Source organism: Vibrio sp. HB236076 (genome assembly GCF_040957575.1).
Lineage (GTDB): Bacteria > Pseudomonadota > Gammaproteobacteria > Enterobacterales > Vibrionaceae > Vibrio.
In genome coordinates this window covers 230,686-288,356 of record NZ_CP162602.1, presented here as the reverse complement: position 1 = coordinate 288,356, position 57,671 = coordinate 230,686, and the positions used below count along the sequence as shown (strand labels likewise).

Here is a 57,671-nt window from a genome sequence, read left to right as displayed (position 1 = left end):
CATCAGCATCACTTTGGTGTTTTGCTCATTCCACTGCAGTTTACCTGTTGTGGTTGATGGCTCTTCATTTTTACCAAGGTAAGTTACCGTCATTTCAAAGGACTCATCACCATTGAGCATTAATTGCGTTTCTTGTCCTTCACAATCAGCACATGGCAAAATACCGTGGTACACGCCTTGCCAAGTCTTTTCTTGCGCTAAAGTCGCATTATCTGTGGTTGGCTGTGCGGTTTCAATGGTTTGAAGGTCTTGACTGCCTTCTAAGCCCGAGGTTTCAAGTTGTGCGGCACTGTCTTCTGATACAGCCACAGTCTCTTCTTTTTGGTCGTTACAACCCGCTAGAAATAAAGCCACTGCGGTTGCGGTTAATGTTAAAACGGTTTTATTTTTCATCGTAGTACCCCTTTCAATACTAAGGTGTTCGTTTTTGTAGGGCTATTGTCGGCCGTTTCATGGTGTCTTGAGTCATTGATGAGTTAAAGAAAACGCAGGATGCGTCAAGCTTGAGTAAAGGCAAAGTCAGCGTTTCAAGGTTGTGTGAAATCACTGACAATCGCATGGTTAAATCACAAAAATCGACAGGACCGCCGAGTGATAAAGGGGGGATTCGCGGCTAAAGAACAAAGTTAAAGACTGGTATGGGGAAAATAAAGGCGCTTATTGACTCAATGGATGCGCTGACTGAGCCTGTTGTTTACCGTAATTAAAAAGCGCCTCATTATTCATGAGACGCTTTATCAATCCAAACTTGGGGACATCGCGCTGGAGATTAAGCGGCTTCGGTCGCGAACTGGGTAAGGAAGTGTTGTTTTCTTTGGTTAAAGCGTTCTACCAATTCGTCAATCGCGTCTTGGTCGTAAGGCTTAAGACCGCTGGCGACCATTCTCTTAGTGCCACGGCCAATTTGAATGCCGTGATCGGTGAATTCGAAATTGAGCGTGACCACACCTCGTTTGCCTTCTACGTCAAAAGACGCGCCGGTGAATTGAACGTCGGGATGAGTCAGGTCTAGGCGGTCAAATTCGACTTCCATACTTTCGTAGATCACTAATGGACGCTGACAGTTGATCATCATCTGTTGCTCTTCCATCAATGGCACCATGATATGGGGAAAGTTCTTGCCAGAAAATTGAACGTAATTGGTTACCACATACTCAATCAAATCTTGATTAAAACTGGTTTCACCTTCGCAACTCATGTGTAAGTACTCTTTGCCATTGGCATCGACGACGGCACTTTCTTTGTCACACTTATTTTCAATGCTCAAATCCACACCGTCACCGACCATACCGTTGAAGTCAAAACGCATTTTTTGGCTGATGCCTTGTTGAGTCAGCAAAACGCCGAATAACAAATCGCCAGGGACACAAAAACGCTTGTTGTCTTCATCGTGAATCGGGTTAAAGTCACCGGCAACTTTCTTAGCAAAGTGGCTTGCTTGTTGACGAGTGAAGTTAAAGTTTTGATTTGATTGTGAAAAATAAGGATCTAAGAACATGTGTTTACTATGGTAGCCAATATTGCCATGCATTATACCCGATTTGTTGCATTTCAATGGTCTATCCAGATCATTTTGGGCGCAGTCGGTAAAAAAATGGATTAAACGTTCACTCAAACAGTTCGTTAATCATAATGACAATCAGGGCTAGTAATGGGTTTTAATCAAAAAAGGCCGCGATCATCGAATAAAACGGGCAAAGAGTGGGTTGGTGAGCCTGTGTCATCAAACGGTCATTGAACATGGCGTTTTTTTCATCAAATCGACACGATTGGTTTTTAGCATAATACCCAAGCAAATCGAGGTATAGGTATTATGAGTAAGACCACCATTTCTGCAACTATCGATCATTCTACAAATATCGTTCCAACGCATGCTGAACTACGTAAAAAGCGCATCGAATTATCCCCTCAATTTCATCAAGGTCGTGTGATTAACCGCATGCCACATGTCCCGTCACCTCAAAGCAAACGTCAGTTTGTTTGGAGCTATTTAGGTGGACGTAAGCAATTACAGCCTCAGGTGACATTGCCATACCAAGCACGTCAAAAAAGCGATTTTTCTCACCCGTCTCAATCGCTACAAGTCACTTGGTTGGGGCACTCAACCATGTGGGTTGAGATTGATGGTATCTCGGTACTCACCGATCCTGTCTTTTCTTATGCGTCACCCAAAGTGGCCAAACCTTGGTTTGAGCGCAATGTCTCTACGCCGATTCAACGCGAAGATCTCCCGGTTCCGAAGGTGGTGCTGATTTCTCATGATCATTACGATCACTTAGAAAAAACCACGATTGAATATTATCGCGATACCGACACCCATTTTATTGTCCCACTAGGGGTGGGTAAGTATTTACAACGCTGGGGCGTGAAACCAACTCGTATTGAAGAGCTCGATTGGTGGCAAGAAACACAGTATCAAGGTGTGACTTTGGCGTGCACACCGGCTAATCACAACTCTGGTCGCTATGGTTGGGATTCAAATTCAACGCTATGGGCTTCTTGGGTGTTAATCGGCAAGCGAGAGCGTTTCTACTTTAGTGGTGACAGCGCTTACGATAAACACTTTGCCGAAATTGGCCTGCGATATGGCCCCTTTGACATTGCCGCGATTGAAGTGGCGGCTGATGTCAAAAAAGACCGAGGGTATTGTGTTGAAAACTGCGGTCATATGCAGGCCAGTCACACGGTTCGTGCTGCGCTTGATCTCGATGCCAAAAAGCTTTTGCCCATTCACTGGGCCACTTTTGAGTTATTTACTCATCAGTGGGACGAGCCGATTAATGATTTGTGCCGTGTTGCGTTGTTGCAATCACAAGCGATTTTGACCCCCATGATCGGTGAAAAGGTTCACTCTCAAAGTGCGAACCTGAAAAAGTGGTGGCTACAACCTGAATTGCAGGCTCGCCCTGTTAAGCGGTCTCGTTGGCGTTCACCGGCGATGATGAAGGCAGGTAAGGTTTAAGTTCAACCACGTTGTGCTCTGGGTCGTTGATATAGAGTGAGCGTCCATAACCTTGGGCGCCGTAGCGATTGGCGAAAGTGATCTCGTGAAAACCAAAAGAGGCTAAATACTGCAATATCGCTTCTTCACTTTGTGGGTGATATTGCAGACAAAAATGGTCGAGATTACGGCCATTTTGCTGTGGTGCTTGCCCGCCGAGCTTGCCAAGCTCTGAGTCGACATCGACCAGATCAATCAATGCGTTGCCTGCTCGAAGTTGGGTGAGACCGAGTTCGGGGCGTTCCCTTTCAATCTGGCAACCTAATACCTCGCAGTAAAACGTCAACATCGCTGCGCGTTGCGTGGTTCTCAGGACAATATGATCCAATCCGGCTAATGTTAGCATGGCTTTTACTTTCGTTTGTGAACCCTTATTTGAGTATAGAGTGCACTTGGGCGTCAGTAAATGTTGGACGGCAGGCATCATACGTTTTGATACCTGCCGTATTTCGTAAGAGAAAGGATTAAGGAGTGGTGACAAGCCCAGCGCCTTGGACGGCATGGCACAGGTAAATCGACTCTTTTAAACCGGTTTGTGCTTGATATTGATTGGCCACTTGTTCGATGACTTGTGGGACTAAATCTTGCGGCACGATCGCAACGATACAACCGCCAAAACCGCCGCCAGTCATGCGTACGCCACCTTGAGTACCAATCGTTTCTTGGACAATATCGACCAGTAGATCGATCTCTTTGACGGTAATTTCAAAGTCATCGCGCATGGAACGGTGTGATTGGGCCATTAATTCACCGATGCGTTTCATATTGTGTTCACGCAGTGCTTGAGTGGCGTCGAGAACGCGATGATTTTCGCTGATCACATGGTGAGCGCGCTTCGCGACCACTTCTGTTAATTTCGAGCGGTTTTGATTAAATTCATCGATGGTGATGTCGCGCAGCGCATTGACGCCCAAAAGCCGCGCTGCTTCTTCACATTGCTCACGACGGGTGTTGTATTCGCTGTCGACCAACCCCCGCTTTTTATTGGAATTGATGATCATCACCGCCATGTCTTTTGGCATGGGAATCGCTTCGGTTTCTAAGCTGCGACAATCGAGTAACAAGGCATGGTTTTTTTGGCCTTTGGCTGAGATCATTTGGTCCATAATACCGCAGTTACAACCGACGAAGTCATTTTCTGCTTGTTGGCCATTAAGGGCAATATCGGCTTGGCTGATGCTCAAATCGCACAGCGCTTTAAAGGTTTGTCCAATCACGACTTCTAAAGCGGCCGACGAGCTTAACCCCGCGCCTTGAGGAACATTACCACTGATCGCGATATCGACACCGGCCAGTGTGTATCCGCGATCCATTAGGCACTTAATTACACCGCGAACATAGTTTGCCCACATTTTATCCGCTTGAAAGAGGATCGTTTCATGGAGATCAAATTCATCGATCTCATTACCATAATCGACGGAGATGACCCGTACTTTGCTGTCGTTACGCTTCGCCGCCGCCACTAAGGTTTGGTAGTTAATGGCACAAGGCAATACAAAGCCATCGTTATAATCGGTATGCTCACCGATAAGGTTGACCCGTCCCGGTGCTTGGATAAAGTGGCTTGGTGAATAATTGAAAATCTGTTCAAAAGCCGTGTTGACCGTTTGGATTAAATCAGACATTGGTTGCTCTCTTGTTCATGGTTCTAAGACTGTTCCTAACAAAGGTTTAGCCATCCTCAATAAGGTTAGGAACAGAAAAGTGATCGTGTTGCGCGTCCTGGGTTATTGCGAATGTTGTTCTTTGTAATGCACATCACTGACGGCGCGCAGTTTTTCTGCCGCTTGCTCAGCGGTAAGGTCGCGTTGGCTCTCGGCCAGCATTTCATAACCGACCATAAATTTGCGAACCGTTGCACTGCGCAATAATGGCGGATAAAACAAGGCGTGTAATTGCCAGTGGTTAACCTCTGTGTCTTGCTCAAAAAAGGGCGCATAATGCCAGCCCATTGAATAGGGAAAAGAGCACTGAAATAAGTTGTCGTAGCGACTGGTGAGCTTTTTAATGGCTACGGCCAAGTCATCGCTCTGTGCGATGGAAAGCTCACTCATGCGACGTGCGTGGTTTTTGGGCAGTAACATGGTTTCAAAGGGCCACGCAGCCCAATAAGGAACCAAGGCGACCCAATGCGCTGTTTCGACGACAAGACGCGACCTATCTTTGAGCTCGGCTTGTACGTAATCGACCAGTAAATTGGTACCGTATTCTTGATAGTACGCTTTAAGGTGCTGGTCTTTTCGCTCTATTTCATTGGGGAGGAAACTGTTGGCCCAAATTTGTCCGTGTGGGTGAGGTTGTGAGCAGCCCATGGCTTCACCTTTATTTTCAAAGGCCTGAACCCAAATGTAATCTTGACCGAGCTGCTCAATTTGTTCATTCCAGGTATCGATGACTTGGCGAATACCTGAAACAGGCAACTCAGGTAACGTTTTACTGTGATCGGGAGAAAAACAGATCACGCGACTTAGGCCGCGAACGCCTTGAGTTTTAAACAGAGGGTGCTTCGATGGTGGAGCATCTGGAGAGGCCTCCATTAAAGCGGCAAAGTCATTTTGAAATACGTAGGTGCCAGTGTAATCAGGATTAATATCACCAGAAATTCGCGTGTTACCGGGACACAAAAAACAGCCTTGGTCGTAGCGAGGAAGGTCGTTATTAGACGGCTTTTCGTCTGCGCCACTCCACGGACGCTTTGCGCGGTGAGGAGAAACTAACACCCACTGCCCAGTGAGTGGGTTGTAGCGACGATGGGGGTGATCGACAGGGTTAAATTTCATATTCGACATCTTGTTTACTCAATTCTTTCTTTAGGCACAAATGAGGCTCGATACTGTTAAGGTTATCGATAGCCATTGGGGTTCATGGACTGCCATTTCCAGGTGTCCGCCGTCATGTCTTTGATACTGCGCGTTGCTTGCCATTGAAGATCGCGTTTTGCTTTTTCGGTACTGGCCCAGCATTGGGCTATATCACCGGCTCGGCGTGGACAAATCTGATACGGGATGGGTTTGCCACATGCGCTGGCAAAGGCATCGACCATTTCAAGGACGCTGGTGCCATTGCCGGTACCTAGGTTGTAGATGTGCAGCCCAGCTTGTTGACTCATGGCATTGAGGGCGGCGATGTGACCGTCAGCCAAATCCATTACGTGGATATAATCACGCACGCCGGTGCCATCGACGGTCGGGTAGTCATTGCCAAATACGGAGAGGCTTTCGCGGCGACCGACGGCGACTTGAGCAATAAATGGCATTAAATTATTGGGTAAACCTTTGGGATCCTCGCCTAAGGTGCCAGATGGGTGAGCGCCGACCGGATTAAAATAGCGCAATAATGTCACGCTCCAATCATTTTCAGCGTTGAATAAATCGCTTAAGCATTGCTCAACGATGTATTTACTGCGCCCGTATGGGTTGGTGGTGGCGCCGGTTGGCGAGTCTTCCGTGATAGGCACAGTAGTTGGGTCGCCATAGACAGTCGCAGAAGAACTAAAGACCAAGCTTTTGACTCCGGCTTTGCGCATGCTGGTGGCGAGTACTAATGAACCAGTGACGTTGTTATCATAGTATTCCAGTGGTTTCTCGACTGATTCCCCAACCGCTTTCAACCCAGCAAAGTGAATGACGGATTTGATGTCATGTTTGGCAAAAACTGAATCTAAAAAAGCCTCATCTCGAACGTCACCCTGATAGAAAGTCGGTTGCTTGCCCGTCAATGATGCGATGCGATTAAGGACTTCTTTATTGGCGTTGCACAAATTATCGATAATGATGGGCTCCATGCCCGCCTGTATCATTTGTACGCAAGTGTGGCTGCCGATATATCCCAAACCACCCGTGACTAAAGTCGTCATAATATTTACCTTTTTATTGATATTACGAGATAAAATGGTTGTTATTTGCAACGTAATTACCCGTTAGGTGTCGGGTTATTGCTGGGGGAAAACCCAACAATAACCGCGGTTAAGCCGTATTTTTAGGCGTTTTGGCCTTTTGGTATCGTGTTGTGTTTTTTTGTTTTTCTGACGTAGTTAGATATGACGCCAATGAGTAAAATTAAGCCGCAGAAGCCGTAAACCTGCATGATAGTAGGGTCATTGGAGACGAAACCGGCATCGGAGAACATTACATAAGCGCCAAGTACCATATAGATAATCACCGCAGATGCTTCAAAACGGAAAGCCCAAGGGGTGATATCAATATTTTTATTGATCGGCATAACGTAGTCACTGGCCCGTGGTTTAAAGTGACCGATGGCAAACATCAGTACGGTACACACGACAAATAAAATGGCTAATTGATGAAGGAAGTGGATAGGCGTATCAAAGATTAATTGCATGGCCGCATAGGCGCTAACAAAGACAACCAATGCCACTTTGGCTGCTATTGCTGGAACACGTTTGGAAATATAACCGACAAAAACAATGGTAAAGATAGGCACACTGAAAAAGCCCGCCACCATTTGAAGGTATTGAAATAGTCCTTCTGGTGCGTAAAGAATGAATGGGGCAATACACATTGAAATGATGGCGATAATAATGCCGAAAACACGCCCCTTAGCAACGAGCTCTTGGTCAGTTTTACCTGCACCGAACAGCGGCTTGTAAACATTAAGGGCAAACAGGGTGGTTGAGCTGTTGAGCACGCCGTTAAAGGTGCTGAGGATGGCGCCAAACATGACGGCGACAAAGAAGCCCACCAAAGTTTTGGGGAGAACTTCGTTGACTAAACGCGTGTACATGGTGTCCGGGTTACCTGCGTTAGCGCCAAACATATGAAACGCAATGATACCTGGAATAATTAAGAACAACGGCGAAATGACTTTAATCGCGCCAGCTAAGATCACCCCTTTTTGACCTTCTTTTAGGTTTTTCGCTCCGAGTGCGCGTTGGATGATGGATTGGTCGGTACCCCAGTAGTAGAGGTTGACCAATAATAAACCGGTAAATAAAGTCGAAAATGGCAGTGGATCGCTCTCTTTACCGACGGATTGCAGTTTTTCTGGCGCCGCGGTCAGTAACACGTCTAAGCCTGTCATAAAGTGGCCATCACCCAAGGCGATTAAACCAAATACCGGAATCATTAAGCCGCCGATAATGAGGCCAACACCATTAATCGTATCGGCGATAACCACGGCCTTGAGGCCACCATAAATGGCGTAAAAGAAACCCAACAAGCCAATGGTCACGGAAATTAAGGCAATCGAGCTGAACTCTGAAATACCCAATAGACTCTGTACATCAAAGATTTCGCCCAAAACAACCGCGCCAGCGTAAAGGGTGGTGGGCAAAATATTGATCACGTACTGGCATAGAAATAGCAAAGTGACAAACTTTTTCACCGACATGTCATAGCGACTTTCTAAGAAGTCTGGGATGGTCGTGATGCCTTGTTTGAGATAACGCGGGACCAGCATCAGGGCAATCATGACCAAGGTGACGCCAGAGGCGACTTCCCAGCCCATGACACTCATGTTGTGGGTGTAAGATTGTCCGCTCATGCCAACAAAACTCGTGGCACTGAGGTTGGTTAATATGAGCGAACTGGCAATAAGGCCACCGGTTAGGCTACGGCCGCCAAGAAAAAAACCTTCTTTGGAGGTGTTCTTATCGTTTTTGACTTTGTTGTAGGTGAACATGACAACGAAGCCTGTAAACAGCAAAAACGAGAGTAATACTGTAATAGACATTTTGTTTTCCTTTACACGTTTGGCAATCTAGCGTTGCCTATATCTATTGGATTAAGTAAATAAGAGCAGGGGGGATACTTCGGGCTTATATTGGTTGTTTTATGGGGTCATTGCCCTGGTAGCCAGAAGTATCCGAACAGTGTTAAATCTTTTTCAAGTGAATGATCAGTGCAGATTCTGGATCCAGAATGGGCAAAGTCACGCCAATGTGTTTTAAGTTATCCCCGCTGAGTTGTAAGGTTTGGCCCAACCACTTCGGTCTTTGTTTCATAAGCTGAAAGCTGGTTTCGGGCATTTCGACAATCTTGACTTCATAGCGTGCTTGCTCGTCAGCACAACTCACGCGAAGCGGTGAAGGCAAAGCGTGATTCGGCATTGCCAATTGGCAAACGGTGATCAGCATTTCATTTTCATTCGTGACGCCGTAAATGTGTTGGTTGTGGTCGGCCGGATCGATTCGAAATGCTCTCCCTGAGTGCAATAAGTGACGATATTGCTTGTGCAGTTGAATGTAGTGAGCAAAAGCCTGTTTTTCTTCTAGACTCTCTTTGACAGGATCAAGCTCCACGCCCATGTGGCCGCCGAGTGCAGTCACTCCCCGCATATTAATGGCATGACGTCGATTGGTTGAGTGGCATTCTGCAGGGCCAATATGCGCGCCCATGACTTCTGGCGGGAAAAAGTAGCTCATGCCACGCTGAATCGTTTGACGCTCAAGGGCATCATTACAATCTGATGCCCAAAAGCGGTGTGTGCGCTTGAGGATTTCAAAATCAATTCGACCACCACCGGAAGAGCAGGACTCGATCTCGACGTTTGGATGGGCTTGTTGTAAGTCATCAAGTAATCGATATAGGGCTTTGGTTTGGCCGTGCACAGCAGGCTTGCCTTGGTGGCCGGGTTGCACCAGTTCACGGTTCATGTCCCATTTCAAATAGCCGATGTTATAAGTGCTTAACAACGCATCAAGACGCTCAAATAAGTAGTTAAAACACGCGGGGTTTTGCAAGTCGAGAACGTACTGCCAACGCCCTGATGGTTGCTGATAACCTGGTAAGCCCAAGACCCATTCTGGGTGCTGGCGATACAGATTAGAGTCTTGGCTGACCATTTCGGGCTCAACCCAGAGACCAAACTCCATTCCTTGGCTATTTACGTGTTCAATGACGGGTTCCAGTCCATTAGGGTATTTGGTTTCGTCTAGATACCAATCGCCGAGTGCCGTGCGTTCGCCATTGCGACCAATAAACCAACCATCGTCAATAATAAACCGCTCGACTCCCATTTCTGCTGCTTCGGTGGCCATTTGCATGATGTAATCGGGTTGATGATCAAAATAGATCCCTTCCCATGTGTTGAGGTGAACAGGACGAGGACGGTCGTTAGGAAATTTGAGAATATGAGAACGTACGTATTGATGGAATCGCTCAGAAATACCATTGAGACCCGTTTGACTGTATGTGCCGTATAGCCAAGGGGTTTGATAGCGTTCATTACTTTTGAGACGCTGTTCACCAGAGAGCAATAATTCTCCAGCTTGAACAAAGCGACGACCATCACTGCGAACATCCGCACGCAATTGGTGGTTGCCACTCCAGCCGAGGTGAAAGCCCCAAACTTGACCCTGCTGTTCACTAAACCCAGTCGTGCCGGCAAATAGCCCCGGAAAATTTTCATGAGACGTGCGACCACGACGGTTTTCTTGCATAAAGCCACCGTGTTCGAAACGCAAGCGTTGGGTTTGAAACTCATGACACCAACGGCCGTGAAACGTCATCAGTTCACTGGCATGATTAGGCAGCGTGAGCGTTGAAGACAGTTTGCCAAGCAAGTAGTCACTGCTGGATTTATTGATGACGGTAATGCGTTTTTGGACCACGTCACTTTGATCATCGATCTTAATGTCGATGATGAGTTCCAGTTGTGCGATATCGTCTTTTAGGACAAAGGTGGCACTGTGGTCATCATGCTCTATTGAGTGGGTGTTAAAAACCGGAGCCCAATCTTCGCCATTTCGGTGACCTTCAATACCCGGAGCATTGAAGTGACCGCTGCCCAGTTCTGGGCATAGTGACAAGGGCACATCGACATCGAGTCGTGCTTGTGAGATCGGGCGTTCTGTCGCCAGCATAAGATCGTCATCGATTTGGGCGATCTTGACTCCCCAATGCAGAATTTCTGGTACCCGATCGACTTTGATGATCAGGCTGTGGTGTTGGGAAGTTAAATGAATAATCTTCTTCATTTGGCTCTCTGTTCTCGAAAACAAAATTTGGCTGAATCATGGATCGTGTTGATTTATTTTGTGATTAAAAATTAATTATAGTGTGATTTTAATCTCATTAATCCTGAGTTTTATGTCGGCCAGATCAATTGTTCTCGAAAACATAAATTGGTGTTTTTATGACATTGTTCACAGGAGGTACAAAGGGGATTTGTTAAAGTAAAGCGAGGTAGAAGGGTGAGTGAAAACTCAAAGGAAAAGAGGGAGTCAGTGTGGCAGTAACGTTTAAAGAGGTGGCAAAGCTCGCGGGGGTGTCGACGCAGACGGTGTCACGAGTAACCAATGGTGCCGACAATGTGGCTGAAGAGACTCGGCAGCGGGTGAATGCGGCGATTAAACAGTTGGGTTACGTGCCTAATAAAGGCGCACAAATGCTAAGCCGAGCGCAATCTCGCATTATTGGTATTGTTTCTTTAGATATCTCGTTACACGGGGTGGCCTTGATCACCAATGGGATTCGCCATCAAGCGCATGATATGGATTATGCCACGGCGCTAGCGGTGCTGAGTGACAATTCGATTGACGAATATCGCTCTGCGGTCCGTGAGCTTATTGCACAACAAGTGGAGCTAGTGATCGTGAATGCGCCTTCTTCACGAGAAATCGCGGAAAGTTTGGTTGAACAATTTGCTCAGCTCACATTCGTTTTTATTGATGTCCCAGAGGAGGCGGCGGTTAATCAAGTCAATTGCGATCACAAAGCGGGGGCGCAGTTAGCGATATCACATTTAATTGCTCAAGATCACAAAGCCTTTTTGTGTATTTCTGGGCCGAAAGCCTCGACAGCAGCCAGGATTCGACTCAATGAGTGGCAAACACAAATTCATACGCACGGACTTACGCTGGTGGCCTGTTATGAAGGGGATTGGCAAGCGCAGAGTGGTTACCATGCCATTAAAACGGCGCTGCTCAAGGGGGAATCATTTGACGCTGTCTTGGTCGGCAATGATCAGATGGCATTAGGGGTACTGTGTGCCTTGTCTGAGTTTGGAATTAAGGTACCTCAAATGGTGTCTGTGGTTGGTTTTGATGGCATTCAAGACAGTCAGTTTTTTTCTCCGCCTTTAACCACCGTTAAGCAAGATTTTCGTCAATTAGGCCGACAAGCGGTAAAATTGGCCATTAACACCCAAGCACAAGAGCAAGGAATGTCAGGTGACATGTTACCGGTAAGCAAAGTGTTACCCGTGAGTTTAGAAGTTAGGCAAAGTTGTGCTCAGCGTTCTCAAACCCAGTACGACAAAGTTGAAATTATGAACGCTTTAGAGCACATAAAACGCCTGTTACCCTAATGTTTTTCTTTTTACAGGCGCGGTGATGATTACTCTTTGTCAAAGCTATCGACGACGATGGCGCCCATCGAGGCAGGCATTGACACGACAATCATGCGTTTAAGTGCAACCCATGGGTCATCGAGTAAGGGCAGCTTATCCAATGCAAATAGAACGCAAGCAACCACAAGACAAGTGATGAAATACGCCAGCAAAATTCGTAGTACAAATACGATAATGCGACCACGAATATTGGCCTGAAAGACACTTTGATAGGCAAAGACAGCAAGAAAAGACAGGGCAAGCAATAACAGTAAACCCATATTGAGCACAGGCAGAGTTTCTCCTAAGTGCCACGCTTCTTCTGAAAAAGAGATGGGGACGGCTAGAGCGAAAGCACCGACACAAACTTGGGCGGCGTCTTCACTGTTAAAGTGTATTTTCATTTTTTGCCCTGTGTTGGATTGGTTATTGGTATTTGTCGAGCTCATGATGGATTAGCACCACACATTGCGAAGCAAACAGCATAGTCGAGCCCAAGCTGATTTTTTCAGTACCGAGCCTTTTTAAGGTATTAAAGCTTTTTTTCGGCATTGGAATGTGATCGGTTAACAGGAAGCATGGGTTGTCCGCAATCTCTACATCACTGATCGCATCGCCCTTTTTATCCATCATATACAGCTGGTGACTTTGCGCGAGTTCTTGAATGAGATGTTCAAAGCTGATGGTTCTAACGCTTAGCCCTGGCTCTACGGTTCTAGATTGCTCCTTGGTCATGCCTTGAGAAGCATCGAGCGCTTTAGCGACTTTCGTTAATAAAGCGTTTTCGTGAAAACCGTTGATATTGGACATGGTATTGATGTCAAAAGTCACGGTACGAGAAAAGTCTTTCGTGCTTTCTAATACCACGTGTACGATGACGTCTTGGCGATGAGATTGAGCAACAAACATCGCGTTCATCAAGGTATGAGCAATAATTTCAGAATGGATTTCGTTACCAACCCCGTCGAGCAGCATTTGACTGTTGGTTGGGGCAGAGCGCGCGCGTAAAACAAAAGTTCGCATAGTATTGTGTGTCTCTTATAAGTGATAGCACAAAGTATAAATACCGGATAGGGCTCTGCCTAGCGCTAAATACGGCTAAAAAAGCTAGGGTTGTATAAATTTCGTTCAAACGAAATCTTTTATTAAAAAAACACTTGCACTCCAAACTGAGTTCTCTATAATTCGCCTCCGTTGACAGGCAAACAGCCTTGAAGCAAAGCTCTTTAACAATTTAAACACTATCAATCTGTGTGGGCACTCGTTGATGATAATCAATAGATTCTTAGGAATTACATTGGTTTCAATGAACTGAGTGACCAAACGAGTCGAAAGACTTGGCACAGTCAATTCACAGTCCTTATTCGGCAACGAATAAAGAATGTAATCAGTATTCATTGAGCCGCTCGAAAGAGCACAAAAACTTTAATTGAAGAGTTTGATCATGGCTCAGATTGAACGCTGGCGGCAGGCCTAACACATGCAAGTCGAGCGGAAACGAGTTATCTGAACCTTCGGGGGACGATAACGGCGTCGAGCGGCGGACGGGTGAGTAATGCCTGGGAAATTGCCCTGATGTGGGGGATAACCATTGGAAACGATGGCTAATACCGCATAATCTCTTCGGAGTAAAGAGGGGGACCTTCGGGCCTCTCGCGTCAGGATATGCCCAGGTGGGATTAGCTAGTTGGTGAGGTAATGGCTCACCAAGGCGACGATCCCTAGCTGGTCTGAGAGGATGATCAGCCACACTGGAACTGAGACACGGTCCAGACTCCTACGGGAGGCAGCAGTGGGGAATATTGCACAATGGGCGCAAGCCTGATGCAGCCATGCCGCGTGTATGAAGAAGGCCTTCGGGTTGTAAAGTACTTTCAGCAGTGAGGAAGGGAATTAGGTTAATAGCCTAGTTCTTTGACGTTAGCTGCAGAAGAAGCACCGGCTAACTCCGTGCCAGCAGCCGCGGTAATACGGAGGGTGCGAGCGTTAATCGGAATTACTGGGCGTAAAGCGCATGCAGGTGGTTTGTTAAGTCAGATGTGAAAGCCCGGGGCTCAACCTCGGAATAGCATTTGAAACTGGCAGGCTAGAGTACTGTAGAGGGGGGTAGAATTTCAGGTGTAGCGGTGAAATGCGTAGAGATCTGAAGGAATACCGGTGGCGAAGGCGGCCCCCTGGACAGATACTGACACTCAGATGCGAAAGCGTGGGGAGCAAACAGGATTAGATACCCTGGTAGTCCACGCTGTAAACGATGTCTACTTGGAGGTTGTGGCCTTGAGCCGTGGCTTTCGGAGCTAACGCGTTAAGTAGACCGCCTGGGGAGTACGGTCGCAAGATTAAAACTCAAATGAATTGACGGGGGCCCGCACAAGCGGTGGAGCATGTGGTTTAATTCGATGCAACGCGAAGAACCTTACCTACTCTTGACATCCATAGAACTTAGCAGAGATGCTTTGGTGCCTTCGGGAACTATGAGACAGGTGCTGCATGGCTGTCGTCAGCTCGTGTTGTGAAATGTTGGGTTAAGTCCCGCAACGAGCGCAACCCTTATCCTTGTTTGCCAGCACTTCGGGTGGGAACTCCAGGGAGACTGCCGGTGATAAACCGGAGGAAGGTGGGGACGACGTCAAGTCATCATGGCCCTTACGAGTAGGGCTACACACGTGCTACAATGGCGCATACAGAGGGCAGCCAACTTGCGAAAGTGAGCGAATCCCAAAAAGTGCGTCGTAGTCCGGATTGGAGTCTGCAACTCGACTCCATGAAGTCGGAATCGCTAGTAATCGTGGATCAGAATGCCACGGTGAATACGTTCCCGGGCCTTGTACACACCGCCCGTCACACCATGGGAGTGGGCTGCAAAAGAAGTGGGTAGTTTAACCTTCGGGGGGACGCTCACCACTTTGTGGTTCATGACTGGGGTGAAGTCGTAACAAGGTAGCCCTAGGGGAACCTGGGGCTGGATCACCTCCTTATACGAAAGATTGTCTTTGATGTGTGCTCACACAGATTGGTAGCGTTTAGAAAAGAGTTCAAAGAAGCATTCCCATATGTTTCGCATAGTGTCCCGTTCGTCTAGAGGCCTAGGACACCGCCCTTTCACGGCGGTAACAGGGGTTCGACTCCCCTACGGGATACCACTTTACTGTTTATGGCCACAAGGCGGTAAACAAGAAAAGTTGGGTCGTTAGCTCAGTTGGTAGAGCAGTTGACTTTTAATCAATTGGTCGCAGGTTCGAATCCTGCACGACCCACCATTTCCTTTCACAGGAAACACCTATTGTTCTGACTTAAAGCAGAATCAATATGGGCGATTAGCTCAGTTGGGAGAGCACCTGCCTTACAAGCAGGGGGTCACTGGTTCGAGCCCGGTATCGCCCACCACTCTTTAAATATTTTTGGCACGGATATCCAAACCACACAAACTTTTGTTGCTGGTTTGGATTTTTACCGCCTGAAAGTCTTTAAAAAGTGTTTTTGTAAAGAAAACATTGCTCTTTAACAATTTGGAAAGCTGACAAAACAATCTCAATAGAGATTGTTTGTAAAAGTTCTCAATTATCTCTTTAAAGAGATAACCAACACACAATCAAGTGTTCTTGGGAAAGCATAGCGATATGTTTTCAAAATTGAGTCCGGCAATATCGAGTTCGTGACATGTATAAAAACACGAACACACCTTAATTAGTTGATTCATCAACTCAAAAGACTCTTTTGGGTTGTATGGTTAAGTGATTAAGCGTACACGGTGGATGCCTTGGCAGTCAGAGGCGATGAAGGACGTACTAACTTGCGATAAGCGTAGATAAGGCAGTAAGAGCCACTTGAGTCTACGATTTCCGAATGGGGAAACCCAGCTGCATAAGCAGTTATCATTGTGTGAATTCATAGCACAATGAGGCGAACCGGGGGAACTGAAACATCTAAGTACCCCGAGGAAAAGAAATCAACCGAGATTCTGGAAGTAGCGGCGAGCGAAACCGGATTAGCCCTTAAGCTTTTTATGCGTCAGGTGAAGTGTCTGGAAAGGCACGCGATACAGGGTGATAGCCCCGTAACCGGCAGCGCATATTCAGTGAAATCGAGTAAGGCGGGACACGTGATATCCTGTCTGAACATGGGGGGACCATCCTCCAAGGCTAAATACTCCTGACTGACCGATAGTGAACCAGTACCGTGAGGGAAAGGCGAAAAGAACCCCTGTGAGGGGAGTGAAATAGAACCTGAAACCGTGTACGTACAAGCAGTAGGAGCAGGCTTTGTCCTGTGACTGCGTACCTTTTGTATAATGGGTCAGCGACTTATATTCAGTGGCAAGGTTAACCGTTTAGGGGAGCCGTAGGGAAACCGAGTCTTAACTGGGCGCTCAGTCTCTGGATATAGACCCGAAACCAGGTGATCTAGCCATGGGCAGGTTGAAGATTGAGTAACATCAATTGGAGGACCGAACCGACTAATGTTGAAAAATTAGCGGATGACTTGTGGCTAGGGGTGAAAGGCCAATCAAACCTGGAGATAGCTGGTTCTCCCCGAAAGCTATTTAGGTAGCGCCTCGGACGAATACTACTGGGGGTAGAGCACTGTTAAGGCTAGGGGGTCATCCCGACTTACCAACCCTTTGCAAACTCCGAATACCAGTAAGTACTATCCGGGAGACACACGGCGGGTGCTAACGTCCGTCGTGGAGAGGGAAACAACCCAGACCGCCAGCTAAGGTCCCAAATTATAGCTAAGTGGGAAACGATGTGGGAAGGCTTAGACAGCTAGGATGTTGGCTTAGAAGCAGCCATCATTTAAAGAAAGCGTAATAGCTCACTAGTCGAGTCGGCCTGCGCGGAAGATGTAACGGGGCTAAGCTATAAACCGAAGCTGCGGCAATACAGTTTACTGTATTGGGTAGGGGAGCGTTCTGTAAGCCGTTGAAGGTGAGTTGTAAAGCTTGCTGGAGGTATCAGAAGTGCGAATGCTGACATGAGTAACGATAATGGGGGTGAAAAACCTCCACGCCGGAAGACCAAGGGTTCCTGTCCAACGTTAATCGGGGCAGGGTAAGTCGACCCCTAAGGCGAGGCTGAAAAGCGTAGTCGATGGGAAACGGGTTAATATTCCCGTACTGCTTATAATTGCGATGGGGGGACGGAGAAGGCTAGGTGGGCCTGGCGATGGTTGTCCAGGTTCAAGTGCGTAGGCTAAGGAATTAGGTAAATCCGGTTCCTTATTAGGCCGAGACACGACGTCGAGTCACTACGGTGATGAAGTCATTGATGCCATGCTTCCAGGAAAAGCCTCTAAGCTTCAGATTATAAGCAATCGTACCCCAAACCGACACAGGTGGTCGGGTAGAGAATACCAAGGCGCTTGAGAGAACTCGGGTGAAGGAACTAGGCAAAATGGTACCGTAACTTCGGGAGAAGGTACGCTCTTGACGGTGAAGTCCCTTGCGGATGGAGCTATTAGGAGTCGCAGATACCAGGTGGCTGCAACTGTTTATTAAAAACACAGCACTGTGCAAAATCGTAAGATGACGTATACGGTGTGACGCCTGCCCGGTGCCGGAAGGTTAATTGATGGGGTTAGACTTAGGTCGACGCTCTTGATCGAAGCCCCGGTAAACGGCGGCCGTAACTATAACGGTCCTAAGGTAGCGAAATTCCTTGTCGGGTAAGTTCCGACCTGCACGAATGGCGTAATGATGGCCACGCTGTCTCCACCCGAGACTCAGTGAAATTGAAATCGCTGTGAAGATGCAGTGTACCCGCGGCTAGACGGAAAGACCCCGTGAACCTTTACTACAGCTTGGCACTGAACATTGACCCTACATGTGTAGGATAGGTGGGAGGCTTTGATGCATGGGCGCCAGTTCATGTGGAGCCATCCTTGAAATACCACCCTTGTAGTGTTGATGTTCTAACTTAGCCCCATTATCTGGGGTGAGGACAGTGCCTGGTGGGTAGTTTGACTGGGGCGGTCTCCTCCCAAAGTGTAACGGAGGAGCACGAAGGTGGGCTAATCACGGTTGGACATCGTGAGGTTAGTGCAATGGCATAAGCCCGCTTAACTGCGAGAATGACGGTTCGAGCAGGTGCGAAAGCAGGTCATAGTGATCCGGTGGTTCTGAATGGAAGGGCCATCGCTCAACGGATAAAAGGTACTCCGGGGATAACAGGCTGATACCGCCCAAGAGTTCATATCGACGGCGGTGTTTGGCACCTCGATGTCGGCTCATCACATCCTGGGGCTGAAGTCGGTCCCAAGGGTATGGCTGTTCGCCATTTAAAGTGGTACGCGAGCTGGGTTTAGAACGTCGTGAGACAGTTCGGTCCCTATCTGCCGTGGGCGTTGGAGAATTGAAAGGGGCTGCTCCTAGTACGAGAGGACCGGAGTGGACGAACCTCTGGTGTTCGGGTTGTGTCGCCAGACGCATTGCCCGGTAGCTAAGTTCGGAATCGATAACCGCTGAAAGCATCTAAGCGGGAAGCGAGCCTTGAGATGAGTTCTCCCTGGCGCTTTAAGCGTCCTAAAGGGTTGTTCGAGACTAGAACGTTGATAGGCAGGGTGTGTAAGCGTTGTGAGGCGTTGAGCTAACCTGTACTAATTGCCCGTGAGACTTAACCATACAACACCTAAAGGGTTTTTATCGGACTCGATAAGAAACTTGATTGTGTCGAGAGCACAAAACAGCTTTCCAGATTTAGTTATCTTGCCTGACGGCAAGATAACGCCATATTTTGCTTGGCGACCATAGCATTTTGGACCCACCTGACTCCATGCCGAACTCAGAAGTGAAACAAAATTGCGCCGATGGTAGTGTGGGGCTTCCCCATGTGAGAGTAGGACATCGCCAGGCTTTTATTTCGTTTTCAGATTTTTAGAAAAAATCTAAAGGCAAAAATTGTCTTCTTATTTTACTAAATCGAAAACAAACACAAGCTAAAGCGCGTAAGGTAAGACTTTATATTGTGAACAATTTGTGGAGAGATGGCTGAGTGGTCGAAAGCACCGGTCTTGAAAACCGGCAACCGTTAATAGCGGTTCTAGGGTTCAAATCCCTATCTCTCCGCCACTATTCAAAAAGCCTGACTCAGATGAGTCAGGCTTTTTTTGTGTTTGTAGAATAAGATCGCTTTTTCAAGACAGTAAATAACAGTTTGACACAGTCCGCTGCGCTTAACACAGTGAAACACAGGTCATGTGCTGAGACTGTATTCCACTATCTCACACTGTTATAGACTGTTTTATACTTTCTCCGTTGATCTCGTTCCCATGCTCCTGCGTGGGAATGCATAGGGTTAGTAAAACAGCAGCATAGGCAGGGTCCGACACTGGTTATGGCAAGCACCTTGAGAGTATTACCGCTTTTCACTTGGTTACGACAATGTCATGATAATTGTCGAAAGCGACATTCGCTAAATGATGTTGTCTCATCCACTCCAGACTTGCTCGAGTGAATTGAGCTCTGGTGAGTAAGGCGGAAGCTTAACAAAACTGATATTTGGGAAGGGTTTTGCGATATCGTTCGTGTGCCAACCAGCCCCATCCATAATGACAACAGCATGTCGTCCTGGCTCAGTGATAGCGGATATTTGGGCGATGTGTTGCTGCATGGCATCTTTGTTAAGAAAGGGTGTCAGCACAGATGTCAAAATGACCCACTAATGCCCATTTAAAATTGCCCCACCTGTACTCGTTAATAAAACAAGAGGTAAACGATTGAAATAGCGGCCAAAGGGGCAAAAAAACACAGAGTCAAAAGCCTGAATTTTTTGATGGATTGTCTTAGCTCGAAGATGTCTTGTTTGAGCTCGTTTCTATCGCTGTTTTGACGAGTATTAGTTAAGTTAATCATTACGTGGCTCCTTTTCTTTAGATATCAAATCCATGTTCACAACGTGTTAATCAGTGTACTCATACCTAATATCGTTCAATGAATCTAATATTAGCAATACATTGGTAAAGTTCAAATAATAAGCTTTGTGCTGTTTTTAGCCTTTTCTTGTAATGTTGTTACTGCATCATTTTACCCATTCTATAAAATGTTTGTTTGACTAGATATTCATAATACAACTATATTGGGAAATGCTAATTTATTGTTTTTCAATGAGGTTAAACAGATGATAGTCCCAATTAAGGTCACTGATGAAGGTGAGCATTACCTTGAAATCCCGCAACAATATTTAGAGGAACTAGGTTGGAGTACTGGTGACATTGTTATTTGGACTCAAAACGACGATGGCAGCTTTTCACTTTCTAAATCTGAAGATACCCAGCCGTGACCTTATGTTCACCTAGGCATTGCTATGCGACGTCACACTATGACTCTGTTACCCAAGTATTCAACAGCAGTATGAGCAAAACTTGGTCGATTGATTAACGTTGTGTAACCCGCGCTGACCCAAACCACATCAACGCCAATACAACGCAGGAAACTCAACATATGGACATCAAAATAGACGATCTCTCTGGCGGACAAGTTATCGAGTTACTCGAACAACACTTGGCTGATATGTACGCCAATTCACCACCTGAGAATGTGCATGCTTTGGATGTCAATGCCTTAAAATCCCCACAAATTACGTTTTTTAGCAGTTGGTTGGGTGATGAATTGCAAGGCTGCTTAGCCATGAAAACGCTCACTCCAGAGCACATAGAACTAAAATCGATGAGAACCTCAAACAAGGCGAGAAAGTCTGGGGTCGCCAGTGAGCTGTTGACTCACGTTCTAACCACAGCCAAAGCGCAGGGATACCGAAAAGCCAGTTTAGAAACAGGAACGCAAGCGTTTTTCAAGCCCGCGAGAAATCTGTATACAAAATTTGGCTTTCACTACTGCGAGCCTTTTGCCGATTATAAAGCCGATCCATGCAGTTGCTTTATGACCAAATCGCTTGATGAACTTGAATGAACCGATATGTTGGACTGAAACTGAGGGAGTCAGTAGAAAGAGCGAACGATTTTATCTCTTTATCTTCATCTCTCAAATCTGTTCCGGTTACTTATACTGATGGGGAAAGCGTTAATTATCATTATACTCAATATAGCTCCTGCCACTTGGAGCTATTGAGGTACTTCCTGGTGCTGATTTAGTACCTAGCGAGTTTAATTATGTGTTTACAGATCAAATAAATTATCAAAATGGCGTTTATCAAGAATATCTTCTATTTTTCTTCGTGTTGATTTTGTATTTTTAATCTCACCATTAAGTGGTTCACTTTCTTTTTTTTGGCGATTTTTTATGACTTTTATTCATTGTCGCTCCCCGTTGTATCGTCGTTGTTAGACCAGTTTAAAAAAGCCTAACTTAACCCCAGTGGCGGATAAAATATTGCCCATCTGAGTTGACTCGGAGAAGGTAAATTCTAAATTATGCTGTTTGGAGTAAAGCTTTGGAAAGATATGACGTTTTAAAATATCACTATTGAGCTGTTCGATATGTGCCGACCAATTGAGTTGTTCTTGTTGCAAGCAAAACATTATTTGGAACACACGTTAAGCTCTGATTGATTTGGTCGATGGTGCTTATGACATGATTTGTTGTACCAGTATCGCTGGCGACTAGTTCTTCGAGACAATAAGATTCCTGAAATTTACGTATAGATATTGAAATAGAAAAGACAGTGGGTGTAACACCAAGGTATTACACCCCATGTTGCTTATAACGTCGTTACGTTAGACGCTTGAGGGCCTTTTTGACCTTGCTCTACGTTAAAGCTAACTTTCTGGCCTTCAGTTAGGGTTTTGAAACCGTCAGAAGCGATTGATCTGAAATGCACAAATATATCAGCGCCGCCATTATCTTGTGAAATAAAGCCAAAGCCTTTCGTTTCGTTAAACCATTTTACTGAACCGGTTGTTTTAGTAGACATAGATACCTCTAAGAAATTAATAAGATGAAAACTGCGAGCAACTGCTATTTAAAAAACTATGACGAGGGGCAATCGCAGGAGCTAAACGAAGGTATCGAAAGGTATCTGGGAGAGGGCTTGTACTTAATTTTCACTAATAGCTCGTTTGCAATAGCTACGTGCACTATACAGGTTGCTTGGGAAATAAACAGTTTTATTTTATTTTCAAATTAGCTGAGGTTGACATTACAGATACCTCCATGTCGATCGGCTTTAAAAATGAATAAATCGATTTTCACGTAACCTCTCACACGCTAAATCAATGAATAATCGGGTTTTCGCGTTGACACGACGACCTTCCAAATGAACCACATTGATTGGTATCGGCGGGGCTTCGAAATCAACGAGTATAGGTTGTAGTCGGCCGGCGTCGATTTCTTCGACAACTTGATATGACAACAAACGGGTAATACCTTGTCCAAGAATGGCAGCATTGAGTGCCGAACCGATCTGATTACAACGCAATCGAGGCTCAAACTTAACCAACAGCTTTTTCCCCTGGTGGTAGAAAGGCCATTGGTTTACATTGCCAGTGGTGACGGGATGAATAAGCTTATGGTGAACCAAATCTTCGGGTGTAGTGGGAGTGCCATGCTGCTCAAAATATCGTGGCGAGCCACAGGTGATCTGCCTCACTTCACCCACATTGACCGCATATAGACTTGAGTCCTCTAAGTGACCAATACGGATTGCAACATCTAAATCGTCTTCTACCAAGCTCGTCACTCGGTCGTAAAACATGGCTTTGACGGAAACATCTGGGTAGCGGTCCAAATACTCGGTCACGATAGGCATGACGTGCTTTTCCCCAAACACCACCGGAGCGGTCACCGATAAGGTCCCACTGGGTTTTGTATATATGCCTTTTACTGCCGCTTCCGCCTCTGCCAAGTCATCGACAACTCGCTTTGCATCTTGCAAAAAGCGCACGCCAGCTTGAGTCAAACGTACATGGCGTGTGGTTCGGTTGAATAACTTGGCGCCTAAGCGGCCCTCGAGTTCGGCAATCGAGCGCGTGACAACCGGAGCAGAAAGGCCTAGCTTTTCCGCCGCAGCCGAAAAGCCTCTTAGATTCGCAACCTCGATAAAGACTTGAATGGTATGAAGTTTGTCCATAAACACGCCCTAATTGAAAAAATCGATGTGTTGATTATTACATAAATAGAAATAATGAATTGTAAATGTGGCTAATTATTTTTTTATTTCTGTCCTTTAAAGTGAATCCATACCTAAATTGACGAACAAACCATACAAAAAGGACATCACCATGAACACGAAATTTAGCGCTTCTGATTCGCCTATCAAACTCTATCGCAACCCTAAATCCGGTCACTGCCATCGTGTGGAATTAATGATGTCATTGCTCGATCTACCCTATGAATGTATTGATTTAGATATGGCAAACGGCGCTCACAAAGAGCCAGAATATCTAAACATGAACCCATTTGGCCAGGTGCCTGCCATCGATGATAATGGCGTCATTTTATCGGACTCTAATGCGATACTGATCTACTTAGAGAAAAAATATAATGACGGTTATGAATGGTTGCCAAACGATCCGGTGAAAGCCGCTGACGTTCAGCGATGGTTATCGGTTGCGGCAGGGGAGATCGCTCATGGCCCTTGCGCGGTTCGCCTAGTTAAAGTTTTTGATGTGCCGTTGGATTACGATGCCGCCAAGCAAAAAACACAAGCCCTTTTTTCAATCTTAGAAGATTGGTTAACTCAGCATACTTACTTAAGTGGTGAATCCCTCACTTTGGCAGATGTTGCAGGCTATAGCTATATTGCTCATGTCCCTGAAGGTGGCGTTAGTTTAGAGCCTTATCCAGCAATTCGAGCTTGGTTGGCCCGTATTGAAGCCCTGCCTCGTTTCGTGGGTATGGCTCGTTCTGCACTTCCTGAAAGTTAATAAAAACCATCGATTTTTGGCAAGGGGGGGAACATGAGCATGGATAAGGTACACGTATTACACTCAGGTGAGTTAGCACTGCAAAAGAGGCGCAATACGCCTCGTGAAGTCACTGATAAACTGCCGGAGTTTATTGACGCGACGATGCCACAGCAACACGCGCAATTTTATTCTGAGTTGACTTACTTACCGTTGACAACCTTAGATGCGAATGGTCGCCCCTGGGTCAGTTTATTGATGACACAAGCTCCAAGTGACCCTTCTATCGGGATTACGGTAACTAGCCCCAATCAACTGTCTGTGGTTGCTGAGGTCAACAAAAACGATCCTTTTGTCAGAGCACTCAAGCAACAACAGGCTGACTTAGCGCAAGGTGGCGGAGTATTTGCGGGGGTGGGAATCGATTTTTCCAATCGCCGCCGTAATAAAATAGCAGGAACCATTCGCAGTGTGGGGTTGTATTCTGCAAGTAAAATCGCGCTCGAACTGTCGTCTGATCAACACTTAGGCAATTGCCCCAAATACATAACGTCGCGCACGTTAGAATACAGCAAGCGAGATGATCACCTCTTATTTGATCATTTCGACTCTCTGGATATGGCCTTGCCCGATCTTAGTAAAAAACTGATCGATGGCGCCAGTACGGTTTTTTTGGCAACCAAACATACGTTAGGCAAACAGGCAGTAAAAGGCGAGTCTCATGATATGGGGTTAAACCATCGCGGTGGTGCACCGGGTTTTGTTCGCCTTTATGAAGAACATCAAGAGAATAAGATCTCGAGCTACTTAGTGATCCCTGATCACAGTGGCAATCGATTTTTCCAATCCCTCGGTAATATAGAAACCGATAAACAGGTGGGCTTGATCTTTCCTGATTTTCACAGCGGGGATCTGCTCTATATCACCGGCGATGCCGACAACGTTTTTGACCAAGACGCCGAGCAATTGATGCCTAGGGTGAGTTTATTAACCCGTATCCGCATAACCGGCGCTGTTCACATCGAAGGGGGCTTAAACTTGACAATGATCGCCGATGAACAATATTCACCCTATAACCCGCCGGTTCGATACTTAAGGCAAGAATTACAGCGTTTAGGGAAGCTCGATGATAGACCTGCACAAACGCAATCGCCGATATCCGCAACCTTGGTGTCGAATACGGCGCTGAGCGCTAACGTGAGCACCTTTACTTTTCAATTGTCTAAGCCGATCACATTGCCCATGCCTGGCGGTTTTGGCATATTTGATTTTTCTGAGAGCCTGAATTTGGGCTATCACCATATGAGTGACGACAATCCTCAGTTGGTCAACGAAGATTACACCCGCACATGGACACTCTCAAGTGCTGCCAAATACGATGCCCAAAGCAAGCAGTTTGAGCCGACCAATCAAGTGAGTATCACGGTTAAGCGCAAATCTGGGGGACTGATGTCCAACGTTTTACATCAAGCGGCCAATCATGCCTTATCAACTTTGTTTAAAGGCACGGGGTTAGGGTTTAGCTGTTTTCATCAATCTCAAGATGGACGACTCACCATACCCGATAAAATGTTGTGGGTGGCAGGCGGCGTTGGCATCACACCCTTTATGGCAATGTGGGATGGGCTGGTGAATACCTGCCACGCATTACCCCAAAAAGCGGCACTGACTACCGATATTGTCTTGGTGTTTGCCGGCAGTGACGACGAAATGAATTTGTTAAAACCCTTTTTGCAAACCGAGCCGTCACTGGCGGGGCAGGTGACTTTAAACGTGTTGGGTTTTCAGGGTTCTCGCTCTGAGTCGTTCGAAGAACTCGATACGATAGCCGAACTTAAACAAGCGTTTCCTACCGCTAATCTCAACATTGTCTCTCGGCGGCTCAATAGAAAAGACTTCGAGATGATCCATGCCTTATCCGACAGAGAAGCGTTTTTGTGTGGCCCTGATTCAATGATGACGATGGCCGCCACTGAGCTAAAAACACTCGGGATGCCTAATGAGCACATTCATCAGGAGTCTTATTCGTTCTAAGTACAGTGAACGATTTTTCGTGTTCAATCTCATCATTATTTACCTCGTGCATAATAGGGAGGATGACATCAGAGGGCTCTATGGGTTACGAAAAGAGCTACTCGATACTGTCGATACGAATTCGAACAGCGTCAGGTCGCCAATACTCAATATCGGCATCCATTAGCTCACCATCTTGTTTATAATTGACTCGGCATATTTTGAGTACCGGTTGCCCTTCGGCTAAGTTAAGGGCTTTAGCAACGTGGGCTGGGGCTGCGGTGGGGATCACATCAAATTGAGAGCGTTGAGTCAAATAACCGTACTTATTTTGATAGAGCTTAGTGAGTGACAACGTAAGATTTTCTTCAAGTATGCCCTTAAATAACGTCGTTTTTAGCAGATTCTCAACAAATAAAACCGCGCGCCCATCGATGTGCCTTACTCGTTCAATCACATAAATCGATGTACTTGGACTGATGTTGAGTATACCGGCTCGGGCACTTTTGGCTCGCTCTTTACGCACCGCAATTAATTCGGTTTGAGCAATGCGGTTTTGCTCGCGGATCATTTGATGAAAATGGGTCCGTGACAGCGGGTTATAGCAAATACGCTCTGCAGAAACGAACCAACCTCGACGTTCTTCTCGGTAAATCAGTCCTTCGGTCTCCAAAGAAATCAAAACCTCTTTAATGGTGATACGCGTTGTGGCAAAACGCTCACTCAACTCACGCTCTGAAGGCAGCTTTTGTCCTGCAGAGATCAATCCTGCGCGGATTTTTTGTCTCAATTGAGTTTTGATTGTCCCTAGTTGAGGGCGGGTTGTGTCTTTCCTTGCCATGGGGTTGAGAGTTTGAGTGTCAGTCATAAAGGTATCCCACCTTAGACCAACAAAATAACACCAATATGACAAGCCGTTCAGCGATTGCGTTCGCCATAAAACTGCAATGGAAACTCAGCAAAACTGTCAAGTAAGTTACGCCCATTCGTCACACAATCCTCATAGCATACAAATCGAACTTACTGACCTAGTCCAGAAGGATAGAGACAATGAAAATTTTGCAAAGCCGTTCGACAATCACCGCTGCAGTGTTACTTGCTGCGACTCTTTCTACTGCCACTTTTGCTCAACAATCAGAAATAGACTCACTGGTTGCCGCCGCGCAAAAAGAGGGGGCCGTTTACAGTGTGGGTATGCCTGACAGTTGGGCAAACTGGAAAGATACTTGGGCCGATCTGAATACACAGTATGGTTTGAAGCATCAAGATACAGACATGAGCTCGGCTCAAGAAATTGCCAAGTTTGAAGCTGAGAAGAAAAATGCAACGGCGGATATTGGTGATGTGGGTTTCGCGTTTGCACGAGTTGCGGTGAAAAAGGGGGTAACACAGCCTTACAAACCAACGACGTGGGCGGATATCCCTGACTGGGCAAAAGACAAAGAGGGTCACTGGGCACTGGCTTATACCGGAACCATTTCTTTTATCGTCAATAATAACCTGGTTAACCATGCCCCTAAAACCTGGTCCGACTTACTTGAGGGCGATTACAAAGTCACGGTTGGCGATGTAGGCGTCGCTGCTCAGGCCAACAATGCGGTATTGGCAGCGGCCTTTGCCAATGGCGGCGATGAGTCGAACTTAGAGCCAGCACTGAATTTCTTTGCAAAATTGGCCAAACAAGGGCGCCTGTCCTTCACGGACCCAAGCATTGCCAATTTAGAAAAAGGGGAAATTGAAGTCGCTGTTTTATGGGATTTTAACGCGCTTAACTATCGTGACCAAATCGATCGTGATCGCTTTACCGTCAATATCCCGCAAGACGGCTCGGTGATTTCAGGTTACACCACCATCATTAATAAATACGCACAAAACCCGAACGCGGCTAAGCTTGCTCGTGAGTACATTTTTAGCGACCAAGGACAAATCAATCTCGCCGAAGGTTATGCTCGCCCCATTCGTACCAATGTAACCTTACCTCAGTCTGTACAAGATAAGTTAATTGCCAACGACCAATACCAAAACGTTCACCCCGTGACGGACTTCTCTGCTTGGGAAAAGTCGGCGCGCAAACTGCCACGTCAATGGCAAGAAAACGTCCTCATTCATCAACAATAAGAGTGTCAAAAATGAGCAATAAGGTAATTCTTGTTGTTCTAGACGGCCTTAATTATCAGGTAGCCCGACATTGTATGGGCTACCTAAATGGCCTTTTAGAACACAGTGAACAGCGAGAAAACAAGCGTGTGTCACTCTACCAAATACAGTGTGAACTGCCCTCCATGTCTCGTCCGCTTTACGAGTGTATCTTGACCGGTAAACGCCCCGTAGAGAGCGGGATCGTCAACAATGAGGTTGTGCGCTTGTCGCATCATCAATCGATTTTTAGCCTGGCAAAAGAGCAAGGTAAGGTGACAGCTGCCGCTGCGTATCATTGGGTGAGCGAGCTTTACAATCGCGCTCCTTTTGTGCCCGCCCGCGACCGATTTACAGATGACGTATCACTCAATATTCAGCACGGTTGTTTTTACCATTGGGATCATTATCCCGATGAGGCTTTGTTTCTCGATGCAGAGCATTTACGCGTGACACACCAGCCCGATTTTTTGTTAATTCATCCGATGAATATCGATGATACCGGTCACAAGTTTGGTTTGGACTCTGCCCAATATCGCAACTGTGCTCGCGGCGCCGACATTATATTGTCGAACTATATCGAAACCTGGCTGGCGGATGGGTACCAAGTTATTGTCACCAGCGATCACGGCATGAATAATGACCACTCTCATGGCGGGATTTTAGCTGAGGAACGAGAAGTGCCGATGTTCGTGATTGGCGATCAGTTTTCTCATCACCAAGGCCAGGTAAAGCAAACGGAAATATGCGGGCTCGTTTGTCAACTTCTCGACTTAGAACACAACAAACCCTATGCGCAGGAGCTGTTGGTATGAGTCGTGGAGTAGGGCACTCGCGTTTTCAGTCTGGGTGTCGCCGATTAAAGCCCGTCTTGTGGTTACTGCCTTTTGGGATCGCTTTTTACGGGTTTCAGCTCGCCCCCATGGTGTGGGTTTTCATCAATAGCTTTATCTACGATGAGGCATTCTCGTTTGAAAACTATAGCGAAATCTTTAACTCAGCGTTTATGCTACAGGCGTTGAGTAACAGTTTGTGGTTAGCCTTATGGTCGAGTGTCTTAGGGCTGTTGGTTGCCACGATCCTCGTGTCTTCATTGCGCAGGGTTGAATCAAAAATACGCGACGCGGTGATTGCTTTTACCAATATGAGCAGTAACTTCGCGGGAGTTCCCTTGTCTTTCGCCTTTATTATCATCTTGGGGACCAATGGCGCCGTCACCTTGTTGTTGAAACAATACGGGTTACTCGGCGACTTTGACCTGTACGGAAAATGGGGTCTATTGGCGATTTATGTTTACTTTCAAATTCCTCTCGCGGTGCTGCTTTTATACCCGGCCTTTGATGCGTTAAATGACGATTGGCAAGCGGCGGCGGCATTGTTGGGCGCGAGCCATAAAACCTATTGGTTCAAAATCGCTTTGCCTGTGCTGTCTCCTGCTTTACTTGGGACCTTGATTATTTTAATTGCCAATGCGATTGGTGCGTACGCGAGTGTCTATGCGCTTACGTCTGGTAACTACAATGTGATCACCGTTCGCATTGCCAGTTTGGTGTCTGGCGATTTGTTCCTAGAGCCTAATCTCGCTGCGGCCATTTCGGTGATTGTGATGTGCTTATTAGCCTTTATTACGTTGATCAACCAATGGTTGATGTCGAAAAGCTATGCCAGTAAAAGAGGGGGAAATCAGTGATGACTACCGTCAATACCCGGCTACATAAAACCATTGTCTATACCATTGTCTCCCTGATGCTAATCCCGATATTGGCCACATTCGTTTACTCTTTGTCCTCGCGCTGGGGCGCGACCATTTTACCGGATGGCTTTAGTCTAAAATGGTACGGCGAGTTGTTGACTGACCCTCGTTTCTTACAAGCTTTTGGGCGTTCCTTGTTTATTTGCGTTCTGTCGCTTGCCCTTAGTGTACTGTTGATATTACCGGCGATCTTTGTGGTTTTTTATTACTTCCCTAAACTTGATAAGTTAATGAACTTGCTTATCTTATTGCCTTTTGCGGTGCCTCCTGTCGTATCGTCGGTCGGCCTTTTGCAATTGTATGCCGATAGTGATTTTGCCTTGATTGGCACACCGTGGATTTTGATCGGTACGTATTTCACCATTGCTTTACCATTCATGTATCGCGCCTTGGCGAACAGTTTCCAGGCCATCAATCTCAATGATTTGATGGATGCCGCGCACCTACTTGGCGCCAGCACCAGTAAAGCCTTTCTGCTGGTGGTTCTACCCAATGTACGCAAAGGGTTAATGGCGTCTTTATTTTTGTCTTTCTCCTTTTTACTGGGCGAGTTCGTGTTTGCCAATATTTTGGTGGGCACGCGCTATGAAACCTTGCAAATCTATTTATACAATATGCGTCAAACCAGTGGTCACTTTACCTCTGCGTTAGTGATGACTTACTTTTTGTTCATTTTTTTACTGACTTGGTTAGCAAGTCGTTTTAGCCGAGGAGTCAAATCATGAGCTATGTCACCGCCAATACATTGACTAAGCGCTTTGGTGATAACACCGTATTTCAACATGTTGCGTTTTCTATTGAGCAAGGTGAATTTATTACTTTGCTTGGCCCTAGTGGCTGTGGAAAATCCACGTTGCTTCGCAGCTTGGCCGGGTTGACGCCGGTCGATGAAGGTGAAATTCAAGTGGCGGGCGAGGTTATCACTCATCATACCCCTCAAGAGCGAGGGATAGGGATGGTGTTTCAATCCTATGCGCTATTTCCCAACATGACCGTTGCAGAGAATATTGCTTTTGGTCTCAAAATGAAAAAACAGGCCTCTAGTGAGATTGAACGCGAGGTCGCCAGTGTCATTCGTCTGGTTGAGTTACAAGGTAAAGAAAAACACTATCCCCATGAGTTGTCAGGTGGCCAACGTCAACGTGTTGCTTTAGCTCGCGCGTTAGTGGTCAAACCCAAAATTTTGTTATTGGACGAGCCGTTATCTGCGCTCGATGCCAAAATCCGCAAACACTTGAGACAACAAATTCGCGACATACAAAAAGAGATGAACCTGACGACGATCTTTGTGACCCATGACCAAGAAGAAGCCATGATCATGTCTGATCGCATCTTTTTGATGAACCAAGGCGCCATTGTGCAAACGGGGACTCCGGAGCAAATTTATACCCAGCCAGCCAACGAATTTGTTGCCGGTTTTATGGGGCATTATAATTTAGTCGACGCGGATACCGCGCAAAGGTTATTCGGCCTGACCACCGACAGTAAAGTGGCCATTCGCCCTGAGTCTATTTATGTGCGAGAGGCGGGGCGTCAATATGGTCAACACATCTCTCAACCCCACTTCGCAACCGTCATCAGTCATCAGCTGTTGGGCAATGTGATTCGCTATCAAGTCGATTTACAGCATTGCCATTTGACGGTGGATTTGCTCAATCGTTCTTCAGAGCGCTTGTTGGCGAGTGGCAGTCAATTAGAGCTGTTGTTTAATCTCAATGAAATTCAACCAGTGAGCGCTCAATAATGGAACAAAGTTTGTACGTTTTCGATATGGATGAAACCTTAATTGATGCCGATTGCGCCATGCTTTGGAATCAATTTTTGGTGCAAAAGGGCATTGTCACCGACCCACATTTTATTGAGCAAGACAAGCGTTTGATGGCCTTGTACGCCCAAGGTCAAATGAAAATGGAAGAGTATCTCACGTTCTCAATGGCGCCATTGGCGGGTATGCCAAAAGATAAAGTTAACGCATTGGTACAAGAATGTGTCGACACCTTAATTGTGCCTAAGCAATTTACACAGTCGAAGCCGTTGATAGAGCAGCTTAAACAACAAGGCACAGAGATGATTATTATTTCTGCCAGCGTCGCGTTTTTGGTTCAGGCGGTTGCCAAACGACTGGGAATACAGCATGCATTGGGCATTGATCTTGTTGAGAAGGATAACACTTATACGGCCAAGATAGCCGGTGTGCCCAGTTATCGAGAAGGCAAGGTGAAACGATTAGAATCTTGGTTGGCAGTGCAACCTCAGCGTTATCAATCCATTCACTTTTATACCGATTCGATTAACGACTTACCGCTGTGTGAATTTGCAGATCATGTTTACTTAGTTAACCCCTGTCAGCAATTAAGGGCGTACCGTGACAGAGAGAATTGGGTGGTGTTAGATTGGCACTCATAGGTGACTTTTTAAAGGTCACACGGTAGTTAAATTTAAAAAAATCAGGGCACTTGGGCCCTGATTGTCTTACGCGACCTGATTGTCTTACGCGAGAGTAAACAATGGTCGGTTATCAAGCCGATTCTGATTGATGCTCTGTGACCATGGCTTCAGTGGTGATCATCAAACCGGCGATCGATGAGGCAAATTGCAGTGCAGAGCGAGTGACTTTGGCGGGATCTAAAATACCCATGGCAATCATATCGCCATACTCGCCAGTCGCCGCGTTAAAACCATAGTGATCATCGCCTTGGTGAACGGCATTCACGACCACGGATCCTTCATTTCCGGCATTGATCGCAATTTGGCGCAGTGGCTCTTCCATCGCACGTAAGGCGACTCGAATACCGACATTCTGATCTTCGTTGTCACCGGTTAAATTGGTCAACTGGCGCGCGATTTTGGCCAGCGTTACCCCACCACCAGCAACAATACCTTCCTCAACCGCAGCGCGTGTTGCACTTAGTGCATCATCAATTCGATCTTTTTTCTCTTTCATTTCCAGTTCAGTTGCCGCGCCAATCTTAATGACCGCCACGCCGCCAGAAAGTTTGGCAATACGCTGTTGCAGTTTTTCTTTGTCGTATTGAGACGTGGTGTTTTCAATTTGCTTCTCAATGGTGGCAACGCGATCAGCAATCCGATTCGCGTCTGCGGCATTGCTCACCATCGTGGTGCTGTCCTTGCTGATCGTCACCTTGCTGGCGTGGCCCAATTGCTCAAGTGTGACCTTTTCAAGCTCATGGCCAAGCTCTTCAGAGATGACATTGCCTGCGGTGAGGACGGCGATGTCTTCCAGCATGGCCTTGCGGTTGTCGCCAAAGCCAGGCGCTTTTACTGCTACGGCTTTAACAATGCCACGCATGTTGTTGATGACTAGCGTTGTGAGCGCTTCACCTTCAATATCTTCAGCAATGATAAGCAGAGAACGCGACGCTTTTGATACCGACTCGAGCAGTGGTAACAACTCGCGAATATGACTGATTTTCTTATCTACCAATAAAACATAAGGGTTATCTAGCTCGACATGGCCAGCCTCTTTATCGGTAATGAAGTAGGGCGATAGGTAACCGCGATCAAACTGCATACCTTCGACAACCGATAACTCATTGCTCAGGCCCTGGCCTTCTTCGACGGTGATCACCCCATTGCGGCCCACTTTTTCCATCGCCTCAGAAATCAACTCACCAATCACTTTGTCACTATTGGCTGAGATACTACCAACTTGTGCAATGGAAGCACTATCACTACAGGGTTTGGCCATTTCTCGTAACTTTTCTACCGCTGCGGTGGTGGCTTTATCGATACCGCGTTTGAGATCCATTGGGTTCATGCCGGCAGCAACGGCTTTAAGGCCTTCATTGATCAATGACTGTGCAAGTACCGTGGCGGTGGTGGTGCCATCACCGGCTTCATCATTGGCTTTTGACGCCACACTTTTGACCATCTGTGCGCCCATGTTTTCAAATTTGTCTTGCAACTCGATCTCTTTGGCGACTGATACCCCGTCTTTGGTGATGACCGGTGAGCCATAACCTTTATCTAGCACCACATTACGGCCTTTAGGGCCCAGTGTGGCTTTTACCGCATTGGCAAGGATGTTGACACCTTTAAGCATTTTTTGACGGGCATCATTAGAAAAAGCAATCTCTTTCGCTGTCATGATATTCTCCTTAACTCCTTATTCTACGATAGCTAAAACGTCTTGCTCAGACAGGATCAAATACTCTGAGCCGTCGATTTTTTCTGTTTTGACACCATAGCCATCATTAAACAAAACGGTATCGCCCACATTGACATCAAGGCTTACTCGCTCACCGTTATCGAGTTTTCGACCGTTCCCCACCGCAATGACTTTGCCTCGGTTCGATTTTTTTAACGACTGTGAGGTTAAAACGATTCCGCCTTCTGATTTATTTTCGACAGCTTGTCGTTCGACAATTAATCGGTCACTCAAAGGACGAAGAGTCATCATTTTTCTCCTAAAAAGATAATCAATACAAATAACAATGAGTAAGAGCTAAAAAGGCTCACTACTCAAATCGGGATGGGGACAAAAAAGTTCAAGGTGTTGTTTTAATAAAAGATTTTTATTGAACGATAAAAATTTTTTTAGGTAGATTGGTTTGATTGGTGAATGAGCAGTGCTGTGTTCGCGCCTCTAATTCGTCAGCGAGGTAAAACTTGCCAAATACTCAAATGTTGACTATTTGTTAATTATGTTTCTTTTGAGTGATCATTGCCATCTATGGCACGTAACAGTGTCAGTTATTGTGATAAAACAGGGTGAGGGTAGACAGATGAAGCGATTGTATTATGTAACGCAAGACTTAGACGATGCTGAAATGATCTCTAAAGAAGTTCATGATAAAGGGATTGATGACCATCACTTTTTTGTCGTTTGTCGAGACAGAAAAGGCATCAAAACCCATCACTTGCACGGCAGTCACACCTTAGAGGGAACCAGCATTGTTTCGTCGCGTAAACGGGCTTATCTGTTAGGCGGTGTTGTGCTAGGCCTTGGCATTATTGCGCTCACGCTGTTTAGCCACTTATTTGATGCCGCACCGGCGTTACCTATTTTCTTATTGCTTGCCGTCGCGTTGCTGACGACTTTTTTAGTCAACGTTGTCGGGCGTTCGTTTGATGGCTATTTAATGGGTATATTTGATCAGCATCTCAACCGCGGTGAGGTGGTCATTATCATTGACGTGGCTAGACACCAAGCAGAGAGCGTCGAAGCGATATTAGATCGCCATCCTAAAGCGCACTTTATCGCAGATTGTTCGAATTTTGGTTCGGCGATACCCGATTAACGTCTCTTATAACCGTTATCTAGGTTATTCGAAAGGTTCAACAGTAAAAAACCGCTGCTTTTCGTCGCCGCGGTTACTGTTATTTCAACAAAAGAAAGTTAATTTAATAAAAAGAAAGCCCATTCAATAAAAAGGGAAAAGCGTGTTGCCATTGGCGATGGCATTTCGGCCAAGGGATTTGGCGCGGTACAGCGCTTTATCGGCGGATTGAATTAAATCTTTGCTGTCGTAGTGTTGGCCTGGCAGGAGACAGGTGTATCCGACACTCACGGTGACTCGTTTTTTTTCATGACGCGGGTGGCGAATGTTGAGTTGATACACTTGATCGCGGATTTGTTCTGCTAACATCGCAATTTCCCGCTCTTCCTTACCGTAAACGATAAATGCGAATTCTTCGCCTCCATATCGGCAGACGACATCACTATGACAGGTCAATGAACAGTGCTGCAGGGTTTGAGCGACCCGTTTTAAGCATTCATCGCCCTCGTAGTGGCCTAAACAATCATTGTAAGATTTGAAATTATCAATATCACACAAGATCAGAGAAAGACAGCGCTGCTCTCGTGTCGCGAGCTTGAGCAAAAAATTGAGTTGTTGATCAAACACACGGCGATTTTTCAGTCCGGTTAATGCATCGATGGTGGCATAGCGATACAAGGTTTCATTCACGGTTTCTTGCTCTATGGTCCCTAACAACAGCCTTGCCTGGCCCGAAGTGTCGCGAACTAGGGCTTTGGCTCGGCTGTTAAAGTATAAAACTTGATCACTCTCTCGATCGTAATAGGGAAAGCGGTTGTGATACTCAAGACTTTGACCATTGAGCAATTGTTGATAATCGTTGAGCACTCGTTTGGCTTTATCGCTGTTTTTTATGGCTATATTTTGATTGTAATCGCCAGCAATCGGACAGGTGCGTTGCACAGAGTGCTCGTCGAGTCGAGAATCGAGATTAAACGCGTCACACATGATTTGGTTACACACAAACCGTTCGGGGTTGTAGTCTAAGTCTATTAACCACCAGGCAAGGCCACCAAACCCCAGCAATTCATCGCATTGTTGGTAGTAGCGTTGTATTCTCTGTTTAGACGACATGCTCATTACACTCAGTTATTGTTCTTTTTGTTTATAATAGACGATAAATTGACAATGAGCGGTAATGGATAAAAAAAATCATCGTTCGACAAAGAGAAAACTAGCCAGTAAACCAAATTCACTTTGCTTACGTATCAATAAGCCATCAGTAACTGTGAAAGTGGTAGAATTATGTATTTTGATCAATTGATTTTTAATTCCATGGAAAAAAGACAAAGGGCGAGGTTGATCAATTCTCTTTCGGGCTTTAAAAGTGCCAACTTGATTGGCAGCTGCGACGCGGAGGGGCGTGAAAATGTCGCGATAGTGAGTTCGTTAATTCATTTGGGCTCGAATCCTGCGATGTTAGGTTTTATCAGCCGCCCCCACTCGGTAGAGCGACACAGCTTAGAAAACATTTTGGCCAGTGGCTTTTTCACCGCGAACGCCGTCACTTCTGAGCTATACCAGCAAGCACATCAAACCTCTGCGCGTTATCTCAAGCATCAATCTGAATTTGTCCAAACGGGCCTCACTCCAGTCTATAGCGATCTTATCAGAGCGCCTTATGTCCAAGAAAGTCCGCTGAAAGTCGGACTAAAGCTTGTTGAAACGGTGCCCATTTCGGTTAATGACACGGTTATGATCATCGGTGAGGTTCAAGAGGTCTGGGTAGACAGTGAGGCCGTCATGGACGATGGGTATATTGATCTCGAAAAATTGTCCATTAGTACCATTAGTGGCTTAGACAGTTATCATAGCACACAGCGTTTAGACAGGTTGAGTTATGCCAAACCCGATCGGCCCCATTCGAAGCTCAGTGTCAACGGCAAGCCATTGGAGTAACATCATGCACAAAGGCACTGCGCTTTTATTTATCGCGATAGCATTTCTCATCAGTTTGAGCCCAACCAGCGCAGCGGCGACTCGCTTAGAGGATTTCACTTGGCAATATCGGGTTGTGTTGATTGACAGCGACAAAGATCAGCAGGCCATCTTGGACTACCTCGAACGTTTCGAACCAGAGATCAAAGACAGAGACTTGGTTTGGTTTTTGCTGTCAGGGGAAAGCACAACCAGCAATTTCACCGGCCATTCTATCGATGACATTCGCCTGGATAAGCAAAATTTACAATGTAAACAGCCGGTGGTACTGATAGGTAAAGACGGCGGTGTTAAAGGGTGTTACCAAACTTTCGATCTCAATCAAATCTTTGCATTAATTGATACGATGCCCATGCGACAACGCGAGATGCACGATGCCGATTAGCCCTCTATGAGTCAATGAGCGCTGTATTCTGTCAACCGTCAAACGGCTTTAGAAACAGCGCTCGATGACAGGGAGTTAAAAAAGAGAAATTTAGACCCTGGTCAGCATTTCAAACGCGGTTCTTAATTTGGATAATAGCTCGTCGGCTTGTGCCTGATTAATCGTTAGTGCAGGAGTAATACACAAGGTGTTGTTAAATTGATGAAACGAGCGATTGGTTCGGCCAATCAACAGCCCTTGCTCCATACACAACTGACACATTTTTCCTGTCACCGACTCGTCAACCGGTGCTTTGCTCACGCGGTCTTTGACCAACTCCAAGCCGAGTAAAAGGCCTTGGCCTCTCACATCGCCAATGATGTCAAAATCTCGCTGTAAGTCCCTAAAACCTGCGGTGAGGTACTCTCCCATGTGAGCGGTGTTCTCTATGAGGCCTTCTTCTTCTATGATACGCATATTTTCCAACGCGGCAGCGGGGCCGGCCGTACAGCCACCAAAGGTACTGATATCTCGAAAATACCCTTGGGTGTCGGTGGCATCGTCATTGAGCAGGGCAAAGACCTCTTCTGTTGTGACGGTACAAGATATCGCGGCGTAACTTGAGGCCACTCCTTTTGCCATCGTCACAATATCGGGCTGGATGCCATAATGTTGATAACCAAACCATTTTCCGGTGCGCCCTAAGCCACACACCACCTCATCAATGTGAAGCAGTACTTGGTATTTGCGGCAAATACGTTCAACCTCTTTGAGGTAACCTGGAGGTGGCGTAATGACACCACCGCCGGCGGTAATGGGTTCAATCACGACGGCGCCTACCGTCTCTGGGCCTTCGCGTAAAATGGCGTCTTCAAAGGCTTGTGCGGCTTTGATGCCATAGTCTTCGACATCGCCAAATTGGCTGCGATACTCAAAACAATGAGGAAACTCGACAAAACCCGGCACAAAAGGGCCGTATTGTTCACGGCGCTGCTCTTGACCTGTTGAGCTCAAGCAGCCAATGGTCGAACCGTGGTAATCACGCTCGCGAAACAAGATTTTGTGCTTTTGGCCACCGTATTTCTTGTGAGCAATTTGGCGGACCATTTTATAGGCTTTTTCGTTGGCCTCAGATCCGGAGCTGGCAAAATAGACACGACTCATCCCCGGCATTTTACTGAGCAGTTGGTTGGCAAATTCGGTGGCGGGCTCTGTGTTGGCGGTGCCGGCAAAGTAGTTGAGTTTGATGAGTTGGTCATAAATGACTTTGGCCATTGACTCACGGCCATAACCAATATTGACACACCATACACCGCCAGAGGTGGCATCGAGAAACTCACGACCTTGGCTGTCCCAAATGGTTAAGCCTTTACCTTCCGTGATGGTCCACGGGCCTTGCTCTGGCATGGCAGCGTGTTGAGTGAGGTGAAACCAAATGGGTTGCTTGTGCTCTTGCGTGTTCATTGCTTGTCTGTCCATACTAATACCTCCGTGTATTTTTTGTTACATTAGAGCGATAATGGTGAAGAGACATAGGTCCAGCAGGAAGTATTTTTGGTGACAGTTTGAGCCTTGATGGTATAACTCGGAAGTATACTGGCCCACACCGCGGAACAATCAACCATGGAAGTGTATGAAAAGCGATCATTTAATCCATATTCAATTTCGCAAAGACCGAAGTTTACAAGAGCAAATTCGCGAATATCTGATTGAGAGTATTACTCAAGGTCTGTTTCTCGATCACGCTTTGCCGTCGTGCCGTAAAATGGCCGAGATGCTGAATGTGTCGCGCAATACGGTGGTTTTGGTCTATGAACGCTTAGTCGATGAAGGGTATATCTATACCAAACCAAGAAGTGGTTACTTTGCAAAAGCGATGGACGATGACGTCAATGCGCAACGTCCCTTCACCACTGAAAGGGCGATATCACAGGATCGTCAAGCACGCTGGCAAGAGCGCTTTAAAATCAATTTACGTACCTCGACCAAACTCAAAGCCGCCGATGACTGGCAAACCTATGCGTACCCATTTATTTTTGGTCAGCCTGATCCCAGTCTCTTTCCCTTAGCACAGTGGCGAGAATGTGGCCGCTTATCCCAACGCCAAGGGGTGATTAAAGACTGGGTCACGGACGCCATCGACGTTGATGACGAACTGCTGATCAAACAGTTACAAGCGAAGGTGTTGAGTAAGCGAGGCATCACGGCTAAACCCGATGAAATCTTAATCACAATCGGTACGCAAAACTCCCTATACTTATTGGCCGAAATGCTGATGGCCCCCGGGACGCGCGTCGGCGTTGAAGAGCCGGGTTATCCCGATATTCGTCAGATAGTGACTTTAAAAGGCGCCAGTGTGGTTCCCCTAGCATTAGATGATCACGGTGTGCGTTTAAGTGATGAGATGGCCACGTGTGATTATGTCTACACCACGCCAAGTCATCAAGTGCCGACCAATGTCACCATGAGCATGGACAGGCGAAAGGCTTTACTCGATTTTGCTCAGCAACACGATGTGATGATCATCGAAGATGATTTTGACAGTGAGGTCAATATTCAAGAAAGGCCATCGCCAGCGCTAAAAAGCTTAGACAGCGATCAACGAGTGATATACGTTGGCAGTTTATCGAAATCTCTGTCTCCTGGCTTGAGGATCGGTTTTTTAGTGGCAGACCGCTGTATGATTGAACAAGCCAGGCAACTGAGAAGGCTGATGTATCGCCATCCTCCGAGCAATAACCAAAAAACCTGTGGTCTGTTTTTGTCTCTTGGCCACTATGACACTTATGTTCGCAAATTACGCAAAAGTTATCAGCAAAAATGGTCTTTGATGACCGATTTACTGCGTGAACATATGCCAAACAGTATCATGAGTAATCACACCGGTGGCAGTGCTTTTTGGTTAAAGCTTCCTCCCGGCGTCGACAGTCGAGACTTTGTCCGACAAGCCAAACAGCAAGGCCTATTGGTTGAAAGTGGGGATATTCACTTTATGCTCCCGTGCTCAACGCAGTATCAGTATATTCGGGTGGGATTTTCGGCGATAAAAACGGAAAAAATTGCGCCAGGAATTCTCGCACTTGCTCAACTTTATCACCAACAGTGTGGCCCAAAAGTGGATGAAACTGGCCCTATAGAATAAATCTCGCTTGCGCTTAAGATGTCGTATATCGTATTGATGTTTATAAAGGAATGAGGAGTCGTATTATGGAACAACAAGTTGTCTTTATCACAGGTGCCACGTCAGGCTTTGGCTTAGCTACAGCAAAAGCGTTTGCGCAAAAAGGTTGCCGACTCATTTTAACTGGTCGACGTGCCGAGCGTTTAGAGGCGTTGGCCCAAGAGCTATCCCATCAATGTGAGGTATTCACCTATCCCTTAGACGTACGAGACAGTGACGCGGTCAACCAATGTATCGCCGACTTACCTGAGCGATTTAAAGACGTTGCTGTGTTGGTCAATAATGCCGGCCTAGCCTTAGGGGCTTCAGCGGCAGATGAGTCGCAGCTCAGTGACTGGCACACCATGATAGACACCAATGTGACTGGTCTGGTCAATGTCACCCATGCTCTGTTACCCCTGCTCAAGGACAAACCTGGGGCCAGCATCATTAACCTTGCGAGTATCGCCGCCAACTGGGCTTACCCAGGGTCACATGTGTACGGTGCCAGCAAAGCCTTTGTTCAGCAGTTTTCACGCAATTTGCGCAGTGATTTTGCCGGACGTGGCTTGCGAGTCACCAGTTTAGAGCCCGGATTGGCAGAGAGCGAATTCAGTTTGGTGCGCTTTAATGGCGATCAAGATAAATACGATGCCATTTACAAAGACACGGCACCGTTGCAACCGGAAGACATTGCCAACATCATTGTTTGGATTTCAGAGCAACCAGCCCATGTGAACATCAACAGTTTGGAAGTGATGCCAACTAGTCAGGCATGGAATAACTTTAAAATTGTTCAGAGCGAATAAGCAGCGCTCACCCCGTTGTCCGTAACAGCCTCAGTCCATTTTTATTTGTAAAGTGGATTGAGTGGCACTTAAATAACTTCAGTCAGTGAGCCACACCCTTGTCACGTCGCGCTGGTGATCCCTGATTGCGCGACGTTGATAATCTCCAGGTATGTGTGCTAATCAATCAGTTCATTGCCCGAGGTTTTGTTGTTAAAAAAGGCCTCGATACTGTTTAGCGTTGTACTGGCGATATTGTGTAAGGCTTCTTTGGTCAAAAATGCTTGATGTCCCGTAAAGAGTACATTGTGGCACGCGGAGAGTCGTCTAAAGACATCATCGGCGATCACTTGATCAGAATTATCCTCGAAGAACAACGACTTTTCGTGCTCATACACATCCAAGCCCAGGGCGCCAATTTGTCCGGCTTTTAACGCTTCGATAGCGGCGTTGGCATCGAGAAGACCCCCTCGGCTGGTATTGATGATCATCACCCCCGTTTTCATTTTGTTAAAGGTGTCTTTATTGAGTAAATGATGGTTTTCTGGGCTCATAGGACAGTGTAATGACACCACATCACTGGAACTCAATACTTCCTCTAATGAACAATATTGTGCCCCCAGTTCCGTTACGATCGGATTGGGATATGGGTCAAAACAGACCACTTTCATGCCTAATCCCTTGAAGATACGAATCGCCGCTTGACCGATTTTTCCTGTGCCAATTACGCCGACCGTTTTGCCATAAAAGTTAAAACCCACTAATCCTTCTAGTGAAAAATTGGCGTCACGGGTGCGTTGATAGGCTTTGTGTAGACGGCGATTTAAACTCATCATTAAGGCGACGGTGTGTTCGGCGACGGCTTCGGGAGAATAAGCCGGTACGCGCACAACTTGTAAACCCAAGGCTTTGGCCGCCTCGAGATCAACTTTGTCAAAGCCTGCACAACGCATAGCAATCAACTTGGTTTTTCCTCTGGCCAAAATTTCTAACACCTCACGGCAGAGTTCATCGTTGACAAACGCGCAGACCACCTCAGATTGTGCCGCGAGTGGTGCTGTGTGTTCCGTGAGACGAAAATCGTGGAAATGATACTCAAGCGCGACGGTTTGTGGGACTTGTCGAAACGCTTCCTGGTCGTATTGTTTGGCGCTAAAAAAAGCCATGTTGAGCATAATTTTTTCTTCCCTTGCGAATTTGGTATATCAATTTTTACTACATAGCATGGTGAAAAGTTTAGAGTATTTATGTGATTTAGTTCAATGTTTTATCGTCTCATCGCAGGAAACCCATACCCAATGAATTGCATCGAGCTATGATAAAAATAATTGTTTTTAACCAGTGCTCCCTATGCCCCAACTCAATGATAAGAAGCTGTTAAATCTGATCCGCTATGTGCCAATGCTCTTTATGGGGCTTTTTGCGTTGGCGGTGAGTGGTGTGGTAGTACAGCAAAATGAAAGTAAGTTAGAGCAACGCATTAACAACAAACGACAAAGCTTGATTGAGCAACACAAAGAAACTATCAAGCTCAAGGTGGATCAAATTGTCGCTCATGTCCGCCTTGACAAGCAGAAGACGATTTCAATCCTTAAACAGGACATTAGGCAACGCGTTGAAGAAGCGTACAGCATTGCTGAGCAATTGCAGAGGAGTTATCCGCAACAATCTCCGCAACAATTAACCCAGTTGATTGCCGATGCCCTGCGAGCTATTCGTTTTAACTCTGGCCGAGGTTATTACTTTATGTTTGATTTACAAGGTAATAACCTAATGCATGGCTTACGGCCACAGTTGCAAGGTAAAAATTTAATCGGCGCCCAAGATTTGCGCGGCAATCTGATACTAAAAGAACATTTAGACTTGATGACCGCCGATGCTCAGGGAGAAGCTTTTTACACCTGGTGGTACCAAAAACCACAAGAGCCCATTGGCCAAGAGTTTCAAAAAATTGGCTTTGGCAAAATTTACAAGCCACTGTCGTTTTTTATTGGCACAGGAGAATATGTCTCCGATGTTGAAAATGACATAAAACAAACCTTGCTTGAATGGCTGCATCAATATCAGTTCGAGCATACGTATGTGTTTGTTATTAATGCCGATAACAAACTTGTCTTTCATCCTGAAAAACGCTACATCGGCAAAGATATCAATACATCGGTGGAAAAGTTGTTGCAAAATACGATGGAACTTGATTTGTTTAAGGGTGATTTTATTGAATACCAATCTAAGTACTTACCCGATAACGTCACGAAAGGCGATAAAATCAGTTATGTAAGAAAAGTCATTGGGTGGGATTGGGTGATTGGTAGCGGTTTTTATTTGGACCAATTTGAAAAAGAAGTCGAACAGGAAATTCAGTTAATCACGGATAATAACCGCCAAGAGTTGATTAATATTTTGTTTCTTTGCGCTTTAGCAAGTGGCATTGTGATCATGTTTTCTTTTTGGATGGGCCAAGTGATAGGTAAGCGTTTTGAGCGCTTTCAATCAAAGATAGAACGCGATTACAAAGAGCTCGAACTGACCAAAAACAAGGTCCAACACTTGGCGTATTACGATGAGTTAACGGGGATATTTAATCGCAATGGCATCGATAAAACGATTTTAAACAGCATTAGCAACTGTCGAAACCAGCAGTCCTTGTTAGCGATTATGTTTGTCGATCTCGATGACTTTAAAAAGGTCAATGATCAATACGGTCATTCTTATGGTGATAAATTACTTGAGCAAGTCAGTGAGCGTTTTCAAGGTATCGTCTCTGAAACGGGAGGTAAGGGCGCTGTGTTTCGCTTTGGCGGCGATGAGTTTATTTTTTGTTTTTCAGAATTAGAGAGCTTTTACCAAGCCAGTGAAAAAGCCAATGCGGTGAGAGACTGTTTTAAACACGTCTTTGAAGTTAATGACCGCACACTTTCGGTTGGTTGCAGCATTGGCGTCAGTATGTATCCCGCCGACGGGACTGATCCTGAGAGTTTGATCCGCCGCGCCGATATTGCGCTGTACCAATCCAAGCAAGCCAATAAAGGTCAAGCGACCTTTTTTGATCAAAGCATCAGTGACTCTGTTGAAAGAAAGTATCTGATTGAAGAAGAGCTCAAATCCGCGTTGAAGAATCACGAAATTGAGGTGTATTACCAGCCACAAATTGACGGTAAAACGGCGAAGGTATCCGGTGTTGAAGCTTTGGCGCGTTGGAATAATGCAACCTTGGGCTTTGTGTCGCCTTATCATTTTATTCCGGTTGCTGAAGAAACTGGATTGATTGCAGAGCTCGGTTTACACGTATTTTACCAAGCGTGCAAAGATATCTTGGCCATTTCACCCAATGGCCCAGATGCGTTAAATGTCTCGGTGAATATTTCACCTAAGCAGTTAAAGATAAAAACCTTTCCGAGAGTGTTATTAACAATTGCTAGTGATGTCGGCATTGACATATCGCGCATTACCTTGGAGATCACTGAAAATGTGGTGTTAGAAGACCTGTCTCGTGCCTGCTTTGCTCTGAAACAACTTAAAAAGCTCGGTTTTGGGATCTCGCTAGATGATTTTGGCACGGGGTATTCTTCGCTCAGTTATCTTAATCAACTACCGATTTCCGAGATTAAGATTGACCGCTGTTTTGTCGACCAGATGTTGACTCAATCGCAAAGCACGTCCTTGATCAATGCCATCATTGCTATTGCGAAAACCGGCAATATGATAGTGGTCGCTGAAGGCGTCGAAAATGAAGAGCAATATCAGTTGCTCAATCGTTATGGATGCCATTTAATGCAAGGGTATTACTTTAGCCAGCCCATCGATATCCATGCTCTGGCAGAATTTGTGTGCCCACCGAACGGCAAAAAAGTGGAAGTGTAATTTTGTGAGTAACAGAAATGGTTTTGCGTTTTGGCTGAGTGTTTTAGTCTGCTCATTGGGTTTATCAGCGGCGGCGTACGCGGAAGTTGATAAAGTCAAAGTCGACAAGTCAGTGAGGCGATTATACGTACTTGATAATAATGAGGTGGTGAAAACCTTTCGCATTGCTCTTGGTGGCGAGCCCAGAGGCGCTAAGCGAGAAGAGGGCGATCAAAAAACGCCGGAAGGCGTGTATTATCTTGAGTACGTGAATGACTTTTCGCAATTTTATCGTTCTGTTCATATTTCATACCCCAATGCTCAAGACATTCAATCGGCCTATCAGCGCAATGTTTCTCCTGGTGGTAATATTAAAATCCACGGGTTAAAAAACGACGAAACGGAGCCACCAAGCTTTGTGTTAAGTTTTGATTGGACTGACGGTTGTATTGCCATGAGTAATGAAGACATGGACGAATTCATACGCTTGGTACCGATGGGAACGCCAATAGAAATTTATTGGTAAACGTCCCCTAATAACCGTGACCCACAGTTTACATGCTGTGGGTCACGATTGAACGGCGAGTCCATACTCCATGACGTTGCGAATTTAATCGATTTCTATAAAGCGGGCAGGCCAATCCGTAAAGATCCCATCAACTTGAGCGAGTAATGAAAAGTCCTTGGCTAAGTTGACGGTGTAGCACCATGCTTTGACCTTGTGTTGTTTGAGCCATTGAATATCTTCTTCTTTGACGTGACGATAATTTAAATGGCAGCTAAAGGCGTTGAGCTCTTGAATCAAGTGTTTGCCTTGGTCGCTAAGCGCTTCCTCTAGTACGCCGATAGGGTAATCGGCGTTGAGTTGTGCCAAGTGGCGCAAAACCTCTTGGTTAAAGCTTGATAACACAATGTCGTGTAAGGGAATATCATGAGCCTCTAATACGCGATGAACCTCTTGAGCCACGTGTTTGGCATTGTGACGATCAATTTTAACTTCGATATTAACCTTGAGCCCTTGCTGATGAGCAAACGTCAGTAATTCTTCCAGAGTGAGAATGGTTTGTGGTGATGGGGTAATGGCGTGCCATGAACCAAAATCGAAGCCTTTGAGCTCCTCTAGCGTGAATTCATCGATGCGTCCCTGACCATTACTACAGCGGTCGATGGTGTGATCGTGACAGACAACCAGATAGTCATCTCGTGTGGGTTGGACATCAATTTCGACCCACTGACAGCCTTGTTCGAGAGCTGACTGAATGCTGACCAAGGTGTTTTCGGGGTATTGACCAGCGCTGCCTCGGTGTCCGATAACGGTCGTAGACATAAAAGGATTCCTTTTGATTAATAAATAAGTTCGACCTTGTTTTGCTTGGCGATGCGCTCGGCAGTATCCGAACAGCCATCGCTAAACCAACGCGTCATTTCTTGCATATGCGCGCTGACAACAGGCGCAAAACGTTGCAGTTTACTGAGGTCAGCCACCAACCAACACTCTTGACAGTGGCGGATAATAGCACGATTGATATGGGCTTCCTCAGGGGTAAAATCAAGTAGTTGCCCTTGTTGATTGAGGCCTCCTACACCAAATATGCCTAATTTGAGGTGGAATCCGGCGTAAAATTGGCTGGTTGATTCACCCATGGTGTCTTCATCTGAGGCTCGCACAGCCCCACCGGCTAAATGCACCGTAATATTGGCGTTTCTCGATAAAATTAATGCGGCATTAATATTGTTAGTGACCACGGTGGCGCCAGGGTGATCGAGCATGGCCATGGCCACTTGTTTAGGGGTGGTGCCTATCCCTAAAAATAAGCTACTGCCCTTGGGGATGGCACTGGCGACCTTATTGGCAATGTGTTGTTTGGCTTGGATATTTTGGATCTCGCGGTGAGAGAAAGACACATTGTCATTGTCACTGGGTAAGCAGACACCACCGTGAACGCGTTTTACTAGGCCTTGTACATTAAGCTCGGAAAGATCTTTGCGAATGGTTTGCACTGAAACATCACATCGCTCGGCTAAAGAGGCGCTGGATAGCACCCCTTGCGATTGGTGTAAATAGTGCAATATCTGTTTGTGACGGCTCGATAAGCTCATGATGAAGCCTGTTGTAATTGACTCTTACTATCAAGTACTTGTGTTTCAATACGGCGTTCAGAGCGATCAAACAGATGTAAGTTGTTCAACGCAATATAAATGCGATGACTGGTGTTGAGATCAAAGTCAATTTCAGGTGTGGTCGCAATCACCTTAGTGCCGTCAGGTAATCTGGCATGGACTAATTGGTTTGGCCCGAGTGGCTCAATGGCGTCAATGTTCACCTCAAGAGAGAGACCGCTGTCCAATGGCTCGAGTGAAATATGTTCAGGTCGAAAGCCCAGGGTAATACGTTGATCTTCTGGCGCCGTATGGTTGGCGTCGAGCTGACCAATGACTTGATTTTGGTAATAAAGTTGCCCCTGTTGAATCGCACCTGAGGTGAAATTCATCGCTGGGCTGCCCATAAACGAAGCGACAAAGGTCGATGCCGGCTGGTGGTAAACTTGTGAAGGGGTGCCGATTTGCTCAGCTTTACCTTGATTTAATACCACGATTCGGTCGGCTAAAGTCATGGCTTCAACTTGGTCGTGGGTAACGTAAAAGCTGGTGACTTTAAGTTCGGTTTGCAAGCGTTTAATCTCTAGTCTCATGTGAGCGCGCAGCGCGGCATCGAGATTTGACAAGGGCTCGTCAAATAAAAATAGCTTGGGATCTCGAACGATAGCACGGCCCATGGCTACCCTTTGTCTTTGACCACCAGACAACTTGCTTGGCTTGCGATCAAGGTACGAGTCAATTTTTAGAATGTCAGCGACTTGGCGGATTTTTTGATCAATGATGTTCTTGTCAACACCGCGGTTTTTTAAGCCATACGCCAAGTTATCGTACACCGACATATGTGGGTACAGCGCGTAGTTTTGAAACACCATCGCAATATCGCGTTTCGCCGGCGCTTCTTGATCAATGCGACGATCAAAAAGGTGGATTTCACCACTGGTGATGGATTCTAAACCCGCAATTGAGCGAAGTATTGAGGATTTACCACAGCCAGAAGGACCGACCAGCACAATAAACTCGCCGGTTTGGACCTCGAGATCGATGCCTTTCACAGCTTGATGGCCATTGTCGTACGTTTTGACTAAGTTCTTAATGGTGAGCATGATAATCTGTTCCTAAATGTGTTATTTTTCGCTCTCAACGAGCCCTTTAATAAACCAGCGCTGAAAGACGACCACCACTAAAATTGGCGGTAACATAGCAAAGATAACCATGGCAAAGGCATAGTCATAACGCGGTAGTTTGTTTTCGCTGATGTTGCTTAAAATCTGTTTTATCCCCATCACAATCGTGGTGTAGTTTTCATCGGTTGTCATCATAATTGGCCATAAATACTGGTTCCATCCAACGACAAACATAATGATGAAAATGGCGGCAATCATGGTTTTTGATAAGGGGACGAGAATATCCCAGATGAATCGTATTGGCCCTGCATTATCGAGTTGCGCCGCCTCGAGTAATTCATTTGGAATGGTTTTAAAAAATTGGCGAAAAAAGAAGGTCGCCGTTGCTGACGCAATCAAAGGGACGATAAGGCCGGCATAAGAATTGAGCATGCCAAAACCAGCCACGACCTCGTAAGAAGGGATAATTCTTACTTCGAGTGGCAGCAGCAAGGTGACAAAGATCAATCCAAACCACGCACTGGCATAAGGCAGGCGAAAGTACACCAGGGCGTAGGCTGCTAAAAGCGAAATCACAATTTTGCCAATGGCGAAGCCCAGTCCCATAATCATTGAGTTCATGAGCATTTTTTGCGCCGTGACATCACCGAGAAAGCCCAAGCTTTTATTCCAAGCCTCAGCATAGACCTCAAAGTTATCGCCCAATGTCCATTGCAAACCATCTTGAACGATGAGAGTAGGATCGTGAGTTGAGCTGGCGAAAATAAGCCACAACGGGGTAAGCAAAAAAGCGGCCCCTACAAGTAAAATAGCGTGATCGCTCCACTGAATGGGTTTCATAATGGCCTCTAGTAATGAATACGCTTTTCAATAAAGCGGAATTGAAGGAAGGTTAACAATAAAACCAGCAGTAACAGTACGACAGATTGCGCGGAGCTACCGCCCAAGTCAGCACCAATAAAGCCGTCGCGAAACACTTTGTAAACCAGTGCATTGGTACTGCCACCTGGCCCACCCCCTGTCATGGTATCGATAATGCCGAAGGTTTCGAAAAAAGCGTAAGTCAGGTTAATCACGAGCAAGAAAAAGCCCGTTGGTGCTAAAAGTGGAAAGGTAATGGTCCAAAAGCGCTTGGTGGAGCTGGTGCAATCCAGTAAAGAGGCTTCTTGCACGGATTTAGGGATAGACTGCAAGCCGGCCAAAAAATAGACAAAGTTGACGGAGATTTGTTTCCAAACCGCCACAATGACCAGTGCGATCATCGCATCACTGCTGTTCTGTAAACTAAAGTTCCAGCCAAAGGAGGCAAAAAAGTCCGTCATAATGCCGATATTTGGGCGAAATAAAAACACGCCAATCACACCAGCTACGGCTGGGGCTACCGCGTAAACCCAAGTTAGCGAGATTTTATACAGTCCTTGACCGTGTAAAATATTGTTGGCTTTCACGGCCAATAACAAGGCAATGGCGAGGGAGAGAAAAGAGACCACCAGTGAAAATCCGAGCGTAAACATCAACGAGTCTAGGTATTCACTTGATGAGAAAAGGATTTGGTAGTTCTCAAACCAGACAAAGGTCGATGATAACCCCCAAGGGTCTTCCAGCATAAAAGACAGGTAAACCGCTTTCGCTGCGGGATATAAGAAAAAAATAGCAATAATAATTATTTGCGGAGCCAAAAACCAATAAGGCAATGGTGAGTGGCGAAACTGTTGACGATTTTCCACAATACTTCCAACTTAAACTAAGCGTGCAATGTAAAAGAAGTTGTCACTGAGTAGCACAGTGACAACTTTTCAGAACGGAGATTTACTTTTTCAATGTGCGTTTGAAGCGAGAAAGCAGTTGATTACCTTGTTGCTCTATCGTGTTGAGACCCTCTTCAACACTGGTGTCTCCAGCGATGATTTTGTCAAACTCGCTCCAGATGACTTCGCGAATTTGTGGGTAAAAGCCCAAGCGATATCCATTGTTCCAAGCGCCTGACTGCAAACTCAACTGCTTAACGCCAATTTCAGCGTCTGGGGATTCTTGGTAATAACCCGACTGCTTGGTGAGTTCATAAGCGGCGTTGGTAACAGGGACATAACCTGTGGTTTTGTGCCATTCCATTTGCACTTCAGGTTGAGTGAGGTAGTTAAAGAATGCGGCGACGGCTTTGTCTTCGTCTTTGCTGTGACCACTAAGAGCAAACAGCGCTGCACCGCCGATAAAGGTGTGGTAGTTTTCTTTGGTCAAGCTGTCCCAGCTCGGCAAGTAAGTGGTGCCGAGGTTAAATTTAACGCGGTCGCGCAAACCACCAAACGAACCTGAAGAACCTAGCCACATGGCCACCTCACCACGCTCGAATGGCACTTGGTTGTTGTCCCAGTTTTTGCCAAAGTACTTAAAGTAGCCTTTATCGTGCCACTCTTTAAACTTGGTTAACTGCATAACCATGTCTTTACTGTTGTATTCAATCTTAGTTGCTGGGCCGTCGTAACCGTTGTTTTCATCGGCCACAGGCAAGTTGTGACGAGATTTGAAGTTTTCAAACAAAATCCACGGGGTGTGGGATTCTGACAGTGCGACGACACCCGTTTGCTTTAATTTCTCAGCATCTTTTTCAAACTGTTCAAAGGTCGCTGGTGGGGTATCAATACCGGCCTTTTTCAACAGGTCTTTGTTGTAGTAAAGCACAGGCGTTGAACTGTTAAATGGCATACCAATCATTTTGCCATCGCTGTCAGCGTAGAAGTTGCGGACACCGGCAAGGTAGTCTGAGGTTTTAAATGGGTAGCCAGATTCAATCATAATATCTTGAACGGGCTTGGCGACACCAGGTGCATTCATAATGGTTGCTGCGCCAGCATCCATCACTTGCAAAATGTTCGGTGATTGCTTCGCTCGAAACGCCGCAATACCTGCAGTGAGGGTTTCAGGGTACTCACCTTTGTAAACTGGGGTAATTTTGTAGTCGTCTTGCGCGTTATTAAAGTCGTGCGCAATTTTATTGACTGTTTCACCCAATTGACCTGACATTGCGTGCCACCAAGTAATTTCAGTGGTTGCCATTGCCGGCAATGAGACCGATGCACTGACCAATGAGGCCATCCAAAGCTTTTTCATGAAGACGTTTCCTTTTGTATTTCGAACGAGTGTGGTTTGATTTCGTTAGAAACTATCTTCGATTCTATCGATGACAATTCAGTTGATGATAGATGTCATTTATATGAAGTTTTTATTTATCCTTGTCATGAAAAAGGCAAGAAAGGTCAAACAAAAAAGCGCGAAATGTATTCGCGCTAAATAAAGAGGGGAAGTGGCAATCAGCTTATCGCTTTTTTAGTAAATGTTTGGCACTGGGGTCGACCAAAACACGACCTTTCATCGCTTGGCGGCCAAGTAACATAAGGTAGGTCATATCCTGTCGGTTACTCAAGGAAATATCGATAGGCCAACGCTGTCCACCCATTTCAAGCGTGGTGGTGATAACACAGCGATATTCAAAACTGCCATTGGATGACTTGATCTTGCGAGTGCTTTTTAATTTTGCACGGCAATGAACGATTTCATCGAGATGATAGACATCGGGATGTAAATCGAATTCGACCCAACGTTGTCCATTTTCAACGGTACAAAAGGTGTTGTCGACATGAATTGACGAGGTCTTAGCCCCAGTGTCGACGCGACTTAGTAGGCCGAAGATCCCGAGATCAGGTAGATTGATTGATTCTGTTCTACCGATAATGAGTTTGTCCATACGTGTACCTAATCTTGTTAACAATGTCATTTACCCTTGACCTTTCATACGATTGGCATGTGGGCGAGCATTTTTTTCGATAAACTCAAAAATCATTCCAGCCACGTCTTTCTGTGTCGCTTGCTCGATGCCTTCAAGACCTGGGGAAGAATTGACTTCCATGACCACTGGGCCGCGTTCCGATTGTAAAATATCCACACCACATAGGTTTAATCCCATCACTTTCGCCGCGCTTAACGCGGTCGCTCGCTCTTCTTTGGTCAACTTAATCAGGTTGGCTTGACCACCGCGGTGTAAGTTTGAGCGAAATTCACCTTCTTTTGCTTGGCGTTTCATTGCCGCAATCACTTTATTGCCAACGACAAAGCAGCGGATATCGGCTCCTTTGGCTTCTGCGATAAACTCTTGTACTAAAATGTTGGCTTTCATGCCCATAAAGGCTTCAATAACGCTTTCGGCGGCTTGATTGGTTTCTGCGAGTACGACGCCGATCCCTTGTGTGCCTTCTAATAACTTGATCACTACCGGCGCCCCACCGACGTTGCGAATTAAGTCTGGGATGTTATCAGGGTGATGCGCAAATCCCGTCCGCGGTAATCCGATGCCTTTTCTTGACAATAATTGCAATGATCTCAGCTTGTCACGAGAACGACTGATGGCCACGGATTCGTTGACACAAAAAGTGCCCATCATTTCAAATTGTCTGACTACGGCGGTTCCGTAAAAAGTGATAGACGCACCGATACGAGGGATCACCGCATCATAATCCGGTAGCTCTTTGCCTTTATAGCGGATTTTGGGATTATTACTGGTGATATCCATGTAGCAATGGAGAGTATCAATGATATCAACCGTATGACCCCTTAACTCTCCCGCTTCCTTGAGTCGTTGAGTTGAATAAAGGTTTTTGTTACGAGAAAGAATCGCTATACGCATGCCTAAGCCTCAAAAAATGTCGTGTCAATATAAATAGTGAATCAATAGAGTGGGTCACTTAAAAAGTGTGTTCCCGATAGCGGTTAAGAGTCATCAACAGTTAAATCTCGTTCTATTTTTATACTAGAAAGGTTTTTACTCTGTTACTAGGTTTTCTCGCTTTTTTACGCATTATGAGTAAAAGAGGCCTATGTGACGGTCACGATGAAGTTGAAATACGCTCTGTGTTTTTTACGTCGCTGATTTTGATATCAATGATCGCGACACGTGTACGTTGTTAACCGATAACCGATGAATTTCCGCTAAAAGTGGGATTGGTATCAATACTGCAAATGCAAAAGTGGGGTAAGGCAGTAATGGGCGAAACTTAGAGGTTTTTGATGGTGAAATACAGCGAATAAAATCAATCGTGACGATAGAAAAAGGTAATGCTATACCAATCTGATGAAGTAAGTCGTCAATGATAGCGCAGAAAAAAACGTGAGACCAAGACCGCTTCTTTTCTTAACAAGAACCGACGTTGTTATTCTGCCCGTGATGTTTAACGACGTTATCGCGTTTTTAATTAGCGAGGATGAGCAGCTATTTAGTTAGATTGGTATTCATGCCGGAGATAAAAGAAAACCCTGTCCGATAAATCGGACAGGGTTTATTCCTTTTTGCAGCAATCCCGCTACTTAAGTGCTCCCTGCATCATTCCATGATAGTGTGCTACATCCTGTAACGTCATCCATATTCATCGCCATCCTAGCGGTGTCCATTGCATTTGCATCCTGCAAATGACCATCCTGGTTTAACAAGTCCTTTTCTCAAATCTTCCTGATTTGAAGCTCTTATCCTAAGAGACCCAAATCCTTTGGGATTTTGTTTGTCGTCATCCTGTCGACGAAGTTATTATTGAAAATTCGCTTTATTAAAACAATCTGACTTATTTTTTTACAATGAAAGTAGAAAATAATAAAATTGAATTAAATCAATGATTTGAGTTGTTTTTGGCCATGTTCGTAGCTATTTAAAATCACATATCTCACCTGTTTGTAAGAGATCTCTTACAAAATCGATAGGCAATAAGCCTAACCCCAAATAAGGAGGTTAAGAATAATAGTGACGGTGATCACGATAATCTTTTGGGTGTGGTGATCAGAGCGGGTGAGTGCAGTTATGCGCAGTGGTTTTGATAAAAGGTACGTGAGACAAAGCGGTTTGACTGAGGCGTCATTAATAATAAATTTGTTTGACATGTTAATGTAACATGTGTTAGATAAATTATATTGCCTACTTAAGGCAGGGAATTATCTTAAATAAAAGACGAGCAATGCCTTACCCGTTTAAATAATCGAACAGCGATCGGGTGTTCGTCGTTTTTTCGAGATAAACAATAACGGCTTTGTGTTTTTCTTGTGAGCACAAAGTGATAATAAGCTCAAAATGAGCAACTGACACGAGGACTTATCCATGAAAAAGATAAGAAGAGCTCAACTGCATCGACTTCGTACACTTTATTGGAAAGAAGTACGAGAAGAGAAAAAAGCAGGTTAACTTCAAGCATACTGGCAATCCTAGCTATTGCCAGTTATAAACCCCTCTCAACCCAATACCGATTACTGAGTCAGCTGTAATTCAATCCTCACAAACTCATCATCTTGATATCCAACTTGATAGCGAAATGTCTCACTAATATAGATACTGGATAAAAAGTGTTGTCTCAAGTGTAAAGGTCCGCGAAAAAGCATCGTAATCGGCGCGATTAATTGGTTGTGTTCGTTAAAGTGCTGATGTAAATTTTCCGTTAGCACACAGAGCAAACAGCCATTTTCATCGTGCTTTAGATCCACCTCTCGCGGTGAAGTATGAAGTACTGTTGTACCGAGCTTTTTCTCAATATCTCTGAGTAACAATAAGAAACTATCAAGGTGAGGTGGCTTAGGTGTGGGGAGATTTTGTGATAGACAAAAATCTAACAGATGCTCAAGGTTGCCATTTTGTTTACCTTGCTGAAGTAAGATTTTAAGTGGTTTTTTAATGCTTTTGTACTTAAGTTGTTTGGTACGACTTTTGAGCCAGCGTAACAATAAAGCGTTTCTATCGTGAACACTCAGTGAAATATGGCTGGGATTGGCGTACAAAAACAACAGCGCATGAATGGCTATTTGTTTTATCAGTAAAGAATCTTCGTGGGATTGTGAACGAGACCAGTAGGATGCCATCGCAAATATCTTTAAATCAGGAATGGTGCCGAGAGAGGGACTCGAACCCTCACACCAAAGGCACTAGCACCTCATGCTAGCGTGTCTACCAATTTCACCATCTCGGCATAACAAAGAACGCTTCTCTCTTGTTTGTGAGCAGGATAATACACACAAAGCGGGGGCTTGGCGAGGGTATTTTTGATAAAAATCGTTAAATTTCGACTGTTTGCCGAAAAAACAATCAAAAATAACGTTTTATCGACATGTTGATATAATCAATACAATAAGATGGTTATGTGATATGATTAATATAGATTAACGTCTGTCTAAATGTTTAAGTTAACGCCGCATCAAATAGGGATTTTGTGCGATGACAATCAACCATCATAAAGTCTTTTTGTTGTTTTCACTGACTGCCTTGATTTTTTTCGTGGCAGCGATTGAGACGTTTAATTACAAACAGCAAAAATACCTCGACCAGCAATGGCAGCAGACCGTTCACGAGCAGTTAGCGGTGGTCAAATCGTCAATTGAAGCGTCAATCTTACGAGATATCTATTTATCCAGCAGTCTAGCAACTTTAATTTCTTCACGACCAACGATCTCTGATCGCGATCTCAACGCCTTTACCAAAACCTTGGTTGAGTCGAGTGATGGTATTTTTCTGGTGTCGATTGCCAAAAATGACGTCATTAACTTTACCTATCCCAATAAAGAGGCGGTTATTGGTACAAACTTTCGCAATATTCCTCATTTGTGGCAATCGGTTGAAAAAGCCAAAACCCTCAAGAAGCCCTATCTTGCTGGGCCTTTTGACCTATTAATTGGCGGGAGAGGAGTGATTGTTCGCATCCCCATTTACAAAGAGGCGCCAAGTGCAGCGAATTATTGGGGCATGGCGAGTGCGGTCATTGATTTTGATGCTCTGATCCAGCGCTCGGGGATCGATTCATTGGCACAGTCTTATCCTATTGCCATCAAAGGGTATAACAGTGAAGGGCGAACAGGTGGATTGATTTGGGGGGAAAGCGACGTATTTGAGCATGCAAGTAAGACCGAAACCCTTCGATTCCCTTACGGGGAGTGGGTGATCGCGATAGATAGTCATCATCATGACCTGGTGCCAAATTCAGAGTGGTTCTATTATCATTCTATCCGCTTGTTAGGTTACCCTTTATTGCTCTTATTAATCTCAGCCTTTGTATTAATTTTCCGTTTATATCATGTGGCCAATACTCACTCGCTGCAAGATGAGTTAACGGGACTCTCAAACAGACGTCACTTTATCGCCGAATTAGAGCGGCGCTTTTCCATTGCCAAGCGGCAAAATAATCGCAGTCATTTTGGCCTTATCAATATCGATTTGAATAAGTTTAAATCGATTAACGATACTTACGGCCACGATGTTGGGGATAAGGCGTTAATTCACTGCGCTCAGTGCTTACAAGACAGCATTCGCGACAGTGATATCGCGGCTCGGTTTGGTGGCGATGAGTTTTTAATCCTCGTTAACCGTATGAATTACCAGGAAGATATGGCCGCGCTACAAAAACGTATTGAAAGTAAGATCGCACAAACACCTATTGTCGATAGCGGCTATTCTATTCACTTGACGGCCAGTACCGGTAGTGCCACTTATCACCACGCGATGACCGACATCGATCAGCTCATGCAAGAAGCCGATAGGGCAATGTACAAACGAAAATCGACCTTACATGATGAAGAAAAAAAGCAACAGCAATCTCACTCTGAACTCACTTTTGCGAAATAAATGAGGTTCGTTCTTTTAGCTCAACAGCAAAAGAGTGTAGAAGCTGTGGCAAGGGGTAGAGTCTCAATATCAAAGCGGCATAACTCGATTACGGCCAAGGTTTTTGGCTTCATAGAGCCTTTTATCGGCACTTTCTATGACCGATTTAACCGATGTTCCTGGCTGGTATTCTGCCACTCCAAAAGAAGCGGTGATGTTTTCGAGGTACTGACCGCTTTTTCGATCTTTGGCTTTAATCTTATCAATGCCCACTCTCAGCGTTTCTGCAAATTGACGCGCTATACGTAACGGTTTACTGGGCACGATCAGTGCGAACTCTTCACCGCCGTAACGATAAGCACAAATCCCCTCTCGCAAAGCACTACTGAGCCTTTTGGCCACTGTTTTTATCACTAAGTCGCCAAATAGATGACCAAAGGTATCATTGATTTTCTTAAAGTGATCGATATCGAC

At 45.7% G+C, this 57,671-nt stretch carries 50 protein-coding genes, 5 tRNA genes, 3 rRNA genes and 1 pseudogene (2 of these 59 only partly in view); 27 read left to right on the top strand and 32 right to left on the bottom strand.

Features of this window, described 5'->3' with window-relative positions; all coding sequences use genetic code 11:
• Together AB0763_RS14610 and AB0763_RS14605 are read right to left on the bottom strand one after the other, a co-directional pair.
• Window positions 1–393 carry the 5' portion of a copper resistance protein NlpE gene (locus AB0763_RS14610; protein WP_306099172.1) on the bottom strand. 141 nt of this gene lie to the left of the window's left edge, so 393 of the gene's 534 nt are visible here — the first part of the coding sequence; its start codon is at window positions 391–393; its stop codon lies beyond the left edge, outside the window.
• A 376-nt stretch (window positions 394–769) separates the two neighbouring features.
• On the bottom strand, window positions 770–1,498 hold the full coding sequence (locus AB0763_RS14605; RefSeq protein WP_306099171.1) for a DUF3581 domain-containing protein: 729 nt from the start codon (window positions 1,496–1,498) through the stop codon (window positions 770–772).
• 315 nt (window positions 1,499–1,813) lie between these two features.
• On the opposite strand from AB0763_RS14605, the gene AB0763_RS14600 reads away from it, so the two are divergent.
• Window positions 1,814–2,962, top strand: a complete 1,149-nt coding sequence (locus AB0763_RS14600) for an MBL fold metallo-hydrolase (protein WP_306099170.1) — start codon at window positions 1,814–1,816, stop codon at window positions 2,960–2,962.
• On the opposite strand, the gene AB0763_RS14595 is transcribed toward AB0763_RS14600, so the two are convergent.
• The 6 genes from AB0763_RS14595 to AB0763_RS14570 all read right to left on the bottom strand — a co-directional run bounded on the left by AB0763_RS14595 (window position 2,910) and on the right by AB0763_RS14570 (window position 10,937).
• On the bottom strand, window positions 2,910–3,347 hold the full coding sequence (locus AB0763_RS14595; RefSeq protein WP_306099169.1) for a VOC family protein: 438 nt from the start codon (window positions 3,345–3,347) through the stop codon (window positions 2,910–2,912). The genes AB0763_RS14600 and AB0763_RS14595 overlap by 53 nt on opposite strands.
• 118 nt (window positions 3,348–3,465) lie before the next feature.
• A complete protein-coding gene (gene galK, locus AB0763_RS14590; protein ID WP_306099168.1) occupies window positions 3,466–4,626 on the bottom strand; it encodes a galactokinase in 1,161 nt (386 codons plus the stop codon).
• Window positions 4,627–4,728: 102 nt separating this feature from the next.
• Window positions 4,729–5,790, bottom strand: a complete 1,062-nt coding sequence (locus AB0763_RS14585; protein ID WP_306099167.1) for a UDP-glucose--hexose-1-phosphate uridylyltransferase — start codon at window positions 5,788–5,790, stop codon at window positions 4,729–4,731.
• Window positions 5,791–5,843: 53 nt separating this feature from the next.
• Window positions 5,844–6,857, bottom strand: a complete 1,014-nt coding sequence (gene galE, locus AB0763_RS14580; RefSeq protein WP_306099166.1) for a UDP-glucose 4-epimerase GalE — start codon at window positions 6,855–6,857, stop codon at window positions 5,844–5,846.
• 122 nt (window positions 6,858–6,979) lie between these two features.
• A complete protein-coding gene (locus tag AB0763_RS14575) occupies window positions 6,980–8,692 on the bottom strand; it encodes a solute:sodium symporter family transporter (RefSeq protein ID WP_306099165.1) in 1,713 nt (570 codons plus the stop codon).
• Window positions 8,693–8,834: 142 nt separating this feature from the next.
• Window positions 8,835–10,937 (bottom strand): alpha-galactosidase, encoded by a 2,103-nt coding sequence (locus tag AB0763_RS14570; protein ID WP_306099164.1) that lies wholly within the window; start codon window positions 10,935–10,937, stop codon window positions 8,835–8,837.
• A gap of 251 nt (window positions 10,938–11,188) precedes the next feature.
• Between AB0763_RS14570 and AB0763_RS14565 the strand changes: the two genes are divergently transcribed.
• Window positions 11,189–12,268 (top strand): LacI family DNA-binding transcriptional regulator, encoded by a 1,080-nt coding sequence (locus AB0763_RS14565; protein WP_306099163.1) that lies wholly within the window; start codon window positions 11,189–11,191, stop codon window positions 12,266–12,268.
• 29 nt (window positions 12,269–12,297) lie between these two features.
• Here the strand turns inward: AB0763_RS14565 and AB0763_RS14560 are convergent, their stop codons facing one another.
• Both AB0763_RS14560 and trmY read right to left on the bottom strand, forming a co-directional pair.
• Entirely contained in the window at window positions 12,298–12,693 is a 396-nt protein-coding gene (locus AB0763_RS14560) for a DUF2391 family protein (RefSeq protein WP_306099373.1), read from the bottom strand.
• Between the two features lie 22 nt (window positions 12,694–12,715).
• A complete protein-coding gene (trmY, locus tag AB0763_RS14555; RefSeq protein WP_306099162.1) occupies window positions 12,716–13,312 on the bottom strand; it encodes a tRNA (pseudouridine(54)-N(1))-methyltransferase TrmY in 597 nt (198 codons plus the stop codon).
• 403 nt (window positions 13,313–13,715) lie between these two features.
• Between trmY and AB0763_RS14550 the strand changes: the two genes are divergently transcribed.
• From AB0763_RS14550 to AB0763_RS14520, 7 genes are all read left to right on the top strand, one after another.
• Window positions 13,716–15,267: ribosomal RNA gene (locus tag AB0763_RS14550) — 16S ribosomal RNA — on the top strand.
• Window positions 15,268–15,356: 89 nt separating this feature from the next.
• Window positions 15,357–15,432: transfer RNA gene (locus tag AB0763_RS14545), tRNA-Glu, on the top strand.
• Window positions 15,433–15,473: 41 nt separating this feature from the next.
• Window positions 15,474–15,549, top strand: a tRNA-Lys gene (locus tag AB0763_RS14540).
• Window positions 15,550–15,600: 51 nt separating this feature from the next.
• A tRNA-Val gene (locus AB0763_RS14535) sits at window positions 15,601–15,676 on the top strand.
• A gap of 341 nt (window positions 15,677–16,017) precedes the next feature.
• Window positions 16,018–18,908: ribosomal RNA gene (locus AB0763_RS14530) — 23S ribosomal RNA — on the top strand.
• Window positions 18,909–19,023: 115 nt separating this feature from the next.
• Window positions 19,024–19,139 (top strand): 5S ribosomal RNA (rrf, locus tag AB0763_RS14525).
• The 16S, 23S and 5S rRNA genes sit together here with 4 tRNA genes alongside, the layout of an rRNA operon.
• 125 nt (window positions 19,140–19,264) lie before the next feature.
• A tRNA-Ser gene (locus tag AB0763_RS14520) sits at window positions 19,265–19,355 on the top strand.
• A gap of 308 nt (window positions 19,356–19,663) precedes the next feature.
• Here AB0763_RS14520 and AB0763_RS14515 read toward each other — a convergent pair.
• Window positions 19,664–19,929 (bottom strand): annotated as a pseudogene (locus tag AB0763_RS14515) (transposase); the annotation flags it as partial.
• Window positions 19,930–19,979: 50 nt separating this feature from the next.
• Window positions 19,980–20,138 carry a hypothetical protein gene (locus AB0763_RS14510; protein WP_306099899.1) on the bottom strand — a complete coding sequence of 53 codons (159 nt, stop codon included), beginning with the start codon at window positions 20,136–20,138 and terminating at the stop codon, window positions 19,980–19,982.
• Between the two features lie 265 nt (window positions 20,139–20,403).
• Here AB0763_RS14510 and AB0763_RS14505 point away from each other — a divergent pair, with 265 nt between their 5' ends.
• Together AB0763_RS14505 and AB0763_RS14500 are read left to right on the top strand one after the other, a co-directional pair.
• Window positions 20,404–20,565 (top strand): hypothetical protein, encoded by a 162-nt coding sequence (locus AB0763_RS14505; RefSeq protein ID WP_306099898.1) that lies wholly within the window; start codon window positions 20,404–20,406, stop codon window positions 20,563–20,565.
• 161 nt (window positions 20,566–20,726) lie between these two features.
• Entirely contained in the window at window positions 20,727–21,194 is a 468-nt protein-coding gene (locus tag AB0763_RS14500; protein ID WP_306099897.1) for a GNAT family N-acetyltransferase, read from the top strand.
• 371 nt (window positions 21,195–21,565) lie between these two features.
• On the opposite strand, the gene AB0763_RS14495 is transcribed toward AB0763_RS14500, so the two are convergent.
• The 3 genes from AB0763_RS14495 to AB0763_RS14485 all read right to left on the bottom strand — a co-directional run bounded on the left by AB0763_RS14495 (window position 21,566) and on the right by AB0763_RS14485 (window position 23,310).
• On the bottom strand, window positions 21,566–21,763 hold the full coding sequence (locus AB0763_RS14495) for a hypothetical protein (RefSeq protein ID WP_306099896.1): 198 nt from the start codon (window positions 21,761–21,763) through the stop codon (window positions 21,566–21,568).
• A gap of 179 nt (window positions 21,764–21,942) precedes the next feature.
• On the bottom strand, window positions 21,943–22,155 hold the full coding sequence (locus AB0763_RS14490) for a cold-shock protein (RefSeq protein ID WP_306099895.1): 213 nt from the start codon (window positions 22,153–22,155) through the stop codon (window positions 21,943–21,945).
• Between the two features lie 252 nt (window positions 22,156–22,407).
• Complete coding sequence (locus tag AB0763_RS14485; RefSeq protein ID WP_306099894.1) at window positions 22,408–23,310, bottom strand: LysR substrate-binding domain-containing protein; 903 nt, start codon at window positions 23,308–23,310, stop codon at window positions 22,408–22,410.
• A 151-nt stretch (window positions 23,311–23,461) separates the two neighbouring features.
• On the opposite strand from AB0763_RS14485, the gene AB0763_RS14480 reads away from it, so the two are divergent.
• Window positions 23,462–24,106 (top strand): glutathione S-transferase family protein, encoded by a 645-nt coding sequence (locus AB0763_RS14480; RefSeq protein WP_306099893.1) that lies wholly within the window; start codon window positions 23,462–23,464, stop codon window positions 24,104–24,106.
• Between the two features lie 33 nt (window positions 24,107–24,139).
• Window positions 24,140–26,119, top strand: a complete 1,980-nt coding sequence (locus tag AB0763_RS14475) for a hypothetical protein (RefSeq protein ID WP_306099892.1) — start codon at window positions 24,140–24,142, stop codon at window positions 26,117–26,119.
• Between the two features lie 97 nt (window positions 26,120–26,216).
• Here AB0763_RS14475 and AB0763_RS14470 read toward each other — a convergent pair whose 3' ends face one another.
• Window positions 26,217–26,939 (bottom strand): UTRA domain-containing protein, encoded by a 723-nt coding sequence (locus AB0763_RS14470; RefSeq protein ID WP_306099928.1) that lies wholly within the window; start codon window positions 26,937–26,939, stop codon window positions 26,217–26,219.
• A 209-nt stretch (window positions 26,940–27,148) separates the two neighbouring features.
• Here AB0763_RS14470 and AB0763_RS14465 point away from each other — a divergent pair, with 209 nt between their 5' ends.
• The 6 genes from AB0763_RS14465 to AB0763_RS14440 are packed head-to-tail and all read left to right on the top strand — an operon-like array spanning window position 27,149 to window position 32,393.
• Window positions 27,149–28,216, top strand: coding sequence for an ABC transporter substrate-binding protein (locus AB0763_RS14465; protein WP_306099891.1), 1,068 nt, complete (start codon window positions 27,149–27,151; stop codon window positions 28,214–28,216).
• A gap of 11 nt (window positions 28,217–28,227) precedes the next feature.
• A complete protein-coding gene (locus AB0763_RS14460) occupies window positions 28,228–29,049 on the top strand; it encodes an alkaline phosphatase family protein (protein WP_306099890.1) in 822 nt (273 codons plus the stop codon).
• Window positions 29,046–29,924: an ABC transporter permease subunit gene (locus AB0763_RS14455; protein WP_306099889.1), complete on the top strand. Its 879-nt coding sequence runs from the start codon at window positions 29,046–29,048 to the stop codon at window positions 29,922–29,924. The genes AB0763_RS14460 and AB0763_RS14455 overlap by 4 nt, the downstream gene beginning before the upstream one ends.
• Window positions 29,924–30,712, top strand: coding sequence for an ABC transporter permease (locus AB0763_RS14450; RefSeq protein ID WP_306099888.1), 789 nt, complete (start codon window positions 29,924–29,926; stop codon window positions 30,710–30,712). The genes AB0763_RS14455 and AB0763_RS14450 overlap by 1 nt, the downstream gene beginning before the upstream one ends.
• Window positions 30,709–31,731 (top strand): ABC transporter ATP-binding protein, encoded by a 1,023-nt coding sequence (locus tag AB0763_RS14445; RefSeq protein WP_306099887.1) that lies wholly within the window; start codon window positions 30,709–30,711, stop codon window positions 31,729–31,731. Before AB0763_RS14450 ends, AB0763_RS14445 begins: the two co-directional genes overlap by 4 nt.
• Complete coding sequence (locus AB0763_RS14440) at window positions 31,731–32,393, top strand: HAD family phosphatase (protein ID WP_306099886.1); 663 nt, start codon at window positions 31,731–31,733, stop codon at window positions 32,391–32,393. The genes AB0763_RS14445 and AB0763_RS14440 overlap by 1 nt, the downstream gene beginning before the upstream one ends.
• A 112-nt stretch (window positions 32,394–32,505) precedes the next feature.
• Here AB0763_RS14440 and groL read toward each other — a convergent pair whose 3' ends face one another.
• Together groL and AB0763_RS14430 are read right to left on the bottom strand one after the other, a co-directional pair.
• Complete coding sequence (groL, locus tag AB0763_RS14435) at window positions 32,506–34,095, bottom strand: chaperonin GroEL (protein ID WP_306099885.1); 1,590 nt, start codon at window positions 34,093–34,095, stop codon at window positions 32,506–32,508.
• 18 nt (window positions 34,096–34,113) lie between these two features.
• Window positions 34,114–34,404: a co-chaperone GroES gene (locus AB0763_RS14430; RefSeq protein WP_306099927.1), complete on the bottom strand. Its 291-nt coding sequence runs from the start codon at window positions 34,402–34,404 to the stop codon at window positions 34,114–34,116.
• Window positions 34,405–34,732: 328 nt separating this feature from the next.
• On the opposite strand from AB0763_RS14430, the gene AB0763_RS14425 reads away from it, so the two are divergent.
• Window positions 34,733–35,248: a hypothetical protein gene (locus AB0763_RS14425; protein ID WP_306099884.1), complete on the top strand. Its 516-nt coding sequence runs from the start codon at window positions 34,733–34,735 to the stop codon at window positions 35,246–35,248.
• Window positions 35,249–35,371: 123 nt separating this feature from the next.
• On the opposite strand, the gene AB0763_RS14420 is transcribed toward AB0763_RS14425, so the two are convergent.
• The gene (locus tag AB0763_RS14420) at window positions 35,372–36,340 is read right to left on the bottom strand and encodes a GGDEF domain-containing protein (RefSeq protein WP_306099883.1); all 969 of its coding nucleotides are present in this window, start codon (window positions 36,338–36,340) and stop codon (window positions 35,372–35,374) included.
• 171 nt (window positions 36,341–36,511) lie between these two features.
• On the opposite strand from AB0763_RS14420, the gene AB0763_RS14415 reads away from it, so the two are divergent.
• Both AB0763_RS14415 and AB0763_RS14410 read left to right on the top strand, forming a co-directional pair.
• The gene (locus AB0763_RS14415; RefSeq protein WP_306099882.1) at window positions 36,512–37,165 is read left to right on the top strand and encodes a flavin reductase family protein; all 654 of its coding nucleotides are present in this window, start codon (window positions 36,512–36,514) and stop codon (window positions 37,163–37,165) included.
• A 4-nt stretch (window positions 37,166–37,169) separates the two neighbouring features.
• Window positions 37,170–37,589 carry a DUF4174 domain-containing protein gene (locus AB0763_RS14410; RefSeq protein WP_306099881.1) on the top strand — a complete coding sequence of 140 codons (420 nt, stop codon included), beginning with the start codon at window positions 37,170–37,172 and terminating at the stop codon, window positions 37,587–37,589.
• A 90-nt stretch (window positions 37,590–37,679) separates the two neighbouring features.
• Here the strand turns inward: AB0763_RS14410 and AB0763_RS14405 are convergent, their stop codons facing one another.
• Window positions 37,680–38,975: an aspartate aminotransferase family protein gene (locus tag AB0763_RS14405; protein WP_368644304.1), complete on the bottom strand. Its 1,296-nt coding sequence runs from the start codon at window positions 38,973–38,975 to the stop codon at window positions 37,680–37,682.
• A 226-nt stretch (window positions 38,976–39,201) separates the two neighbouring features.
• Between AB0763_RS14405 and AB0763_RS14400 the strand changes: the two genes are divergently transcribed.
• Both AB0763_RS14400 and AB0763_RS14395 read left to right on the top strand, forming a co-directional pair.
• Window positions 39,202–40,710, top strand: coding sequence for a PLP-dependent aminotransferase family protein (locus AB0763_RS14400; protein ID WP_306099879.1), 1,509 nt, complete (start codon window positions 39,202–39,204; stop codon window positions 40,708–40,710).
• A gap of 65 nt (window positions 40,711–40,775) precedes the next feature.
• A complete protein-coding gene (locus AB0763_RS14395; protein WP_306099878.1) occupies window positions 40,776–41,537 on the top strand; it encodes an SDR family NAD(P)-dependent oxidoreductase in 762 nt (253 codons plus the stop codon).
• Between the two features lie 158 nt (window positions 41,538–41,695).
• Here AB0763_RS14395 and AB0763_RS14390 read toward each other — a convergent pair whose 3' ends face one another.
• A complete protein-coding gene (locus tag AB0763_RS14390; RefSeq protein WP_306099877.1) occupies window positions 41,696–42,691 on the bottom strand; it encodes a 2-hydroxyacid dehydrogenase in 996 nt (331 codons plus the stop codon).
• 175 nt (window positions 42,692–42,866) lie between these two features.
• Here AB0763_RS14390 and AB0763_RS14385 point away from each other — a divergent pair, with 175 nt between their 5' ends.
• Both AB0763_RS14385 and AB0763_RS14380 read left to right on the top strand, forming a co-directional pair.
• Window positions 42,867–45,377, top strand: coding sequence for an EAL domain-containing protein (locus AB0763_RS14385; RefSeq protein WP_306099876.1), 2,511 nt, complete (start codon window positions 42,867–42,869; stop codon window positions 45,375–45,377).
• Window positions 45,378–45,411: 34 nt separating this feature from the next.
• The gene (locus AB0763_RS14380; protein ID WP_306099926.1) at window positions 45,412–45,882 is read left to right on the top strand and encodes a murein L,D-transpeptidase family protein; all 471 of its coding nucleotides are present in this window, start codon (window positions 45,412–45,414) and stop codon (window positions 45,880–45,882) included.
• Window positions 45,883–45,966: 84 nt separating this feature from the next.
• On the opposite strand, the gene AB0763_RS14375 is transcribed toward AB0763_RS14380, so the two are convergent.
• The 10 genes from AB0763_RS14375 to AB0763_RS14330 all read right to left on the bottom strand — a co-directional run bounded on the left by AB0763_RS14375 (window position 45,967) and on the right by AB0763_RS14330 (window position 55,572).
• The gene (locus AB0763_RS14375; RefSeq protein ID WP_306099875.1) at window positions 45,967–46,683 is read right to left on the bottom strand and encodes a glycerophosphodiester phosphodiesterase family protein; all 717 of its coding nucleotides are present in this window, start codon (window positions 46,681–46,683) and stop codon (window positions 45,967–45,969) included.
• Window positions 46,684–46,700: 17 nt separating this feature from the next.
• Window positions 46,701–47,459 carry a DeoR/GlpR family DNA-binding transcription regulator gene (locus AB0763_RS14370; protein ID WP_306099925.1) on the bottom strand — a complete coding sequence of 253 codons (759 nt, stop codon included), beginning with the start codon at window positions 47,457–47,459 and terminating at the stop codon, window positions 46,701–46,703.
• Window positions 47,453–48,559 (bottom strand): sn-glycerol-3-phosphate ABC transporter ATP-binding protein UgpC, encoded by a 1,107-nt coding sequence (gene ugpC, locus AB0763_RS14365; RefSeq protein WP_306099874.1) that lies wholly within the window; start codon window positions 48,557–48,559, stop codon window positions 47,453–47,455. The genes AB0763_RS14370 and ugpC overlap by 7 nt, the downstream gene beginning before the upstream one ends.
• 21 nt (window positions 48,560–48,580) lie before the next feature.
• On the bottom strand, window positions 48,581–49,420 hold the full coding sequence (locus AB0763_RS14360) for an ABC transporter permease subunit (protein ID WP_306099873.1): 840 nt from the start codon (window positions 49,418–49,420) through the stop codon (window positions 48,581–48,583).
• Window positions 49,421–49,428: 8 nt separating this feature from the next.
• Complete coding sequence (locus tag AB0763_RS14355) at window positions 49,429–50,307, bottom strand: ABC transporter permease subunit (RefSeq protein WP_306099872.1); 879 nt, start codon at window positions 50,305–50,307, stop codon at window positions 49,429–49,431.
• An 82-nt stretch (window positions 50,308–50,389) separates the two neighbouring features.
• Window positions 50,390–51,688, bottom strand: a complete 1,299-nt coding sequence (locus AB0763_RS14350) for an extracellular solute-binding protein (protein ID WP_306099871.1) — start codon at window positions 51,686–51,688, stop codon at window positions 50,390–50,392.
• A 205-nt stretch (window positions 51,689–51,893) separates the two neighbouring features.
• Window positions 51,894–52,322: a RimK/LysX family protein gene (locus AB0763_RS14345; RefSeq protein WP_306099870.1), complete on the bottom strand. Its 429-nt coding sequence runs from the start codon at window positions 52,320–52,322 to the stop codon at window positions 51,894–51,896.
• Window positions 52,323–52,352: 30 nt separating this feature from the next.
• Window positions 52,353–53,258 carry a 30S ribosomal protein S6--L-glutamate ligase gene (rimK, locus tag AB0763_RS14340; protein ID WP_306099869.1) on the bottom strand — a complete coding sequence of 302 codons (906 nt, stop codon included), beginning with the start codon at window positions 53,256–53,258 and terminating at the stop codon, window positions 52,353–52,355.
• A gap of 1,601 nt (window positions 53,259–54,859) precedes the next feature.
• Window positions 54,860–55,465, bottom strand: coding sequence for a DUF2913 family protein (locus tag AB0763_RS14335; RefSeq protein WP_306099868.1), 606 nt, complete (start codon window positions 55,463–55,465; stop codon window positions 54,860–54,862).
• 23 nt (window positions 55,466–55,488) lie between these two features.
• Window positions 55,489–55,572, bottom strand: a tRNA-Leu gene (locus AB0763_RS14330).
• A gap of 245 nt (window positions 55,573–55,817) precedes the next feature.
• Between AB0763_RS14330 and AB0763_RS14325 the strand changes: the two genes are divergently transcribed.
• Entirely contained in the window at window positions 55,818–57,218 is a 1,401-nt protein-coding gene (locus AB0763_RS14325; protein ID WP_306099867.1) for a diguanylate cyclase, read from the top strand.
• Window positions 57,219–57,287: 69 nt separating this feature from the next.
• Here AB0763_RS14325 and AB0763_RS14320 read toward each other — a convergent pair whose 3' ends face one another.
• Window positions 57,288–57,671, bottom strand: partial view of a GGDEF domain-containing protein gene (locus tag AB0763_RS14320; protein ID WP_306099866.1) — the 3' end only. Its footprint extends 630 nt past the window's final position; 384 of the gene's 1,014 nt are visible here — the last part of the coding sequence; the start codon falls outside the window, past its right edge; it ends in the stop codon at window positions 57,288–57,290.

What these genes read in the sequence shown, in the direction of transcription:
- AB0763_RS14605 (WP_306099171.1), bottom strand. Translation starts at nt 1,498, where the DNA reads ATGTTCTTAGATCCTTATTTTTCACAATCAAATCAAAACTTTAACTTC.
- AB0763_RS14600 (WP_306099170.1), top strand. Translation starts at nt 1,814, where the DNA reads ATGAGTAAGACCACCATTTCTGCAACTATCGATCATTCTACAAATATC.
- AB0763_RS14595 (WP_306099169.1), bottom strand. Translation starts at nt 3,347, where the DNA reads ATGCTAACATTAGCCGGATTGGATCATATTGTCCTGAGAACCACGCAA.
- galK (WP_306099168.1), bottom strand. Translation starts at nt 4,626, where the DNA reads ATGTCTGATTTAATCCAAACGGTCAACACGGCTTTTGAACAGATTTTC.
- AB0763_RS14585 (WP_306099167.1), bottom strand. Translation starts at nt 5,790, where the DNA reads ATGTCGAATATGAAATTTAACCCTGTCGATCACCCCCATCGTCGCTAC.
- galE (WP_306099166.1), bottom strand. Translation starts at nt 6,857, where the DNA reads ATGACGACTTTAGTCACGGGTGGTTTGGGATATATCGGCAGCCACACT.
- AB0763_RS14575 (WP_306099165.1), bottom strand. Translation starts at nt 8,692, where the DNA reads ATGTCTATTACAGTATTACTCTCGTTTTTGCTGTTTACAGGCTTCGTT.
- AB0763_RS14570 (WP_306099164.1), bottom strand. Translation starts at nt 10,937, where the DNA reads ATGAAGAAGATTATTCATTTAACTTCCCAACACCACAGCCTGATCATC.
- AB0763_RS14560 (WP_306099373.1), bottom strand. Translation starts at nt 12,693, where the DNA reads ATGAAAATACACTTTAACAGTGAAGACGCCGCCCAAGTTTGTGTCGGT.
- trmY (WP_306099162.1), bottom strand. Translation starts at nt 13,312, where the DNA reads ATGCGAACTTTTGTTTTACGCGCGCGCTCTGCCCCAACCAACAGTCAA.
- AB0763_RS14510 (WP_306099899.1), bottom strand. Translation starts at nt 20,138, where the DNA reads ATGATTAACTTAACTAATACTCGTCAAAACAGCGATAGAAACGAGCTC.
- AB0763_RS14505 (WP_306099898.1), top strand. Translation starts at nt 20,404, where the DNA reads ATGATAGTCCCAATTAAGGTCACTGATGAAGGTGAGCATTACCTTGAA.
- AB0763_RS14500 (WP_306099897.1), top strand. Translation starts at nt 20,727, where the DNA reads ATGGACATCAAAATAGACGATCTCTCTGGCGGACAAGTTATCGAGTTA.
- AB0763_RS14495 (WP_306099896.1), bottom strand. Translation starts at nt 21,763, where the DNA reads ATGTTTTGCTTGCAACAAGAACAACTCAATTGGTCGGCACATATCGAA.
- AB0763_RS14490 (WP_306099895.1), bottom strand. Translation starts at nt 22,155, where the DNA reads ATGTCTACTAAAACAACCGGTTCAGTAAAATGGTTTAACGAAACGAAA.
- AB0763_RS14485 (WP_306099894.1), bottom strand. Translation starts at nt 23,310, where the DNA reads ATGGACAAACTTCATACCATTCAAGTCTTTATCGAGGTTGCGAATCTA.
- AB0763_RS14480 (WP_306099893.1), top strand. Translation starts at nt 23,462, where the DNA reads ATGAACACGAAATTTAGCGCTTCTGATTCGCCTATCAAACTCTATCGC.
- AB0763_RS14475 (WP_306099892.1), top strand. Translation starts at nt 24,140, where the DNA reads ATGAGCATGGATAAGGTACACGTATTACACTCAGGTGAGTTAGCACTG.
- AB0763_RS14470 (WP_306099928.1), bottom strand. Translation starts at nt 26,939, where the DNA reads ATGGCAAGGAAAGACACAACCCGCCCTCAACTAGGGACAATCAAAACT.
- AB0763_RS14465 (WP_306099891.1), top strand. Translation starts at nt 27,149, where the DNA reads ATGAAAATTTTGCAAAGCCGTTCGACAATCACCGCTGCAGTGTTACTT.
- AB0763_RS14460 (WP_306099890.1), top strand. Translation starts at nt 28,228, where the DNA reads ATGAGCAATAAGGTAATTCTTGTTGTTCTAGACGGCCTTAATTATCAG.
- AB0763_RS14455 (WP_306099889.1), top strand. Translation starts at nt 29,046, where the DNA reads ATGAGTCGTGGAGTAGGGCACTCGCGTTTTCAGTCTGGGTGTCGCCGA.
- AB0763_RS14450 (WP_306099888.1), top strand. Translation starts at nt 29,924, where the DNA reads ATGACTACCGTCAATACCCGGCTACATAAAACCATTGTCTATACCATT.
- AB0763_RS14445 (WP_306099887.1), top strand. Translation starts at nt 30,709, where the DNA reads ATGAGCTATGTCACCGCCAATACATTGACTAAGCGCTTTGGTGATAAC.
- AB0763_RS14440 (WP_306099886.1), top strand. Translation starts at nt 31,731, where the DNA reads ATGGAACAAAGTTTGTACGTTTTCGATATGGATGAAACCTTAATTGAT.
- groL (WP_306099885.1), bottom strand. Translation starts at nt 34,095, where the DNA reads ATGACAGCGAAAGAGATTGCTTTTTCTAATGATGCCCGTCAAAAAATG.
- AB0763_RS14430 (WP_306099927.1), bottom strand. Translation starts at nt 34,404, where the DNA reads ATGACTCTTCGTCCTTTGAGTGACCGATTAATTGTCGAACGACAAGCT.
- AB0763_RS14425 (WP_306099884.1), top strand. Translation starts at nt 34,733, where the DNA reads ATGAAGCGATTGTATTATGTAACGCAAGACTTAGACGATGCTGAAATG.
- AB0763_RS14420 (WP_306099883.1), bottom strand. Translation starts at nt 36,340, where the DNA reads ATGTCGTCTAAACAGAGAATACAACGCTACTACCAACAATGCGATGAA.
- AB0763_RS14415 (WP_306099882.1), top strand. Translation starts at nt 36,512, where the DNA reads ATGTATTTTGATCAATTGATTTTTAATTCCATGGAAAAAAGACAAAGG.
- AB0763_RS14410 (WP_306099881.1), top strand. Translation starts at nt 37,170, where the DNA reads ATGCACAAAGGCACTGCGCTTTTATTTATCGCGATAGCATTTCTCATC.
- AB0763_RS14405 (WP_368644304.1), bottom strand. Translation starts at nt 38,975, where the DNA reads ATGCCAGAGCAAGGCCCGTGGACCATCACGGAAGGTAAAGGCTTAACC.
- AB0763_RS14400 (WP_306099879.1), top strand. Translation starts at nt 39,202, where the DNA reads ATGAAAAGCGATCATTTAATCCATATTCAATTTCGCAAAGACCGAAGT.
- AB0763_RS14395 (WP_306099878.1), top strand. Translation starts at nt 40,776, where the DNA reads ATGGAACAACAAGTTGTCTTTATCACAGGTGCCACGTCAGGCTTTGGC.
- AB0763_RS14390 (WP_306099877.1), bottom strand. Translation starts at nt 42,691, where the DNA reads ATGCTCAACATGGCTTTTTTTAGCGCCAAACAATACGACCAGGAAGCG.
- AB0763_RS14385 (WP_306099876.1), top strand. Translation starts at nt 42,867, where the DNA reads ATGCCCCAACTCAATGATAAGAAGCTGTTAAATCTGATCCGCTATGTG.
- AB0763_RS14375 (WP_306099875.1), bottom strand. Translation starts at nt 46,683, where the DNA reads ATGTCTACGACCGTTATCGGACACCGAGGCAGCGCTGGTCAATACCCC.
- ugpC (WP_306099874.1), bottom strand. Translation starts at nt 48,559, where the DNA reads ATGCTCACCATTAAGAACTTAGTCAAAACGTACGACAATGGCCATCAA.
- AB0763_RS14360 (WP_306099873.1), bottom strand. Translation starts at nt 49,420, where the DNA reads ATGAAACCCATTCAGTGGAGCGATCACGCTATTTTACTTGTAGGGGCC.
- AB0763_RS14350 (WP_306099871.1), bottom strand. Translation starts at nt 51,688, where the DNA reads ATGAAAAAGCTTTGGATGGCCTCATTGGTCAGTGCATCGGTCTCATTG.
- AB0763_RS14345 (WP_306099870.1), bottom strand. Translation starts at nt 52,322, where the DNA reads ATGGACAAACTCATTATCGGTAGAACAGAATCAATCAATCTACCTGAT.
- rimK (WP_306099869.1), bottom strand. Translation starts at nt 53,258, where the DNA reads ATGCGTATAGCGATTCTTTCTCGTAACAAAAACCTTTATTCAACTCAA.
- AB0763_RS14335 (WP_306099868.1), bottom strand. Translation starts at nt 55,465, where the DNA reads ATGGCATCCTACTGGTCTCGTTCACAATCCCACGAAGATTCTTTACTG.
- AB0763_RS14325 (WP_306099867.1), top strand. Translation starts at nt 55,818, where the DNA reads ATGACAATCAACCATCATAAAGTCTTTTTGTTGTTTTCACTGACTGCC.